37 protein-coding genes, 1 tRNA gene, 3 rRNA genes and 1 riboswitch (2 of these 42 cut by a window edge) are annotated in these 57,671 nt (G+C 70.4%); of the genes, 20 read left to right on the forward strand and 21 right to left on the reverse strand.

Annotation, left to right across the window (positions count from 1 at the left end):
* A protein-coding gene (gene pstS / locus H4687_RS22020) for a phosphate ABC transporter substrate-binding protein PstS (protein WP_179860084.1) crosses the window boundary here: on the reverse strand, positions 1-795 show its 5' portion. The gene continues 339 nt to the left of window position 1, outside the view; only the first 795 of its 1,134 coding nucleotides appear in the window; the start codon lies at positions 793-795; its stop codon lies off the left edge, out of view.
* Between the two features lie 597 nt (positions 796-1,392).
* On the opposite strand from pstS, the gene H4687_RS22025 reads away from it, so the two are divergent.
* Entirely contained in the window at positions 1,393-2,952 is a 1,560-nt protein-coding gene (locus tag H4687_RS22025) for an FAD-binding oxidoreductase (RefSeq protein ID WP_046918529.1), read from the forward strand.
* A 291-nt stretch (positions 2,953-3,243) separates the two neighbouring features.
* Here the strand turns inward: H4687_RS22025 and H4687_RS22030 are convergent, their stop codons facing one another.
* Positions 3,244-3,966, reverse strand: coding sequence for a phosphatase PAP2 family protein (locus H4687_RS22030; protein WP_192781700.1), 723 nt, complete (start codon positions 3,964-3,966; stop codon positions 3,244-3,246).
* A gap of 234 nt (positions 3,967-4,200) precedes the next feature.
* Entirely contained in the window at positions 4,201-5,208 is a 1,008-nt protein-coding gene (locus tag H4687_RS22035; RefSeq protein ID WP_046920241.1) for a C40 family peptidase, read from the reverse strand.
* A gap of 129 nt (positions 5,209-5,337) precedes the next feature.
* Between H4687_RS22035 and H4687_RS22040 the strand changes: the two genes are divergently transcribed.
* Both H4687_RS22040 and H4687_RS22045 read left to right on the forward strand, forming a co-directional pair.
* Positions 5,338-5,667 (forward strand): hypothetical protein, encoded by a 330-nt coding sequence (locus H4687_RS22040; protein WP_050399169.1) that lies wholly within the window; start codon positions 5,338-5,340, stop codon positions 5,665-5,667.
* Positions 5,668-5,706: 39 nt separating this feature from the next.
* Complete coding sequence (locus H4687_RS22045; protein ID WP_050399167.1) at positions 5,707-10,404, forward strand: hypothetical protein; 4,698 nt, start codon at positions 5,707-5,709, stop codon at positions 10,402-10,404.
* A 49-nt stretch (positions 10,405-10,453) separates the two neighbouring features.
* Here the strand turns inward: H4687_RS22045 and H4687_RS22050 are convergent, their stop codons facing one another.
* On the reverse strand, positions 10,454-11,317 hold the full coding sequence (locus tag H4687_RS22050; protein WP_046919025.1) for an immunity 49 family protein: 864 nt from the start codon (positions 11,315-11,317) through the stop codon (positions 10,454-10,456).
* Positions 11,314-13,887 (reverse strand): hypothetical protein, encoded by a 2,574-nt coding sequence (locus tag H4687_RS22055; RefSeq protein ID WP_050399165.1) that lies wholly within the window; start codon positions 13,885-13,887, stop codon positions 11,314-11,316. The genes H4687_RS22050 and H4687_RS22055 overlap by 4 nt, the downstream gene beginning before the upstream one ends.
* A 612-nt stretch (positions 13,888-14,499) precedes the next feature.
* On the opposite strand from H4687_RS22055, the gene H4687_RS22060 reads away from it, so the two are divergent.
* The 6 genes from H4687_RS22060 (at position 14,500) to H4687_RS22085 (ending at position 21,911) form a co-directional block, all read left to right on the forward strand.
* Positions 14,500-14,808, forward strand: a complete 309-nt coding sequence (locus H4687_RS22060; RefSeq protein ID WP_013002563.1) for a hypothetical protein — start codon at positions 14,500-14,502, stop codon at positions 14,806-14,808.
* 204 nt (positions 14,809-15,012) lie between these two features.
* Positions 15,013-15,873 carry a hypothetical protein gene (locus tag H4687_RS22065; protein WP_050399163.1) on the forward strand — a complete coding sequence of 287 codons (861 nt, stop codon included), beginning with the start codon at positions 15,013-15,015 and terminating at the stop codon, positions 15,871-15,873.
* Positions 15,863-17,182, forward strand: a complete 1,320-nt coding sequence (locus tag H4687_RS22070) for a hypothetical protein (RefSeq protein WP_192781701.1) — start codon at positions 15,863-15,865, stop codon at positions 17,180-17,182. The genes H4687_RS22065 and H4687_RS22070 overlap by 11 nt, the downstream gene beginning before the upstream one ends.
* 23 nt (positions 17,183-17,205) lie before the next feature.
* Positions 17,206-18,744, forward strand: a complete 1,539-nt coding sequence (locus H4687_RS22075; protein ID WP_050399162.1) for an SCO6880 family protein — start codon at positions 17,206-17,208, stop codon at positions 18,742-18,744.
* Positions 18,745-18,798: 54 nt separating this feature from the next.
* Complete coding sequence (locus tag H4687_RS22080; RefSeq protein WP_046919995.1) at positions 18,799-20,235, forward strand: ATP-binding protein; 1,437 nt, start codon at positions 18,799-18,801, stop codon at positions 20,233-20,235.
* A gap of 71 nt (positions 20,236-20,306) precedes the next feature.
* Positions 20,307-21,911: a type IV secretory system conjugative DNA transfer family protein gene (locus H4687_RS22085; protein ID WP_050399160.1), complete on the forward strand. Its 1,605-nt coding sequence runs from the start codon at positions 20,307-20,309 to the stop codon at positions 21,909-21,911.
* Between the two features lie 31 nt (positions 21,912-21,942).
* On the opposite strand, the gene H4687_RS22090 is transcribed toward H4687_RS22085, so the two are convergent.
* Entirely contained in the window at positions 21,943-22,329 is a 387-nt protein-coding gene (locus tag H4687_RS22090; protein WP_005476977.1) for a cupin domain-containing protein, read from the reverse strand.
* On the opposite strand from H4687_RS22090, the gene H4687_RS22095 reads away from it, so the two are divergent.
* Positions 22,328-22,510 carry a hypothetical protein gene (locus tag H4687_RS22095; RefSeq protein WP_179860082.1) on the forward strand — a complete coding sequence of 61 codons (183 nt, stop codon included), beginning with the start codon at positions 22,328-22,330 and terminating at the stop codon, positions 22,508-22,510. The two genes, H4687_RS22090 and H4687_RS22095, sit on opposite strands and share 2 nt — an antisense overlap.
* 57 nt (positions 22,511-22,567) lie before the next feature.
* Here H4687_RS22095 and rrf read toward each other — a convergent pair.
* The 4 genes from rrf to H4687_RS22115 all read right to left on the reverse strand — a co-directional run bounded on the left by rrf (position 22,568) and on the right by H4687_RS22115 (position 28,981).
* Positions 22,568-22,684, reverse strand: a 5S ribosomal RNA gene (gene rrf, locus H4687_RS22100).
* A gap of 89 nt (positions 22,685-22,773) precedes the next feature.
* Positions 22,774-25,897 (reverse strand): 23S ribosomal RNA (locus tag H4687_RS22105).
* A 320-nt stretch (positions 25,898-26,217) separates the two neighbouring features.
* Positions 26,218-27,745 (reverse strand): 16S ribosomal RNA (locus H4687_RS22110).
* Together the 16S, 23S and 5S rRNA genes form the textbook arrangement of a ribosomal RNA operon.
* 678 nt (positions 27,746-28,423) lie before the next feature.
* Positions 28,424-28,981 (reverse strand): MarR family winged helix-turn-helix transcriptional regulator, encoded by a 558-nt coding sequence (locus H4687_RS22115; protein WP_046919194.1) that lies wholly within the window; start codon positions 28,979-28,981, stop codon positions 28,424-28,426.
* A 171-nt stretch (positions 28,982-29,152) separates the two neighbouring features.
* On the opposite strand from H4687_RS22115, the gene H4687_RS22120 reads away from it, so the two are divergent.
* The gene (locus H4687_RS22120) at positions 29,153-30,400 is read left to right on the forward strand and encodes an MFS transporter (RefSeq protein ID WP_046919193.1); all 1,248 of its coding nucleotides are present in this window, start codon (positions 29,153-29,155) and stop codon (positions 30,398-30,400) included.
* A 250-nt stretch (positions 30,401-30,650) separates the two neighbouring features.
* Positions 30,651-33,284 (forward strand): RICIN domain-containing protein, encoded by a 2,634-nt coding sequence (locus H4687_RS22125; protein ID WP_046919192.1) that lies wholly within the window; start codon positions 30,651-30,653, stop codon positions 33,282-33,284.
* A gap of 64 nt (positions 33,285-33,348) precedes the next feature.
* Here the strand turns inward: H4687_RS22125 and H4687_RS22130 are convergent, their stop codons facing one another.
* On the reverse strand, positions 33,349-35,019 hold the full coding sequence (locus tag H4687_RS22130; RefSeq protein WP_046919191.1) for an ATP-binding SpoIIE family protein phosphatase: 1,671 nt from the start codon (positions 35,017-35,019) through the stop codon (positions 33,349-33,351).
* Between the two features lie 213 nt (positions 35,020-35,232).
* The gene (locus tag H4687_RS22135; RefSeq protein ID WP_046919190.1) at positions 35,233-36,597 is read right to left on the reverse strand and encodes an NAD(P)/FAD-dependent oxidoreductase; all 1,365 of its coding nucleotides are present in this window, start codon (positions 36,595-36,597) and stop codon (positions 35,233-35,235) included.
* Positions 36,598-37,078: 481 nt separating this feature from the next.
* Between H4687_RS22135 and H4687_RS22140 the strand changes: the two genes are divergently transcribed.
* Both H4687_RS22140 and H4687_RS22145 read left to right on the forward strand, forming a co-directional pair.
* Complete coding sequence (locus H4687_RS22140; RefSeq protein ID WP_046919189.1) at positions 37,079-37,879, forward strand: TetR/AcrR family transcriptional regulator; 801 nt, start codon at positions 37,079-37,081, stop codon at positions 37,877-37,879.
* A 279-nt stretch (positions 37,880-38,158) separates the two neighbouring features.
* Entirely contained in the window at positions 38,159-40,057 is a 1,899-nt protein-coding gene (locus H4687_RS22145) for a sigma-70 family RNA polymerase sigma factor (protein ID WP_192781702.1), read from the forward strand.
* A 135-nt stretch (positions 40,058-40,192) separates the two neighbouring features.
* Here the strand turns inward: H4687_RS22145 and H4687_RS22150 are convergent, their stop codons facing one another.
* The gene (locus H4687_RS22150; RefSeq protein WP_192781703.1) at positions 40,193-42,286 is read right to left on the reverse strand and encodes an asparagine synthase-related protein; all 2,094 of its coding nucleotides are present in this window, start codon (positions 42,284-42,286) and stop codon (positions 40,193-40,195) included.
* Between the two features lie 714 nt (positions 42,287-43,000).
* Between H4687_RS22150 and H4687_RS22155 the strand changes: the two genes are divergently transcribed.
* The 4 genes from H4687_RS22155 to H4687_RS22170 all read left to right on the forward strand — a co-directional run bounded on the left by H4687_RS22155 (position 43,001) and on the right by H4687_RS22170 (position 48,226).
* Entirely contained in the window at positions 43,001-44,425 is a 1,425-nt protein-coding gene (locus tag H4687_RS22155; RefSeq protein ID WP_046919012.1) for a hypothetical protein, read from the forward strand.
* 120 nt (positions 44,426-44,545) lie between these two features.
* Positions 44,546-45,757, forward strand: a complete 1,212-nt coding sequence (gene lhgO, locus H4687_RS22160; protein WP_046919011.1) for an L-2-hydroxyglutarate oxidase — start codon at positions 44,546-44,548, stop codon at positions 45,755-45,757.
* 164 nt (positions 45,758-45,921) lie between these two features.
* Complete coding sequence (trmB, locus tag H4687_RS22165; protein ID WP_078907210.1) at positions 45,922-46,791, forward strand: tRNA (guanosine(46)-N7)-methyltransferase TrmB; 870 nt, start codon at positions 45,922-45,924, stop codon at positions 46,789-46,791.
* Between the two features lie 103 nt (positions 46,792-46,894).
* A complete protein-coding gene (locus H4687_RS22170) occupies positions 46,895-48,226 on the forward strand; it encodes a PrsW family intramembrane metalloprotease (RefSeq protein WP_046919009.1) in 1,332 nt (443 codons plus the stop codon).
* Positions 48,227-48,306: 80 nt separating this feature from the next.
* Here H4687_RS22170 and H4687_RS22175 read toward each other — a convergent pair whose 3' ends face one another.
* The 5 genes from H4687_RS22175 to H4687_RS22195 form a co-directional block, all read right to left on the reverse strand.
* Complete coding sequence (locus H4687_RS22175) at positions 48,307-49,251, reverse strand: aldo/keto reductase (protein WP_046919008.1); 945 nt, start codon at positions 49,249-49,251, stop codon at positions 48,307-48,309.
* A 199-nt stretch (positions 49,252-49,450) separates the two neighbouring features.
* Positions 49,451-50,512, reverse strand: a complete 1,062-nt coding sequence (locus H4687_RS22180) for a M23 family metallopeptidase (RefSeq protein WP_046919007.1) — start codon at positions 50,510-50,512, stop codon at positions 49,451-49,453.
* Between the two features lie 10 nt (positions 50,513-50,522).
* Positions 50,523-50,684: riboswitch (cyclic di-AMP (ydaO/yuaA leader) on the reverse strand.
* Positions 50,685-50,957: 273 nt separating this feature from the next.
* The gene (locus tag H4687_RS22185; RefSeq protein WP_050398380.1) at positions 50,958-52,070 is read right to left on the reverse strand and encodes a PP2C family protein-serine/threonine phosphatase; all 1,113 of its coding nucleotides are present in this window, start codon (positions 52,068-52,070) and stop codon (positions 50,958-50,960) included.
* A gap of 151 nt (positions 52,071-52,221) precedes the next feature.
* Positions 52,222-52,881, reverse strand: coding sequence for a GTP cyclohydrolase II (locus H4687_RS22190; protein ID WP_046920286.1), 660 nt, complete (start codon positions 52,879-52,881; stop codon positions 52,222-52,224).
* Between the two features lie 145 nt (positions 52,882-53,026).
* Positions 53,027-53,566 carry a MarR family winged helix-turn-helix transcriptional regulator gene (locus H4687_RS22195; RefSeq protein ID WP_046920287.1) on the reverse strand — a complete coding sequence of 180 codons (540 nt, stop codon included), beginning with the start codon at positions 53,564-53,566 and terminating at the stop codon, positions 53,027-53,029.
* Between the two features lie 156 nt (positions 53,567-53,722).
* Here H4687_RS22195 and H4687_RS22200 point away from each other — a divergent pair, with 156 nt between their 5' ends.
* Together H4687_RS22200 and H4687_RS22205 are read left to right on the forward strand one after the other, a co-directional pair.
* Positions 53,723-54,880 (forward strand): dihydrofolate reductase family protein, encoded by a 1,158-nt coding sequence (locus H4687_RS22200; protein ID WP_050398381.1) that lies wholly within the window; start codon positions 53,723-53,725, stop codon positions 54,878-54,880.
* Between the two features lie 145 nt (positions 54,881-55,025).
* Positions 55,026-55,099 (forward strand) — tRNA-Met (locus tag H4687_RS22205).
* A 366-nt stretch (positions 55,100-55,465) separates the two neighbouring features.
* On the opposite strand, the gene H4687_RS22210 is transcribed toward H4687_RS22205, so the two are convergent.
* The 3 genes in view from H4687_RS22210 to H4687_RS22220 are tightly spaced (at most 40 nt apart) and all read right to left on the reverse strand, a layout consistent with a single transcriptional unit that may run on beyond the window.
* Positions 55,466-56,671 (reverse strand): FtsX-like permease family protein, encoded by a 1,206-nt coding sequence (locus H4687_RS22210; protein ID WP_046917419.1) that lies wholly within the window; start codon positions 56,669-56,671, stop codon positions 55,466-55,468.
* Positions 56,668-57,366: an ABC transporter ATP-binding protein gene (locus H4687_RS22215; protein WP_046917418.1), complete on the reverse strand. Its 699-nt coding sequence runs from the start codon at positions 57,364-57,366 to the stop codon at positions 56,668-56,670. Before H4687_RS22215 ends, H4687_RS22210 begins: the two co-directional genes overlap by 4 nt.
* 40 nt (positions 57,367-57,406) lie before the next feature.
* Positions 57,407-57,671: the final stretch of a hypothetical protein gene (locus H4687_RS22220; RefSeq protein WP_046917417.1), read on the reverse strand. The gene runs 1,346 nt beyond the window's last position; only the last 265 of its 1,611 coding nucleotides appear in the window; the start codon falls outside the window, past its right edge; its stop codon occupies positions 57,407-57,409.

Consider the following 57,671-nt stretch of genomic DNA (forward strand, 5'->3'; position numbering starts at 1 on the left):
GCTGATGCCGTCCTTGGCGTAGGAGAGCTCCATGTAGGAGATCGCGCCCTTGGTCTCCTTCACGCCCTGCGCGACACCGGAGGAACCCTGCGCGGACTGTCCGCCCTTGGCCTGCCAGGCCTTGCCGCCCTCGTACTTCCAGCTGTCGGGGGCCGCGGCGATCAGGTACTTGGTGAAGTTGTCCGTGGTGCCGGACTCGTCCGAGCGGTGGAAGGCCTGGATCTTGAGGTCGGGCAGCTCGGCGTCGGGGTTGAGCGCCTTGATGGCCTTGTCGTTCCAGTTGGTGATCTTGCTGTCGAAGATCAGGGCGAGGGTCTTGGCGTCCAGGATCAGGTTCTCGACACCCGGGACGTTGTAACCGACGGCGATCGGACCGCCGACCATCGGCAGGTCGATGCCCTGGCCGTCGGTGCAGACCTTCTTGGAGGCCGTGACCTCTTCCGGCTTCAGCGCCGAGTCGGAGCCCGCGAAGGCGACCTGGCCCTGGGTGAACGCGGTGATGCCCGCGCCCGAGCCGCTGCCCTTGTAGTTGATCACGACGTCCTTGCAGGTGCCCTGGTACTGCTTCACCCAGGCGTCGATCGCGTTCTTCTGCGCGGAGGAGCCGTCGGCCAGCAGCTGGCCCTTGGCGTCGCCGCAGTCGATGTTGCCGGCGGCGGGCGCCGAGCTGTCGCCACTGCCGCTCGCGCCGCCACTGGTGTCGTCGGACCCGCAAGCCGAGAGGGTCAGTACGCCGGTGAGGGCGACAGCACCGAGAGAAAGGGCGCGCAGCCGGTTCTTGCGCTGAAGCTTCACTTTCGGGAGTTCCTTCCAGGAGCCGCCGTCCACATGGCGGCGTGCGAAGTCGTCGTATCAGCCTCAGGACCTGTCCGGCTGATGCCGCCAGTCCCTCGAACTGCTGTCGTCACGGGTCGTGGGGCCGCATTTCGGTCCACATCCCGCACCGGGTAAGGCCGAAATTAGGCAGATCAGGTGAAGCCGCCGATGGCCGGAAGTGAACGGCGAGTGAACCCCTGCCGAAAGTGCGGTGAGGTCACGGAACGCTCACGGGAAGGGCACGTGGAGATTCCGATACGGCGATCCCCGACCGCGCATCTCACGGACCTCAAGCGTGGCACACGGCCTCACCGCCCTCACGTCACATCACACTCTGCGCACATTCAACTACAGAGAGGAACAATCCCCAGTCCGGCCCCCCTCTACGCCCCTCCAGGACCCCCGCCCGGCCACCAGGGCCGCGGGCCGCGCAGAATCGGGGGTCGCAGGGGCCACAGCCCCAGGTCGACTACGGACAGGGGAGAGGGAGGGGAGAGGGAGGAGAATCCGGGAACCCCGCTCCCACCAACCCCGTCTCGTTCCACGACCCACCACGCGGTGCACCGGGAGACGCACATGGAACGACGCATGTTCATCGGCGGCGGCGCGGCCGCGCTCACCACCCTGACCGCATCCGCCTGCACGGGCACCGACCCCGGCCCCGCCACCCGCGCCACGGACACCTCCCTGCGCACCACCACGACCACCGGCACGGGCATCGCGTCCCGGGCCTCCGCCGCCAACTGGGCCGCCCTCGCCCGCGACCTCGACGGCCCCCTCGTCCGCCCCGGCGACAAGGCCTGGTCGACGGCCCGGCAGCTCTACAACACCCGCTTCGACACCCTGAAGCCCACCGCCGTCGCCTACGTCGCCCACGCCGACGACATCCGTACGACCCTCGCCTACGCCAGGGCCCACGACATCAAGGTGTCGATACGCAACGGCGGCCACTCCTACGCGGGCTGGTCCTCCGGCAACGGCCGCCTGGTCGTGGACGTGTCGAAGCTGAACAAGGTCCGCGCCTCCGGCGGTGAGGCGGTGGTGGGGGCCGGCGCGAAGCTCATCGACGTCTACCGCGCCCTGGCCGCGAAGGGCGTGACCATCCCCGCCGGCTCCTGCCCGACCGTGGGCGTCTCCGGCCTGACCCTCGGCGGCGGCCACGGCGTGACCTCCCGCGCCTACGGCCTGACCTGCGACAGCCTCACCCAGGCCACGCTGATCACGGCCGACGGCAAGCAACTGACCGCGAACGCCACCACCAACAAGGACCTCTTCTGGGCCCTACGAGGCGCGGGCAACGGCAACTTCGGCGTCGTCACCGAACTGCGCTTCAAGACCCACCCGGCGCCCCAGGGCGTCACCGCCTACCTCACCTGGCCGTGGTCCAGGGCCGCCGCCGTGGTGAAGGCCTGGCAGGAGTGGGGCCCGACGCAGGCCGACGAGATCTGGTCCTCCTGCCACCTGGAGAACGGCGGCAGCCCGTCCGTCGCGGTCGCCGCCTTCTCCCTCGGCACCTACGGCGACCTGGAGAACGCCCTCGACCGCCTGGCCGACCGCGTCGGCACCCCGGCCCGCAGCGTCTCCCTCAGGCGCCGCTCGTACGAGGACGCCATGGAGGGCTACGCGGGCTGCGGCTCCTTCTCCACGGACGCCAAGTGCCACCTGCCCGGCTCGACCCCGGGCCGCTCCCCCCAGGGCGCGCTGGGCCGCGAGACGTACGCGGCACGCTCGGACTTCTACGACCGCTCGATCTCCTCGGCGGGCATCCAGACCCTGCTGACGCAGATCACGGGCGTGAAGGGCGGAGCCGGCAGCATCGCCCTGACCGCCCTCGGCGGCCAGGTCAACCGCGTCTCCCCCACGGCCACGGCCTTCGTCCACCGCCGCTCCCGGATGCTGGCCCAGTACCTCGCCTCGTGGAAGAGCGGCGCCTCGGGCACGACGGCCCAGTCCTGGCTCACCACGGCCCACAAGTCCATGACCCGCCACGCCTCGGGCGCCGCCTACCAGAACTACACCGACCCCACCCTCACCGACTGGCGGAAGGCCTACTACGGCGACGCGGCCCCCCGCCTGACCACCCTGAAGAAGAAATACGACCCGAACCGCTTCTTCACGTTCCCGCAGGCCCTGTAGACCCCCGTGAGGAGGGCCCCGTAAGGGGCGCGGGGGCTGGGCCCCGTAAGGGGCGCGGGGAACTGCGCGACAAGCCCCCACCGACCCGCGCCCGCCTCACAGGCGACCCCCCGAACTACTAGGCGCTCAAGGGGGGGTCGAAGATCCGAGAGGTGGAAGGGGCCGGGGGGTGGAAGGGGCACAGCCCCTGGGGATGGGACGGGTAGGGGCCGGCGGGGGCGACCCCCCCCCCCAGGCGCACCCGGGCCAGACAGCAAGCCCCCAGACAGCAAGCGCCGCCGCAGCCGCCCCTCAGGCAGCCAGATCCCGCTCCTCCGCGGAAGCGCCACCCACCCGAGCCCCCGGAATCACCGCACGCCCCCCGTCCCGCCCCCGAGCCCGCACGACCCACCCCACCCGAGGCGACCGCTCCACCGCCTTCATCAACGGCGTGAGCAGAGCCATGGCAAGCGGCGACAGCAACAGCACGACAGCGGTCCCCAGCGCGAACCCACCGATCACGTCGGTCGGATAGTGCACCCCCATGTACACCCGGATGAACCCGCCCAGCAGCCCGATCACCAGCCCGACCATCCCGAACCTCCGGTTGGCGACGAACAGCCCCACCGCCATGGCCATGATCAGCGTCGCGTGATCGCTCACGAACGAGTAGTCGGTCTTGCCGGAGACCAGCACCTCCAGCCCCTCATGATCGAGAAAGGGCCGAGGCCGCTCCACGAAGCCGCGTATCGGCACGTTCACCAGCACGGCGACCCCGGCGGCGAGCGGCGCCCACAGCAACGCGGCCACGGACGAGGCGGCATCCACCTCGCCCCGCTTCCGCACGCCCCACCAGCACCACACGATCAGCAGCACCATCGCGACGAGCAGCCCGTACTCACCCACGAACTCCATCACCCGGTCGAGCCAGGTCGGGGCGTCCTTCGCGAGGCCGTTGATCTCGTACAGCAGCTCGACGTCGGGATTCGATCCGGAATCAGCGGCAATTGCGGCATGCGCGGCGAGTCCAGCCATCGTGCTGCGGCCCTTTCGTCATCGTTCTCGCGACCGCACCCTTACGTGCGCCGCGCTTGCCACCCCCGTGGTCTACGTAGTGCTTCCGCGTGAGCGTCAACGGGCTACGTCAATCAGGAACGCACACTCCCCTTCAATGCGTTCCACCCTCCACCGAATGATCACGCAGACGTTATCGAAGAGAGACACATCTCTGCAGCTCAGGGCAGGGGTTCACAGGCAATTACGGCGCTGTCAGACCGTTGTGGGCAATGCTTTCGCGCCATCTTCGGTGACCCGGGTGGCGCCGAAGTAGTCGGGGGTGTCAATCGGGTCGAAACGGATGACGGCTCCCGTGCGCGGAGCGTCGATCATATATCCGCCCCCGACATAAATTCCGACGTGCCGAATGGCGCGGGAGTCGGTGAGGTCGTCGGAGAAGAACACCAGATCCCCGGGCAGCAGCTCGTCCCGCGAGGGATGCGGGCCGGCGTTGTACTGATCGTTGGCGACCCGCGGCAGCGTGATGCCCACGGTCTTGTACGCCGCCTGCGTCAGCCCCGAGCAGTCGAAGCGTCCGCCCTGCTCAGCGGTACCGGTGCCGCCCCACAGATACAGCGTCCCGAGCTTCTTCTGCGCGTACGCGATGGCCCCGGCCGCCTGCTCGCTCGGATCGACCCGCGACGTGGGCGCGGCGAAACTCTCCGACAGCGTGGTGATCGTCTTGACGTAGTTCTGCGTCTCCTTGTACGGCGGCACGCCCCCGTACTTGATGACGGCGTACGCCCCCGCGTTGTAGGAAGCGAGCATGTTCGCCGTCGGATCACCGGGTACGTCCTTCACGTACTTCGCGAGCGAGCAGTCGTACGAGGCGGCCGACGGAATCGCGTCATTCGGGTCCCAGACGTCACGATCCCCGTCCCCGTCCCCGTCGAGCCCGTGCGTGGCCCAGGTCCCCGGGATGAACTGCGCGATGCCCTGCGCGGCGGCGGGGCTCTGCGCCTTCGGATTGAACCCGCTCTCCTGGTACAGCTGTGCGGCCAGCAACGCCGGATTGATGGCGTCGCACAGATTGCCCCACTTCTGCACGAGCGTCTGATACGCGGCGGGCACAGCGCCCTTGGCCAGCCCGACGGACTTCCCGCCGATGCCGCCCGCGAGGTTCCCGGCGACCATGTAGACACCCACGACCAGCAGCAACACGAAGCTGAGCCCAACGCTGCCGGCGGCGATCACCACGATCCATGCCTTACGCACCGTCAACCGCCCCTCACCGCGCGCCAGTCCGCCGTCAGCAAGTGTAGAGGCGGCCACCCTCCTGAGGAATGATCACCAGAGGCCCCGCGGCCGACTCACGACATCCGTTCCCACCCCCGAGGAGGCACACCCCTCGTGTCCGACATCCCCCCGGACCTCGACTGGATCCGCGCCGCCCCCGAGGACGCGACCGGCCCCGGCCCCTGGATCGAACTCGCCTTCGAACAGGGAAACGGCGAGAACGACCCCGAGGCCCCCGTCCACATCCGCGAGACGAGCGCCCCCGAGAACGTCGTCACGACGAACCGCAGGAAGTGGGACGCGTTCGTACTGGGCGTACAGGCGGGGGAGTTCGACCACTTCGTGGCGGGGGTCGAGGGATTCGAACCGACGCGCAGGACGCCGACTGAGACGACGACAGAGCCGACGAGGGCGGCGACGAGGGCGAGGCGGACGGAGACGTAGGCCGGCGGCGCTGTCGGCGGGGCGTGCCAGGATCTCGGCATGAAGGTCACCGTCCCGCTCCCGACCCAACCGCACACGTCGACGGTGTACGCCGACTGGGCCCGGGCACACGACCCGGCCGGCGAGCCCGTGGCGCTCGACGCGCTGGAGGCGGTGCGCGCGCGGATCCACGAGGCGCACGGGAAGCCGGGCCGTTTCCTGACCGGCATGGAGCGCCGGGCCGCGGGGCTGCCGACCGCGCATCTGCCGTGGTTCTGGGACACGGTGGGCCACCGGCTGGCCGGCTGGAGCGCCCGGTACGCGGGGAAGGCGTTCGCGCTGGCCCGGAAGGCGGAGCGGCAGCACGGGCTGCCCGTGGACGTGGAGTGGTACCGGGCGAACCTCCTGCTCTTCGCGGGACTCGGGGCCCTGCCGGCGAAGGAGTTGACCGGCCATCAGCGATGGCTGGCCGACGCGCTCGCGGCGGACGAGGCACACACGGAGTACGTAAAAGTGCTCACGGCGTGGGCGGCGTCACCGGGCGAGCTGCCGGCGACGCTCGCGCCCCGGGTGCGGGCGTCCGCCGAAACGGCGGGCCTGGGCCGCGACGAGGACGCGCGCGTGCTCGCGGCGGTGGTGGGCGCGGCCCGGGAGAAGGCCGTACCGGACGCGCTGCTGGACGCGGTCGCGGGCCTGCTGGCGGAGTTCCCGCAGGACGACGAGGTGAACGCCGCGTTGGTGGAGGTGTTCCCGGACTCGCGGGGCGACGCGGCGGCCTGGCTGCGGGTACTGCTGCGCTCCGGCGCGGCGGAGGCCGTGGTGGCCGGGCGGGTGACCCCGGAGGGCGGGGTCGGCGGGTGGCTGGGGCGGTACGCGCGGATGTACAAGCATGCCCGGGTGGCGGGCGGGGGCGTCACCTCGCAGCCGATGCCGCCCGAACTGTTCGAGCTGGTGGCACTGTTCGCGCCCCGGCTGCGCACGGCGGAGACGCCCGTACGGCTGCACGAGGACCGCTACCGGCATCCGGAGCTGGACGCCGACCTGCTGGACGCCTGTCTCGCCGAGGGGATCGCGGTCGAGGACCCGGGCGAGGCGATCCGGCTGCGCTTCTGGGGCAGCCGGTCGCGGCGCGAGCTGGCCGCCCTCGCGGCCGACCCGGTGTTCGGACCCCGGCTGGAGGGCACGGTCCACGCCGGACGGCGCGGTGGCGGCACCGCCATCACCCGGCTGCCGGAGAACGCGGCCATCGCCGCCGAGGTGCGCGTACGGATCGAGAAGCTGATCGACGAGCTGCGGCACGGCGGGATCGCGGCGGCCGACGAGGCGGTGGACGAGCTGACCGGGCTCCTCGACCGCCCGACGGTGACCGCCCTGGCCGGCGTCGAGGAGGCCCTGGCCGCCCTGGACCTGACCGGCCCGCTGTCCCGGGCCCTGACCGCCGGACTACCGGAGGAGCTGGGCTGGCCGGCGCTGGAGGAGGTCCTGACCGAGTTCACCACGGGGCCGGACGGCACAGCCGGGGACGCCGTCAGGGGTGTGACCGCCACTTGGCCCGTCCTGACCGTCTACGGCGACGACCGGGCCGTGGCCGTGGACCACGCGGGCCGGCGCGGCGACTGCGCCTTCACCCTTCCCGAGGGCGCGACCAGCCACAGCGTGCACTTCACCGGCGGCCGGTTTCTGGTCGGCTGGACCACCGACCAGCGGTTCACCTTCGGCGGCCACGCCTGCTGGGCCGACCGGCCCGAGGAGGTGTTCACGCCGGAGGAGCGCCTCGGCCTGCGCCCGTACGACGGGCTCATCGACGGCGGCCTCGGCTTCCAGTTCGCGGGCCCCGACGGCGGCCGCCACGACGGCGACCGGGTGCTGCGGCCGGGCGACCGGTCCGGGATCGGTGGCCGTGAGCTGCAGATGAGCGACGGCGAGCGGTTCTGGAGCGCCGACGTCTTCCGCGGCAACTGGCAGCGCGTGGACCCCTCGACGGGCGCCCGCACCGGCGACGCCACCCTGCCGGCCTTCCACAGTGAGGCCGAAGTGCCGCCCGGCCGGGCGGTGTTCGCGGACGCGCTCACCCTGGCGGCCCTGCCCGAGGACGCCCCGCCGTCGCCGCTGGGCCAGGACGGACGCCTGACCGGCTGCCACGTCCAGTACCGCACCCCGTACGCGGGTCCCTCCCCGACCGACTTCCTGCTGCGGACCGTCGACGGCCGCGAGGGCCGGTTCGTGAGCACCCGCCCGGGCCTGCACCCGTGGGGCATCCTCCGGCCGCCCGCCGGCGGCGAGGACGCCGTCCTGGTGGAGCCGCGTCACGTACGGGTGCACGCCGTCGCCGACGGTTCCCTGCTGTGGGAGTCCCACGGCTTCCCCGCCACCGAACGCCACCGGGGCCGCAAGCCCTCGGGCCACAGCGTCGGCCCCCTGCCCCCGCCCGCGTACTGGCACTTCCTCACACCGCGCGACGACTCCTCCTCCAAGTCGCTGCGCACGGTGCGCGACGACGACGTACGCTTCCTGCTCGACGCGGCGGCCGAGAAGCCGTCACCGGCGGCCGTACGGGCCGAGGTGACCCGGCTGCTGCCCGGCGTGACCGAGCCGAGGGTCGTGGACGGCGTGGTGCGGGTGACGCTGCTCGCCGCCGATGTGCGCCGACGGCGCGAGGCGCTGTCCCGGCGCGTGCGCATCATGCGGTCGGGACCGGTGGTGACCCTGCCGGCCGAGATTCCGGACACCGCCCTGTCGCCGGCCCTCCACGGCCTCCTGCCCGAACTCCGCGCCCACGACGCCCCTGTGCCCGGCCCCCGGCCGGCGACGCTGACCGCCGTCGCCGCGGACGGCCGGTATCTGCGGGGCGAGATCGACGACGAGACCCGGCGGCTGGCCCTGCCCGCCGAGCCACTGGACTGGCCCGCCCTGCTCGGCCAGGTCGACGCCGTGGCGTGGCGGGCCGCGGTGGAGACCACTTCCGCCGAGGAACGGGAGGCCCTGGCGGCGCTGTTGCGCACCTGGAACGGCCAGCCGTTCGCCGAGCGCGGAGGGCGCTGGCGCACCGGCCGCGCACCGCTGCCGGCGCTGCACGCGTCCCGTTCCGCCGGAAACCTGATCACCTCGGCCGGCGAACGCGGCGGCACCGCCCGCTTCGTCCAGCGGGCGGCCGATCCGGCGCCGCCTCCCGGACCCGCCGAGCCGGGCGCCGGCCACACGACAGTGACCGCCGAGCGGGACGACGGTTACGCGACGGTGGCCGTCGAGGGGGACGACACCGCCCGTCTGCCCGAGCTGCTGGACCTGGTGGAGCGCCGGGGCCCGCTGCCCCTGCCCGCGCGGGCGGTCGAGGCCTTCTCCCGGCGCACGGGGGTGCGCGGCCCGATCGCGCTGCTGGTCCTGGCCGGTCTGCCCCGGCGGAGGCGGCACGACGACGACGCGAAGATGCTGCGCTCGCAGCCGTACAGGGCGAGCAAGCAGCTCGCCGACGAGTACCACGCCTACTGGCACCGCCTCGGCCCGGCCGGCCGCCGCGCGGTCCTCGCGGCGGGCGTGCCGCAGGCCCCGGCCGAGCTGTGGGAGGACGGGGGAACGGTCGCGGCCGCGGAGCGCATGGCCGAGGCGTGGAGCGGACTGCTCGGCGCCACCCCGTACGTCGACGACGACCTGGCCGACGCGCTCGACGCGGACCTGGGCCTTTCCGGCACCTGGGCGCACGCCCTCACCACCGGCCTCGTGCCCGCCGACCGGACGTGCTCCGGCGCCCCCGGCTTCGTGCTGGCCGGCGGTGTCGGTGGCGGCCTCCACCTGCACCAGGCGGCACCCGACGGCACGCCGGGCGCGCGCGTGGGCGGCTACGCGCTCCCCGACCGGCAGCTCCTGACCGTCGTGGCCTGGGCCCTCACCGAGCGCCCGGTCGGCGACCCCGCGGCAGGGGGCGCGGTACGGCTGTTCGACAGACTGCGGGCCCTGCTGGACGCCCCCGGCACCCTCGTCCCCCTGGGCCGCCACCCGTCCCTCGCCACCGCCGCGCCCGCCACCCCGGACTTCGCGCCCCACACGGGCCCGGTACTTCCCTGCCCACAGCCCCTGCGGGCGAACGCCACCGCGACCACCGCCGTGTACGACGACGGCCTCTTCGTGGTGAGCGTCCCCCACGGCGACGTCTTCCTGCACTCCTCCACGCTCACCGGACCGGCCGGACCGTCAAGGCTGGAGCGGGCGGAGCACCTCTGCGCCGAACTGGCCCTGCCCCGGCTCCTGAACGAGGTCCACGCGCTCCAGGAGCTGCGCACCGGCGGGCTCCTCCGGATGACCGAGCGCGCCTCCACGACGCCGGTACGGCCGGGCGGCTACGAGCTGAACCCCGCCCTGAGCATCCCCGATCTGGTCACCGAGGCCGCCGGCACACTGGGCGTCGCCGTCGACGCCGCGACGCTGTTCCTCCAGCTCCTGACCCTTGCCCGCCCCACCGACCGGAACATCCGCCGCTGGAACGGCTGGACCCCCGCCCGGCACAAGGCCGCGCAGTCACAGCTGCTGTCCACGCAAGCGGTGACACAGGACAAACGCCCCAGGGCAGGCCGCACGGCATTCGTACCGGGTTCCTGGACCGACCTCAAGTCCCCCCACCTCCCCCTGGAAACCACCAAACTGACGATGCACCGGGCCACCTCCACCACCCCGACCCACCTGCACAGCCCCTTCACCCACCTCCTGTGCCCAGCGCCCCCGCACGAACTGTTCACCACGGCTTGGGCGAACACACACGGCTGAGCCGGGGCGGCGGCCACTGGACCCCCTGCCGCGCTCGCGGGGGACCGACTCAGGTCGGGAACTCGCCCAGCCAACCGTGCCGAAGCAGATGCCGAGGGAGGTACTCGGACTCGACGTCGATGGGGAAATCGCCGTCGAAGGCGAGGCAGGCGATGGCCAGGGGGCCCAGGGCGACCGTGCCGTCGAGCTTGCCTTCCCGCTCCTCGTCGCGCGTCCAGTACGCCCGGTGCAGTTTCAGCGCATCGACCAGCGCGGGACCGAAGCCCTCTTCGTCCCTACGGACGAAGGTGTAGAAGAGGTTGATCGGCGGGTAGAGCACACCGTCCAGCAGGTCGCGCGGAGCGATCCGGGCGACGGCGGGATCCGAGGCCTGGATGGTGGCGGTCAGCTTCTCCACCAGGCCCGGCCTGCGCGACCAGTAGGTCTGCAGGGTGTCGACCCAGTGGTAGATGTACTCGTCGTACTGCCCGTCCGGTGAGCGCAACCGGTCCAGGGGGATCTCGCACAGTTCCGTCATACGCCGCTGGTCACGGCAGATGACGGCCAGCCAGAAGGCGGTGAGCCACGCCCCCGCGTCGGCGGTCGGCAGCGGTCCGACCGCGGGCAGGGTGCGCGTCTTGTGGTTGATCCGGCACTCGACGGTCCCCTCGCTCACCCCGGTCACCGCGAACAGGGCGGACCCCACCTGCATCGCGTTCACAGCGGCTTCCCACGTCTCCACCGTCGCGGCCCGAGGGTCGACGACACAACGCGCGCGCAGCGCCATCACAGCGGTGCCGAACATCGAATCGATCACTGCCGTCGACCCTTCAAGACGGTCGATCCCTTTGATCAGGTGCTCGCTCACCCGCTCCGCGAACTGCTCGGCCTCAGGTCCTGCCGACCGCCCGTGCCTGGCGATGTGTACGGTCACGGAAGCGTCCCCTTGCTGATGTCGAACCGACGGTACTGGTAGCCAGTGTATGTCCCCGCGTTTTTCTCCCCCTTGACAACGGTGTATTCGAATTTGTTGTCCTCGATGGCCCTTTCTATGGCCTCCACCACATCGAATTCACCCCGACTCTTCATGGCCTCCAGAATGTCGTAGAAATATTCCCTGCTGCCTTGGGAAACCTGCTTGCCGTTCGGGAGTGTGCGCCTGCCGAAATCCGTTCCCGGACTGCTCTTTGCCTCGATGACGACCACCCGGCCGTCCTCGTGGGTCCACACCTGGTCGAACTGGTCGTTGCCGCTCTTCGGCCCGAGAAGGGGCTCGTCCGTGAAGTCCGGATAGCGCTCGGCGATGTAGTGGTGCCTCGCGGCGTTCTCCCCCAGCGCCTCGGCCGCGCCCCCCATCGCCGTGTGGGACTCCTTGTACGACCCCTTGGCCTCGCCCCAGAGCCCGGCCGATTCGTGGGTCTGCCGGATCTCGTGGGCCCGGCCCGTCTCCGCCTTCCACTCCGACATGAGGTTGTCCCATTGGATGGCGAGATGCCGGGTCCGCGCACTCTCCTCCAGCAGTCGAAGCCTGGCCCGGCTGGACACCGTGTCCGCGCCGACACCGATGTACTTGTCGTCGAGAAAATGCGGCTTCGGCGGCGCGGGAACATCCTTGGCGCGAACCCACGGAGAATTCTCCGACACCCGAGTCAGCTGAGGCGGTGTCTGCCCGCTCTCGTCGTAGAGCTCCAGACTCTTGCGCGTGCCGTCTTTCCGGTAATAGTGCTCGCGATATCCGGGCTCGTTGTTCGCCCGATAGACCTGGATCTCCTCGATCTGCTCCCTCGTGAGAGATCCACGGGGACCGTAGGGGTCGCCGCCCTCCCTCATGAAGTCGGGCCGCGCACCGCCCGCCGCTCCCGTACCTGCACCGCCGCCCGCCCCCGTGCCGTGGTCCGGCCCGTTGCCGACGGCATCGTCACCGCCATGCCCCAGATCGTCCATGCCTCCGCCGGCGCGACCACCCGACCCGCCGCGGCCCACCGGCGGCTCTTCGCCCGCGCGACCGCCCGTACCGACGACATCGTCCCCACCGCGACCCCCCACACCCGCGCTGTCGCCGACATGGGCCCTCGCTCCGGCACCCACGACCTCGCGCTCCCCACGGCCGGCCCCCGCCCCCTCCTGCCGGACGCCGTCCCCCGCCCGCTGCTCGGCGGTGGCCTCGTGCCTGATCCCGTCCAGCGACTCCCGTACCGTCCCGTCGGCGTTGTGCATCACCAGCGTCTTGGTGTCGAGATAGACGACCTGGCCCTCGGGGGTCGTCATCCGGACGGAGTTCTCGGGGGTGAGTCCGGCGGGAAGGTCGTCGGTGATGTTCGGCACGTCGGCGATCCGGTACGTGCCCTCGCCGAGCCTGATGTGCGTGCCGTTCGTGATCCCCCGCAGGCCGGCCATCACGTCGCTGATCCTGACGGCGGCCCCGCCGACCCCCTTCGCGAGGTACGTCATCGGGTCGACGATCCGCCCCGCCCGCCCCGCGAAGGAGATGGCCTTCGCGATCGCACCCGCCTTGCCGGTCCCGGCGACCGCCCCGCCCGCACCCCCCGTGAAGACCGTGGTCAGGACGTTGAAGGTGACGGCCCCCGCCGCCCGCGACGGGTTCTTGCCCCACTCGTCGTACGCGATCAGCGCCTTGCCGGTCTCCACCACCGCCGTACGGGAGTCGCGCAGCCAGGAGGGGAGCTTGTCGTCGGGTGCCAGCCAGTACGCGGCGCCGACGACCGGTACGGCCGTGATCACGATGCCCGTCAGAAGCTTGCCCAGCCCCGTCCACGCCTGGCCGGCCGCGTCCCAGCCGTCCACGCCCACCAGCGTGCCGAGCCCCCGGATCGTCCCCCACACGCCGTCGACGAAGAAGCCGACGGTGAAGTCCCAGGCGTGCTCGTGGAAGTAGTACCAGGGGTTGGACTCCTCGACGACGTCACCCCAGGGCAGACCGCCGGCGTGGTCGAGATCCTCGGCCCGGTAGCCGTACATGTTCTTTTTGTTCGAGCCGTCGCCGACGACGAGCGGCTCGCCCCCGACCAGCGCGACGATCTTGTTGTGGCAGGCCAGTTCGGCGGCCTGGAAGGCCGCCCACGCGGCGTTCACCGCGCTGCGGCGGCTCGTGTTCTCCTCGATGAGGTCGCCGTCCGCGACCCAGTCGTCGTCGTCCGCGACGCGCCGTTCGAACGCCGCCGCCTCCTCGCGGAGCGAGTCGAGCCGGTCGACCAGGGGCCGGACCTCGGCCGCGTAGTCGAGCAGCGCCTTGGAGACCGTGCTCAGTTCGGTCTGCAGGTCGTGGCCGGCCGCCGCGACCGGCGCGGTCGTCGCGAAGAGCTGGTCGGCCTCGGGCGCCTTGTAGAAAGGTTCCAGCAGATTGAAGTTGGCGTCGATCAGCAGCCCCGCCGCCCCGACCGCCATCCCGTCGAACGCGATGTCCCCGGCGTCCGTCTCCAGCTGCTCCAGATTTCCCGTGAACTCCGGTATCTCGGCCGAGACAACGGGCCTGTCCTCGCTCACGTCTACCCCCGTGGACGCCCTCGCAGATTCGTCACATCAACTCGGCTCCCCACCCACGCGCCTGACGCTTGGACAAAAAGGGGCAGTCAGTCGATCATTTGTACCAAAGTTGCGATCGCGATCCCGTGCAGTTCTGGCCAAAGCTCGGCCCCACCGGGACACCGGGCCCCCACACACGACCCTTACGTCCACATCAGGCACACTCGAACCCCGGAGAACACCGGATCGACAGAACAGGCCCGACGCCCCGTCAGAAGCGGGGCCGGGCAAGCCCCCAGAGGTGACGAAAGGGGAATAACGACGGAACCACACCACAGGTTCCGTTTCATCCTCGTTGCCCGGCGTGACCTGCCGTGATACACAGAGTGACGATACGACCCTTCGCTTACCGTTCCGCACCCCCCGCCAGGGGCCCACGCGGACCGGCGGCAAGGGATCCGTACGAAAACCGCCAATCAATGACGCCAAGTCGACATACGTCAGCGTCATTGTCGGCGAGAATGGGCCCGACCTCTGCGCACCCGCGCGGAGGCGTGCGGAGCGGACGCCGAGGCGCACGCCCCACACAGCCACCGAAGACAACAGAACTACCCATTAGGGGCGGTGACTTACATGTTCGTTGCGGCCGACAAGGGCGACATCACCACCATCATCGGCGGAATCGCCCCGGACTGGGGGCCTTTCGGCAGCCTGGGCAACGAGGCGCGCGTGATGATCGAGGTCGTGATGGCGGTCGCCATCCTCCTCTGCCTCGGCATCGCGATCTGGGGCGCGGCCAAACAGCGCATCGGCGCGACCGCCCTGCGCGACACCTTCAGCGCCGAACAGGGCAAGGGCCTCATCATCGCCGGCCTCACCGGCGTCTTCATCATCGGCTCCCTGGGCACCCTCTTCACCATCGTGTACGGCATGGCCGTGTAGCGCGGCGGCCCGCCCTCGTCCCGGCCGGGCCGCCGACTGCGCCCAGTTCCCCCTCCCACCCCACCCGTCCGTCGTGCCCACCGGCTGAGGTTGCGTTTCCCTGATGTCGAGTCTCCACACCGCGCCCGCGCGGGAACCAGCGCGGCTACCGTCGTACTGCTACGCCTTTCGGTACGACGTCGAAGTTGAAGGGGCGACTGCGGCATGAGTCTCGGCGACGAGCAGGGGTACGGCGAGTCCTCACGCTCCGGTGACGACGCGTACGGGGGATACGCCGGCACCGGCCAGACCCGAACCCGCCTCCCCGAAGGCGGCGGCGACCCCTACGGCGGCGCCCCCCGCCGCCCCCGCTCCTCCTCCAGAAGCCTCGTCACCATCGTCGGCGTCGTCGTCCTCCTCATCGCCGCGATCGCCTTCGCGAACCGAGGCGGCGACAGCGACAGCGCGGGGGACTCCGGCAACGACAAGACGGAGACGGCCCCTACGGCGGCTTCGGGGGAACGGCCGGTCACCACGAAGACCGGCGGCATCCCCTCCGGCTTCGCCCACGACCAACAGGGTGCCGAATCGGCGGCGGCCAACTACTCCGTGGTGCTGGTCTCGGCCGACATCCTCAAGCCCGCCCGGCGGAGCGAGATCGTGCAGCAGGTCTTCGTGGCGGAGAAGGTCAGCGATCTGGAGGACAGCCTCAACAGGGCCTACGACGCGGACTTCCTGGCGGATGTCGGCTTGGACGAGAACGGCAATGCCCCGTCCGGCAGCACCTACGTCTCACGCACCATGCCGGTCGGCACAAAGGCCACGAGCTACTCGAACAGCACCGCGACCGTCGAGGTCTGGTGCACCGGCGTCTTCGGCATGGCGTCGGAAGACACCACCAGCCCGGTTACCAGCGACTGGTTCACCATGACCTTGAAGCTGCGCTGGGCCGACGCTGACTGGAAGGTAGACAGCTTCGCGCAGAAGGAAGGTCCGGCGCCGGTCAACGGTGACAACAAGGTCTCGACGGCTGACGAGATCTCAAAGGCCGTCGAGGAGTACGGAGGGTTCAGTTATGCCCGGTAAGTCACGCAACGTACTCAGGGCCGCCGCAGTTCTCACAGCCGTTCAGACTTCGGTCGTTCTGCTGGCCACTCGGGCAGCAGCCGCACCCACGCCGTCGCCCTCTCCCTCGGCCTCGGACGACCGCTGCGACCTCATCGTCGGCCCCGCCAAGGACTACTGCGAACGCGGAGCCGGCGAAAAAGGCGACACCAGCACCCTCCCCAACGACGTAACCACCACCCTCGACCCCCTCTCCTCCCTAGCCCAAGGCTGCGCCGACGCCGCCTCCTGGACCATCGACAAACTCTCCGCCGCGGTCAACGACACCGCGAACGTCGACTTCACGAACCCCAAGTTCCTGCAGCAGTACGCCGTCGTGTTCGCGGCGTCGACCATCCTCACCCTGGTCCTGTGGCTGCTCGCGGTCGCGAAGCGGGCCGTGCGGGGCGTCCCCCTCACCACGGCCCTCTCGGAGGCCGTCGGCTTCCTCTGGCTGACCGTCCTCGCCTCCGCCTTCACCCCCCTGATCCTCTACACCGTCGTATCGGCGACCGACGGCGTCACCGACGTCCTCGCCAAAGCCACCGGCGACCAGACGGACACCTTCTTCGGCACCTTCTCCGGCGCCCTGAAGAAGGGCGAGGACATCGGCGGCGGCCCGATCATGCTGATCGTCGTCTCCCTCGTCTCCATCCTCGCCGCCGGCGTCCTCTGGCTGGAGCTGGTCATCCGCGCCGCCCTGCTCTACGTCGGCGCGCTCCTCGGCACGGTCGTCTACGCCGGCCTCGTCGACAAGAACCTCTGGGGACACGTCCGCCGCTGGGCGGGCATCATGATCGCGGTCATCCTCATCAAACCCGTGATCGTGATCGTCCTCGGCCTCGCCGGCGCACTGTCCGCGGACGACGGCCCCAACGCCTTCTCCGCCGTCGTCTCCGGCCTGGCCATCATCCTCCTCGCCATCTTCGCCTCGGGGATGATCTACCGCTTCGTCCCCGGCTTCGGCGACGAGATCGCGGGCTCCCGCAACAACCGCATCATGCGCGGCGCCGAGAACAAGGCCGCCGCCGTGATCAGCTCCCCGGCCAGCCTCGTCGCCCAGGGCATCAAGACCCACAGCACCCGGGCCGACAACAACGGCGGCGGCGGGAACAACACCCCCCGCCCCGCCAACCCCGCATCCGGCGGCGTGGCCGCCCACAGCTCGCGCCCCGCGAACGGAGGCGGCGGAAATATCCCCGCCGCACCCCCGCCCCGCACGAGCCCGATCAACACCCCCCACGCCGGCAACACCCGCAACAGCAACCGCACGGGAGGTGAAGGGCGTTGACGACTGATTCCCACGCGGCCCATATGTCCCATCCGGTCACGCCCCGCCGTACCTATCTGATCGGCCGCGCCCGGCCGAACGCGATCATCGGCCGGAACCGCGAGTCCGGCGAGATCGCGCTCATCATCACGGGCGCGTTCCTCGGCATGATGTGCGGCCTCCTCGTCCCCGTTCTCGTCCCCCGCATCGCCCTGCTCACCGGCTTCCCGATGCTCGCGCTGGCCGCGGTCTACGTGCCGTACAAGCGCCGGACGTTCTACAAGTGGTTCGAGATCAACCGCAGTTACAAGCGCAGCCTGCGCCGCGGCACGGCGTACCGCTCCACCAACATGGAGGCCGGCACCCGGCTCGACGGCCGTGAGGTCGAGGTCGGCCCCCCGCCGGGCATCGGCCGCATCACCTGGCTGGCCGCGCCCTTCGGCCCCGACGAGATCGCCGTCCTCCTGCACGCCGACCGCCGGACCGTCACCGCCGCCATCGAGATCGAGGGCCCCGGCGTCGGCCTGCGCGACTCCGAGGACCAGGAAGCCCTCGTCGACCGCTTCGGCACCCTCCTCAAGCACGTGGCCAACGGCGACGGCTTCGTCACCCGGCTGCAGATGCTCGCGCGCACCCTGCCCGCCGACCCGGACGCCCACGCCAAGGACGTCGCCCAGCGTGGCGACGACCGCGCCCCGGGCTGGCTCCAGCAGTCGTACGACCAACTCCAGTCCATGGTCTCCACCAGCAGCGAGCAGCACCGCGCGTACCTCGTCGCCTGCATGCACTACTCCCGCGAACTCGCCGCCGAGGGCCACGCCATGGCCCGCGCCGCCCGCCCGCAGGGCCGCAAGCTCGACAGGGACGCCGGCCTCGCCGTCGTCATGGCCCGCGAACTGACGGACATCTGCTCGCGCCTCCAGGAGGCCGACATCCGCGTACGGCAGCCGCTCGGCCAGGGCCGCCTCGCCTCCCTCATCCACTCCATGTACGACCCGGACCACCCCATCGACCACATCCAGGCCATGACCAAGCGCAACGCCTGGCCGGCCGAACTCGACGCGATGGAACCGGACTACCTCCAGGCCAAGACCCGCGAGTCCTCCACCCGCGCCCCCTGGTGCCACGCCACGGCCTGGGTGAAGGAATGGCCGATGACCCCGGTCGGCGTCAACTTCCTCGCGCCCCTCCTGGTCCACACCCCGGACGTCATCCGCACGGTCGCCGTCACCATGGACCTGGAGCCGACCGAGGTCGCCATCGAACGCATGCTCACGGAGAAGACCAACGACGAGGCGGAGGCGTCCCGCGCCGCCAAGATGAACCGCACCGTCGACCCCCGTGACGTGGCCTCCCACTCCCGCCTCGACCAGCGCGGCGAAGACCTCGCCAGCGGCGCGGCCGGCGTCAACCTCGTCGGCTGGATCACCGTCTCCTCCCGCTCCCCGGAGGCCCTGGCACGCGACAAGCGGACGATAAGGGCCTCGGCCGGCAAGTCGTACCTCAAGCTGGAGTGGTGCGACCGCGAACACCACCGGGCCTTCGTCAACACGCTCCCGTTCGCCACCGGAATCCGAAGGTAGGGCTGCCGCGATGCGGGATCACCCGACCCAACCGCACCTGGAGGTGAAGCGCTGATGCGAGACCCCATGTCCGCCCTCACGGACGCCTTCACGTCCTTCCTCTTCGGCAAGGTCGAGACGACCCGCCTCCCCGTGCGCACCTCCACGGGCCAGGCCCAGGCCGTGTACCTCCCGACCGCCGCCCCCGGCCTCGGCGACTCCGGCGTGATCATCGGCCGCGAGGTCTACTCCGGGAAGGGCTACATCTACGACCCCTTCCAGCTCTACGGCCAGCAGCTCCCCGCCCCGCACTGGCTCGTCCTCGGCGAGTCCGGCAACGGCAAATCAGCCCTGGAGAAGACGTACGTCCTGCGCCAGCTGCGCTTCCGCGACCGCCAGGTCGTCGTCCTCGACGCCCAGGGCGAGGACGGTGTCGGCGAATGGAACCTCATCGCGGAGGAGCTGGGCATAACTCCCATCCGCCTGGACCCGACCGCCGCCCTCGACATGGGCATCCGCCTCAACCCCCTCGACCCCTCGATCACCACGACGGGCCAGCTCGCGCTGCTCCGCACGATCATCGAGGTCGCGATGGGCCACGGCCTGGACGAACGCTCCGGCTTCGCCCTCAAGGTCGCGCACGCCTACGTCAACGAGACCATCGTCGAACGCCAGCCGGTCCTCACCGACATCGTCGAGCAGCTCCGCCACCCCGAGCCGGAGTCCGCGGAGGCGATGAACGTCGCCATAGACGACGTACGGGCCTGGGGCCTGGACGTGGCGCTGGTCCTGGACCGCCTGGTCGACGGTGACCTGCGCGGCATGTTCGACGGTCCCACCACCGTGGGCATCGACCTCGAGGCGCCCCTCATCGTCTTCGACCTGTCCCACATCGACCGCAACTCCATCGCCATGCCCATCCTCATGGCGATCGTCGGTGTCTGGCTGGAGCACACCTGGATCCGCCCCGACCGGAAGAAGCGCATCTTCCTGGTCGAGGAGGCCTGGCACATCATCAACAGCCCCTTCGTCGCCCAGCTCTTCCAGCGCCTGCTCAAGTTCGGCCGCCGACTCGGCCTGTCCTTCGTCGCGGTCGTCCACCACCTGTCGGACGTCGTCGACGGCGCGGCGGCGAAGGAGGCGTCCGCGATCCTCAAGATGGCCTCGACACGGACGATCTACGCCCAGAAGGCGGACGAGGCGAGAGCCACGGGCCGCGTACTCGGCCTGCCCCGCTGGGCGGTGGAGATCATCCCCACCCTCACCCCGGGCATCGCCGTCTGGGACGTCAACGGCAACGTCCAGGTGGTCAAACACCTGATCACCGAGACCGAACGCCCCCTGGTCTTCACCGACCGCGCGATGACCGAATCGTCCGCCGACCACCTGCGGGACGAGGACGACGCCCTGCGCGCCGCCGAACTGGAGGCGGAGGAACGGGCGGCCGCGTTCGTCGAACACCGGCTGAGCGAGTTCGACGGCTACGGCTCCTCCGAGTCGACGGTGGCCTGAGCGGCACCGGTACCAGCGGAAACGGACACAGTCGGGCCAGGGCAGGGTGACAGCGTGAACGGCGGCATGCGATGAGACCGGACGACGGGCGCCCCCAGCAGGGCGGCGGCATCCCCGACGGGCTGCTGATCGCCCTCCTCGGCTTCCTGGTGGGCCTGACCCTGCTGGTCTGGTCGGCCACCGGCCTGGCCGGCCTCTTCGCCCACGGCGCCTGGCCCGACGCCGTCACCTTCGGCCGCACCCCGCTCGCCGTACGCAGCCTGGTCTCCGCCCCCCAGGACCTCGCCGCCGCCTGGCCCGACACCCCCGCCGACCAGCTCTCCGGCTACGGCCTCTTCTGGGGCCTCGTCATCAGCCAGCTCATGGTCCTCCTCGTCCTGACCGTCTTCACGATGGGCACCCTGGCACGCTGGAGGGCCGTACGGGCCCGGGAGAAGGCAACCCGGCACCCCCGGCCGGCGGACGCCCCGACAGCGCCACCGACCGCCTCCCCCGGTCACGTCACACCACCCGTGCACACCCCCGTGGAGCAGACGACCCCGGCCCAGCCCCACGGCGCCGGCCAGGACCACCACACGGCTCCGCCGGCCCACACCGCCTTCCCCACCACTCCGTCGGCGCCCGCTGCACCCGTCTCGCCCACTCCACCCGCCTCACCGGTCGAAGCCGACGTGCCGACCAGCCCGCTTCCCCCCGCCCCCGTGCCCTCGACAACGGGCGCCCCGCACACCGGCGGTTGGACGCACACGATCCCTCCGGTCGTCCTGGGCACGGCCGACTCCCGCCGGCCCGCCGCCGTCCAAGCCGTACGGGACGCCGAGGGCCCCGCCCTGGTGGTCACCTCCGACCCCACGCTCTGGTCGGAGACGAAGGACGCCCGCGCGAAGCTGGGCCCGGTCCTCCTCTACGACCCCGCCCACCGCTGCGACACCCCGGCCCGCCTCCACTGGTCCCCCGTCAGCGGCTGCGAGGACAAACCGACGGCGGCGGCCAGGGCGACCGCCCTGCTCGCCGCCATCCGCCCCACGGCCAAGATCGACCAGGCGATGGCGGACACGGCGGAAACCCTCCTGCGCAGCTACCTCCACGCCGCAGCGATAGACAACCGCACCATCCGCCACCTGCACCGCTGGGCCCAGGGCAGCAACGTCCAGGAAGCGGTACGCACCCTGCGCACGAACCAGAAGGCCGCCCCCGGCGCGGCGGGTGAACTGGAGTCGGCCCTCACCTCGCACCCCGAACGCCGCGACATCGCCCAGCAGTTGACGGCCCGCGCCCTCTCCGCCCTCTCCACGGTCAACGTCCGGGAATCCTGCACGCCGAACCGAGCCGACGCCCTCGCCCTGGATTCCTTCGTGCACGAAGGGGGAACGCTCTATGTGGTCGGCGACCCCATCGAGGACCCCAAGGCGAACCCTTCCGCCATGCCTCTTCTGACGGCCCTCGCCTCAAGCGTGGTCGAGCGCGGCCGGCGCATGGCCGAACGGTCATCCTCCGGCCGCCTCGACCCACCACTCACCCTGGTCCTGGACGACGTGGCAGCCGTGGCCCCACTGCCCCAGCTCCCCGCCCTGCTGACCTCCGGCCCCGACCAGGGCCTCCCCACGCTGGTCCTCCTCCGTTCCCGCGAGCAGGCCAGATCCCGCTGGCCGAACCACGAACTCCCGTTGCCGTAGCGGCCGTTCGCAGCCGAACCCAGAGGCTCTGTCACTCCACGGGCTGCCCGTCCCCCGAGGGCACCGCGTACCCGGCGACGGACGGCCACCGCACGGTCAGCACGACCGACTCCTCCTCCGCGACCCAGGAGTGATCCACCCCGCGCCCCCACACCACGTAGTCGCCCTGACGCTCCAGCACGACGCTACGACCGGGGAAGTCGACCCGGAACCGGCCGCTGATCAGTACCTGGAGGGCGGTACGTTCCTCACCCCGGACCCACTGCGCACGCGTGTCGCCCCGCGGGTGGACCCCCCACTTGATCTCCACCGCCTCACTCCGGCGAGGATCCCCCTCCGCCTTGAAGTGCCCGAGCAGCCAGCCGCGGTCCAGCGCCGCGTCCTTGCCCGCATTGCCCACATACACGCTGTCGTCCATGCCGCCGAACGCTAACACCAGCCGGCCCGACGCCTCCTACGCGGACGCCAGCACGTACTCCAGCCCCTCATCCCCTTCGACAGTCACCCCGGCTGCCCACGAAGCCGACCCGTCGATAGAACGCTTCGGCCCGCCCGTTCCCCTCGTTCACGACAACCACACCCCGCTCGACGAACGGTGAACGGTCCGGAAATGCAGAAAGGCCCACACCATAAGGTGTGGGCCTTTCCCAATATTTGTTCGGCGGCGTCCTACTCTCCCACAGGGTCCCCCCTGCAGTACCATCGGCGCTGTAAGGCTTAGCTTCCGGGTTCGGAATGTAACCGGGCGTTTCCCTCACGCTATGACCACCGAAACACTATGAAACACTCAACCGCACCACACCGTGACCATGGCATGGGGTTGTTCGTGGTTTCAGAACCAACACAGTGGACGCGAGCAACTGAGGACAAGCCCTCGGCCTATTAGTACCAGTCAACTCCACCCGTTACCAGGCTTCCATATCTGGCCTATCAACCCAGTCGTCTACTGGGAGCCTTACCCCATCAAGTGGGTGGGAATACTCATCTCGAAGCAGGCTTCCCGCTTAGATGCTTTCAGCGGTTATCCCTCCCGAACGTAGCCAACCAGCCATGCCCTTGGCAGAACAACTGGCACACCAGAGGTTCGTCCGTCCCGGTCCTCTCGTACTAGGGACAGCCCTTCTCAATATTCCTGCGCGCGCAGCGGATAGGGACCGAACTGTCTCACGACGTTCTAAACCCAGCTCGCGTACCGCTTTAATGGGCGAACAGCCCAACCCTTGGGACCGACTCCAGCCCCAGGATGCGACGAGCCGACATCGAGGTGCCAAACCATCCCGTCGATATGGACTCTTGGGGAAGATCAGCCTGTTATCCCCGGGGTACCTTTTATCCGTTGAGCGACGGCGCTTCCACAAGCCACCGCCGGATCACTAGTCCCGACTTTCGTCCCTGCTCGACCCGTCGGTCTCACAGTCAAGCTCCCTTGTGCACTTACACTCACCACCTGATTGCCAACCAGGCTGAGGGAACCTTTGGGCGCCTCCGTTACTCTTTAGGAGGCAACCGCCCCAGTTAAACTACCCATCAGACACTGTCCCTGATCCGGATCACGGACCCAGGTTAGACATCCAGCACGACCAGACTGGTATTTCAACGACGACTCCACCCGAACTGGCGTCCGAGCTTCACAGTCTCCCAGCTATCCTACACAAGCCGAACCGAACACCAATATCAAACTGTAGTAAAGGTCCCGGGGTCTTTCCGTCCTGCTGCGCGAAACGAGCATCTTTACTCGTAGTGCAATTTCACCGGGCCTATGGTTGAGACAGTCGAGAAGTCGTTACGCCATTCGTGCAGGTCGGAACTTACCCGACAAGGAATTTCGCTACCTTAGGATGGTTATAGTTACCACCGCCGTTTACTGGCGCTTAAGTTCTCAGCTTCGCCACACCGAAATGTGACTAACCGGTCCCCTTAACGTTCCAGCACCGGGCAGGCGTCAGTCCGTATACATCGCCTTACGGCTTCGCACGGACCTGTGTTTTTAGTAAACAGTCGCTTCTCGCTGGTCTCTGCGGCCACCCCCAGCTCAAGCAGCAAGTGCTATCACCGGTGATGGCCCCCCTTCTCCCGAAGTTACGGGGGCATTTTGCCGAGTTCCTTAACCATAGTTCACCCGAACGCCTCGGTATTCTCTACCTGACCACCTGAGTCGGTTTAGGGTACGGGCCGCCATGAAACTCGCTAGAGGCTTTTCTCGACAGCATAGGATCATCCACTTCACCACAATCGGCTCGGCATCAGGTCTCAGACTATGTGCCAGGCGGATTTACCTACCTGACGTCCTACACCCTTACCCCGGGACAACCACCGCCCGGGATGGACTACCTTCCTGCGTCACCCCATCACTCACCTACTACAAGTCTGGTCCGTCGGCTCCACCACTTTCCTTTCCCCGAAGGGTCCGGAACGGCTTCACGGACTTAGCATCGCCTGGTTCAGTGTTTGACGCTTCACAGCGGGTACCGGAATATCAACCGGTTATCCATCGACTACGCCTGTCGGCCTCGCCTTAGGTCCCGACTTACCCTGGGCAGATCAGCTTGACCCAGGAACCCTTGGTCAATCGGCGCAAACGTTTCTCACGTTTGTATCGCTACTCATGCCTGCATTCTCACTCGTGAACCGTCCACAACTCGCTTCCGCGGCTGCTTCACCCGGCACACGACGCTCCCCTACCCATCCCAGCAGGCGTTGGCCCTCAATGCTGGAATGACACGACTTCGGCGGTACGCTTGAGCCCCGCTACATTGTCGGCGCGGAATCACTAGACCAGTGAGCTATTACGCACTCTTTCAAGGGTGGCTGCTTCTAAGCCAACCTCCTGGTTGTCTCTGCGACTCCACATCCTTTCCCACTTAGCGTACGCTTAGGGGCCTTAGTCGATGCTCTGGGCTGTTTCCCTCTCGACCATGGAGCTTATCCCCCACAGTCTCACTGCCGTGCTCTCACTTACCGGCATTCGGAGTTTGGCTAAGGTCAGTAACCCGGTAGGGCCCATCGCCTATCCAGTGCTCTACCTCCGGCAAGAAACACACGACGCTGCACCTAAATGCATTTCGGGGAGAACCAGCTATCACGGAGTTTGATTGGCCTTTCACCCCTAACCACAGGTCATCCCCCAGGTTTTCAACCCTGGTGGGTTCGGTCCTCCACGAAGTCTTACCTCCGCTTCAACCTGCCCATGGCTAGATCACTCCGCTTCGGGTCTTGAGCGTGCTACTGAAACGCCCTGTTCGGACTCGCTTTCGCTACGGCTACCCCACTCGGGTTAACCTCGCAACACACCGCAAACTCGCAGGCTCATTCTTCAAAAGGCACGCAGTCACGACGCACCAAGTAAACTTGATGCGCGACGCTCCCACGGCTTGTAGGCACACGGTTTCAGGTACTATTTCACTCCGCTCCCGCGGTACTTTTCACCATTCCCTCACGGTACTATCCGCTATCGGTCACCAGGGAATATTTAGGCTTAGCGGGTGGTCCCGCCAGATTCACACGGGATTTCTCGGGCCCCGTGCTACTTGGGTGTCTCTCAAACGAGCCGTCAATGTTTCAGCTACGGGGGTCTTACCCTCTACGCCGGACCTTTCGCATGTCCTTCGCCTACATCAACGGTTTCTGACTCGCCTCACAGCCGGCAGACTGTGAAAGAGAGATCCCACAACCCCGTATACGCAACCCCTGCCGGGTCTCACACGCATACGGTTTGGCCTCATCCGGTTTCGCTCGCCACTACTCCCGGAATCACGGTTGTTTTCTCTTCCTGCGGGTACTGAGATGTTTCACTTCCCCGCGTTCCCTCCACTTGCCCTATGTGTTCAGGCAAGGGTGACAGCCCATGACGACTGCCGGGTTTCCCCATTCGGAAACCCCCGGATCAAAGCCTGGTTGACGACTCCCCGGGGACTATCGTGGCCTCCCACGTCCTTCATCGGTTCCTGGTGCCAAGGCATCCACCGTGCGCCCTTAAAAACTTGGCCACAGATGCTCGCGTCCACTGTGCAGTTCTCAAACAACGACCAACCACCCATCACCCCCGGTAACCACCGGAGTTCACTGGGGCCGGCACTGAAGGCAACCGTGAGACACGGCCATACCCTCAGACACCCAACAGCGTGCCCGGCATCCCTCACCACTCCGATCAGCTTTCCACGCCCCCGAAAGGACAGTACTCACAGCCTGAGATGACTCAAGACGCCGAATAATCAACGTTCCACCCATGAGCTAACCAGCATCAGACGTTCGCTGATGATCTGGCCTCTGACCTCACCCCGAAGGGATCGGTAGAAGTGCTCCTTAGAAAGGAGGTGATCCAGCCGCACCTTCCGGTACGGCTACCTTGTTACGACTTCGTCCCAATCGCCAGTCCCACCTTCGACAGCTCCCTCCCCGTAAGGGGTTGGGCCACCGGCTTCGGGTGTTACCGACTTTCGTGACGTGACGGGCGGTGTGTACAAGGCCCGGGAACGTATTCACCGCAGCAATGCTGATCTGCGATTACTAGCAACTCCGACTTCATGGGGTCGAGTTGCAGACCCCAATCCGAACTGAGACAGGCTTTTTGAGATTCGCTCCGCCTCACGGCTTCGCAGCTCATTGTACCTGCCATTGTAGCACGTGTGCAGCCCAAGACATAAGGGGCATGATGACTTGACGTCGTCCCCACCTTCCTCCGAGTTGACCCCGGCAGTCTCCTGTGAGTCCCCATCACCCCGAAGGGCATGCTGGCAACACAGAACAAGGGTTGCGCTCGTTGCGGGACTTAACCCAACATCTCACGACACGAGCTGACGACAGCCATGCACCACCTGTCACCCGACCACAAGGGGGGCACCATCTCTGATGCTTTCCGGGCGATGTCAAGCCTTGGTAAGGTTCTTCGCGTTGCGTCGAATTAAGCCACATGCTCCGCTGCTTGTGCGGGCCCCCGTCAATTCCTTTGAGTTTTAGCCTTGCGGCCGTACTCCCCAGGCGGGGAACTTAATGCGTTAGCTGCGGCACCGACGACGTGGAATGTCGCCAACACCTAGTTCCCACCGTTTACGGCGTGGACTACCAGGGTATCTAATCCTGTTCGCTCCCCACGCTTTCGCTCCTCAGCGTCAGTAATGGCCCAGAGATCCGCCTTCGCCACCGGTGTTCCTCCTGATATCTGCGCATTTCACCGCTACACCAGGAATTCCGATCTCCCCTACCACACTCTAGTCTGCCCGTATCGAATGCAGACCCGGGGTTAAGCCCCGGGCTTTCACATCCGACGCGACAGACCGCCTACGAGCTCTTTACGCCCAATAATTCCGGACAACGCTCGCGCCCTACGTATTACCGCGGCTGCTGGCACGTAGTTAGCCGGCGCTTCTTCTGCAGGTACCGTCACTTTCGCTTCTTCCCTGCTGAAAGAGGTTTACAACCCGAAGGCCGTCATCCCTCACGCGGCGTCGCTGCATCAGGCTTTCGCCCATTGTGCAATATTCCCCACTGCTGCCTCCCGTAGGAGTCTGGGCCGTGTCTCAGTCCCAGTGTGGCCGGTCGCCCTCTCAGGCCGGCTACCCGTCGTCGCCTTGGTGAGCCGTTACCTCACCAACAAGCTGATAGGCCGCGGGCTCATCCTTCACCGCCGGAGCTTTCCACCACCCACAGATGCCTGTAGTGGTTGTATCCGGTATTAGACCCCGTTTCCAGGGCTTGTCCCAGAGTGAAGGGCAGATTGCCCACGTGTTACTCACCCGTTCGCCACTAATCCCCACCGAAGTGGTTCATCGTTCGACTTGCATGTGTTAAGCACGCCGCCAGCGTTCGTCCTGAGCCAGGATCAAACTCTCCGTGAATGTGTACCCGTAATCGGGTGCAAACCACGAGAGCGGAACAGCCAGGCGGAATAAGCCCGGCCGTTCACAGCGTCCTCGCTGTGTTTGTTTCAAAGGAACCTCGACCACCGGAACACTGCCCGGCGGACGGGGTATCAACATATCTGGCGTTGATTTTTGGCACGCTGTTGAGTTCTCAAGGAACGGACGCTTCCTTTGTACTCACCCAAGCTACTCTCGGGCTTTCCTCCGGGCAGTTTCCCTTCGGTCTTGCGTTTCCGACTCTATCAGACCGTTTCCGGTTCCGATTTCCTCGGTGCTTTCCAGGTTTCCGCTTTCGCGTTTCCCTTTCCGGCAGTTCCGACTCTACCAGATCCTTTCGGGCCTGATTCCCAGTCAGTGGGTTTTGTCCTCGCGGCTGTTGGGCCGTTCCGACGTTCCAAACCTTAGCGGATCTGCTCGGCAGTTCCCAATCGGGTCTGTCGAACCCAAATCGAATTGCATTCGGGCAAGCCGAATTAACCCCGACTGGGAGATCGCACTGGTTGGTTTGTGTGCCGCTCGAAGCGGCGGAGGTGCTGTCGCAGAACCGTTAAGGCTCCGTGGCAACCCGAAGAACTTTACGGATCGCGGGGTGGACTGTCAAGCCTCCCCCCGGTGAGCCGCGGGCAAACCTCGGCCACCGCTCGACCGTACTCCTCAGTCGAGGTCGGTGAGGCGGCCGCCGGCGTCCGGCTGGGCGTGCTCGACGCGGCGGAGGAGCCGGGTCAGGACCTCGCCCAGGACGCTGCGCTCCAGAGGGGAGAGGTCCTGAAGGAGATCCTCCTCGAAGACCGAGGCGAGACGCATGACCTCCAGCCACTTCTCGCGGCCCTCGGGGGTGAGCTCGACGATGACGCGCACCCGGTTGTTCTCGTCGCGTTCCCTGGTCACCAGACCCTCCGCGACCATGCGGTCGATGCGGTGGGTCATCGCGGCCGGGGTGAGACCCAGCCGCTTGGCGAGTTCGCTCGGGCCCATGCGGTACGGGGCGCCGGAGAGGACGAGGGCCTTGAGGACCTCCCAGTCGGCGTTGCTGATGTTGAGCGCCGAGGTCTGGCGGCCGTAGGCGACGTTCATACGGCGGTTGAGGCGGGAGAGCGCCGAGACGATCTTCTCGACCTGGGGGTCCAGGTCCTGGAACTCGCGCTGGTACGCGGCGATCTGCTCTTCGAGTGTCGGCTCGGCGCTGCCGGAGGTGCCGGGGGTGTCGCCCATGGGCGAAGTATGGCACGTCACTGCTTGGCATCGAAGTCCTTCGAGGTGTACTGTTTAGCTTCTAAGTTTTAGCTTCGAAGTCTTCACCTCTCATGTCTGAGTCGAGGGCTTCCCTTACCTAGGCAGGTGAACGTGACCAGGGGGACGGGCGCAGCGATGCGCCGGATTCACATGGGCAGCGCACTCGGCGCATTCGGACTCGGCTTCACCGTCCCGTATCTGTACGTCTACGTGGCGCAGGTGCGGGATCTCGGTGCGACGACGGCGGGGCTGGTGCTGGCGGTCTTCGCCGTGGCCGCGCTGGTGGTGCTGCCCTTCGCGGGGCGGGCCATAGTCCGGCGCGGTCCGCTTCCCGTGCTGCTCACCGCCCTGGTCACCGCTGCCGTCGGATCGCTGAGTCTGGGGCTCGCCGCCAGTGCGACGACCGTGCTGCTGTCCGCGGCGGCGCTCGGCGCGGGCCAGGCCGTGACGCAGCCGGCGCTCGCGACGATGATCGTCGACTTCTCGCGGGCGGAGAACCGGTCCCGGGCCTTCGCCACGCAGTTCTTCCTGCAGAACCTCGGGCTCGGGGTCGGCGGGCTGATAGGCGGGCATCTCGTCGATGCCACGCGCGCGGGGTCGTTCGTCCTGCTGTTCTCCATACAGGCGGCGATGTTCCTGCTGCTCGTGGGTGTGATGGCGACCGTGCGGGCACCCCGGACCCCCCAGGTCGAAGGTGTGCCCGCCGCGGCGGTCAAGGGAAGCTGGAAGCAGCTGCTCGGCAATCGGGCCATGGTGCAGCTGTGCGTGCTGGGCTTCGTGCTGTTCTTCGCCTGCTACGGGCAGTTCGAGTCGGGACTGAGTGCGTACGGGGTCGAGGCGGCCGGGATATCGACGTCCGCGCTCGGCACGGCGCTCGCCGCCAACACGGCGGTGATCGTGATCGCGCAGTTCGCCGTGCTGCGGTTCGTGGAGCGGCGTCGGCGGTCTCGGGTGATCGCCACCGTGGGGCTGATCTGGGCCGTCGCGTGGGGCGTGGCCGGGTTCGCCGGGCTGGGGCAGACGAGCGAGACCATGGCGACCGCCGCGTTCGTCTCGACCTACGCGCTGTTCGGTCTCGGGGAGGCCATGCTGTCGCCGACGGTCGCGCCGCTGGTGGCCGATCTGGCGCCGACAGGGATGGCCGGGCAGTACAACTCCGCGTTCGCGCTGGTGAAACAGCTCGCACTGGCGGTCGGGCCGGCGGTGGGCGGGCCCATGGGGGCCTCGCTGCATGCCCCGTACATCGTGACGTTCCTGCTGTTCTCGCTGGGCATCAGCGTGCTGGCGCTGCGGCTCGGGCGGCGTCTGACCGGTGTGCAGGATCAGCCCTCGCTCGGGGGCAGCCGGGTGGTCGCCGGGAGTGGCGCCGTCGCGGAGCCGGTGGCGGCTCGGGCTTGAGGGCCCCGTCCTGAGGGTGTGCCCGCCGTGCTGAGGGCGGCGGGCACGGCGGAGCGCCGCCGACGGGCCCGGTGCGGGTGACGCCCACGGAGATCAGCCAGGTGGGAGGGAGCCGGAGATGTCGACGCGGAGAAGTTTCGAATCTTTGGCAACCCTGTGCGGAGCTGTGACCACAAGGAAGCGGATTCGGTCACAGCGGTGACCGGATTCGCTCTACCTCTGGTCAATGGCTGCAAGGAGCACCCTTCCCATGAACAACCCCACGAACGGCGGACGGCGCGGTCGGCACCGTCGGCGGTGGACCGCGACCGGTCTGGTGCTCGGTGTGCCGGCCGTCCTGGTGCCGTATCTGCTGTTCGCGCAGGAGGACTCGCAGGCGGCGACGGTCGAGCACGACGCCTTCTACCGGCTGGTGTCGGTGCGCAGCGGCAAGGTGCTGGACGTCGACGGGTACTCCACGGCCGACGGCACCCGTATCCAGCAGTGGACCGATCAGAACACCTCCAACCAGCAGTGGAAGCTGAAGCCCGCCGGGGGCGGCTACTACGAGCTGGTGAACCGCAACAGCGGCAAAGTGCTGGGCATCAGGGGCAATTCGACCGCGAAGTCGGCCGCCGCCGAGCAGCAGACCGATAGTTCGGCCAAGTCGCAGGAATGGCGGGTCGGCGAGGTGGGCGGTTCCGGTGCCATCACCCTCACCTCCCGTGGGAGCGGCCAGGTCCTCGGCGTCTCGGGTGGTTCGGCGGCCGAGGGCGCGGCCGTCGTGCAGGCTCCTGGCACGGGTGGCGCCGGTCAGCGGTGGAAGCTGGTCAAGGTCTCCGGGAACGGCGGGGCGCGGACGGCGGGCACGTCGTACGTGTGGCAGAACGCCCAGGTGGTGGGCGGTGGTTACGTCACCGGTCTGGTGTTCAACCAGAAGGAGAAGGGCCTGCTGTACGCGCGCACCGACATGGGTGGCGCCTACCGCTGGGACACCGGGGCCGAGCAGTGGATCCCGTTGACCGACTGGGTCGGCGAGAAGGACTGGAACCTGCTGGGCATCGACTCGGTGGCCACCGACCCCGTCGACCCCAAGCGGCTCTACCTCGGCGCGGGCACCTACACCAACGACTGGGCCGGCAACGGCGCGATCCTGCGCTCCACCGACCGGGGCCGCACCTTCAAGCGCACCGAACTCCCCTTCAAGCTGGGCGGCAACGAGGACGGCCGAGGGGCGGGCGAGCGGCTCGTGATCGATCCGTCGGACCACGGCACCCTGCTCCTGGGCACCCGCAAGAACGGCCTGTGGCGCAGCACCGACTACGGCGCGAACTGGAAGCAGGTCTCCTCGTTCCCGGTCAAGGACGGGGCGGGCAGCGGCGCCGGCATCTCCTTCGTGACGTACGGCCCGGCCGGCAGCAGGACCATCTACGTCGGTGTCGGCGACAAGTCCACCTCCCTGTACCGCTCCACCGACGGCGGCGGCACCTGGCAGGCGGTTCCCGGCCGGCCCGCCGGCCAGCTGCCGCAGCACGGTGTGGTCTCCGGCGACGGCTCGCTGTACGTGACGTACACCGACGCCCTCGGCCCCAACGGGGTGACGGGGGGCTCGGTATGGAAGTACGCGCCGGCTCGCGGGACGTGGAAGAACATCTCCCCGTCCCAGGGCGGTTACGGCTTCTCCGGTCTGGCCGTCGACCCGCGCAAGCCGTCCACGGTGATGGTCACCACCCTCGACCGCTGGTGGCCGGAGGACGAGCTGTACCGGTCCACCGACGGCGGTGCGTCCTGGAAGGCACTGGCCGACAAGTCGGTGCGCAGCGCCTCCGCCGCTCCTTACGTCGGCACCCACACCGGGCACTGGATGACCGCCCTGGCCATCGATCCCTTCAACTCCGGTCACGTGCTGTACGGCACCGGCAACGGCATCTGGCGCAGCAAGGACGCAGGCGCCTCGGACAGCGGCGGCACCAGCCACTGGAGCATGGGCGCCCGAGGACTGGAAGAGACCGCGCTGATCGACGCGATCGCCCCTCCCGGCGGTGCCACCGTCATCACCTCCATGGGTGACCAGGGCGGCTTCCGGCACGACGACCTGACCAAGGTGCCCTCCGGGCGGCTGAAGAACCCGATGATGACCAACAGCACCGACATCGACTTCGCCCAGTCCAAGCCCTCGATGATGGTCCGCGTCGGCCGGGGCGGCGCGCAGGACGGCGCCTACTCCACCGACGGCGGCAGCAACTGGACCGGCTTCAAGGCAGAGCCGGTGGCCGGTGCCCAGGACGGCCATGTCGCCCTCGCGGCGGACGGCTCCGCCATCGTCTGGACCCAGGCCGGTGAGGCCCCGTACCGCTCGACCGACAAGGGGGCGAGCTGGTCGAGGGCCGGCGGCCTGGGCACCGGCGCGGTGGTCGTCGCCGACCGCTCCTCGGCCGGCACCTTCTACGCCCTGTCCGGCGGCACGCTCTACGCCAGCACCGACGGCGGCGCGACCTTCACCGCCCGCGCCGGCAACCTGCCCTCCGGCCGGCTCACGGCCGTCCCCGGCGTCGCCGGGGACCTGTGGATCGCGGGCGGCGGCAAGGGGCTGCTGCACTCCACCGACGGCGGCCGCACCTTCACCACGCTCAGGTCGGTGCAGTCCGCCTCCGCCCTCGGCTTCGGCAAGGCCAAGCCGGGCACCGGCTACCAGGCCCTCTACCTGATCGGGACCGTCAAGAACGTCACCGGAGTCTTCCGCTCCACCGACAAGGGCGCCACCTGGCTCCGCGTCAACGACGACGCCCACCAGTGGGGCAGCATCGGCGGCACCGGCGTCATCACCGGTGACCCCGACACCTTCGGCCGCGTCTACGTCGGCACCAACGGCCGCGGACTCCAGTACGGCACCCCGCTGTCCTGACGTACCGCCCCCGGGGCCCGGGTCCGGGCCCCGGGACAGGACGGCCGAGGACCCCTGCCGCCGCTCAGGTCGCGCGCGGCAGGGCGAACTCGCACCACACCGCCTTGCCTCCGCCGGGCGTGCGGCGGCTGCCCCAGTCGGAGGCGATGGATCCGATGATGGCGAGGCCCCGGCCGGACTCGTCGGCGGGGTCGGCTCTGCGGCGGCGGGGGAGGTGGTCGTTGCCGTCGGTGACTTCGACGATCAGACGGCGGTCGGTGCGGCGCAGGCGCAGGCGCATCGGCGGGGTGCCGTGCTGGAGGGAGTTGGCGACGAGTTCGCTGGCGGCCAGGACGCCCAGGTCGTGGAGTTCCGGGGGGAAGCGCCAGCTGGTCAGGACGCCGGAGGCGAACGCGCGGGCGCGGGGGGCCGCTTCGACACCGCCGAGGAGTTCCAGGGCGGCGTTGCGGAAGAGTTCGCCGTCGGGGCCGACGCGGGCGGGGTGCTGGAGGACGAGGACGGCCACGTCGTCGTCGTGGTCGGCGGTGACTCCGGTCGAGCGGACGAGGCGGTCGCAGACGACCTGCGGGGTGCCCGTGGCACCGGACAGGGTGCGCTCCAGGGCGGCGATGCCCTCGTCCAGGTCCTCGTTGCGCCGCTCCACGAGTCCGTCGGTGTAGAAGACGGCGGTGGCGCCGGGGCCGAGGGGGATCGAACCGGACGCGTGGGTCCAGCCGCCGGTACCGAGCGGAGGGCCGGTCGGTTCGTCGGCGCGCAGGACCGTGCCGCTCTCGTCGCGGACGAGGATGGGGAGGTGGCCCGCGGAGGCGTAGACCAGGCGGCCCTCGTTGGGGTCGTGGACGGCGTAGGCGCAGGTGGCGATCTGGTTGGGGTCGATCTCGGTCGCGAGACCGTCCAGCAGCTGGAGCACCTCGTGCGGGGGCAGGTCGAGGCGGGCGTAGGCGCGGACGGCCGTGCGGAGCTGGCCCATGACGGCCGCCGCGCGCACGCCCCGGCCCATGACGTCGCCGATGACGAGGGCCGTGCGGCCGCCGCCGAGGGTGATGACGTCGTACCAGTCGCCGCCGACCGCGGTCTCGGTGCCGCCGGGGTGGTAGACGGCGGCGATGCGCAGGTCGTCGGGCTCCTCCAGCTCCTGGGGGAGGAGGGAGCGCTGGAGGGTGACGGCGGTCTCGCGCTGGCGGCGTTCGCTGGCGCGGAGGCGTTCGGCGGCCTCGGCGTGGTCGGTGACGTCGGCGGCGAAGATCAGGACGCCGCCGTCGCTCTGCCCGGCTCCGCCCGGGACGGCGACGGGGGTGCAGGTGATCGTGTAGCTGCGGCCGCCGGGGGCCTTGCGGGACTTGACCGTGCGGGGCTTGGAGCTGCGCAGGACCTGGTCCAGGAGCGGGAGGAGGCCGAGGGCGTCCAGCTCGGGCAGGGCCTCGCGGGCCGGTTCGCCGAGCGGGCGGGAGCCGAAGGCCGCGGCATAGGCGTCGTTGACGTAGGCCGTGCGGTGGTCCGGGCCGTGGACGAGGGCGACGAGGGCCGGGATGCGGTCGAGGATCTCACGGGTCGGGAGGTCGTCGACGGCGGGTACGGCGGGCGGGTCGTCCGGGGGGTCGTCGGTCTGCCGCTCGACGCGGGCCGCGGGCACGGAGCCGTCCCCCCGCCGGTCCGGGGTGACCGTGTGTTCGGTCCGCGCTGCGGCGCGGCGCTGCGTACCGGGGAGCCGGGCGCTCCAGCGCGTGAAGTTCACCGAATCCTTGCCTCGTGCCTCGTGTCGTCGTCTGTGGCCGGCTCCGGATCCGGCCGTGGCCCGGGGGTTGCCCCGGGTGCGGCGGTGGGGGACGCCTGGTCGTGGGTACGTGTGGGCGGGGGACGCCCCGTCCGGGATCATGGATCACGTCGCGGACCAGTCTGGCCGACATCCGTCAGACGTCGGCCCGGGCGGTGGAGTTCCTGGATCCGGTCAGGACGACCCCTTCGGGTCCTCCGGGGGCTTACCACCGGCCGCGAGTTCGAACTCCGCACGAGGATGTTCGAGTGATCCGAGCGAGACGATCTCCCGTTTGAAGAGGCCGGAGAGGGTCCATTCGGCGAGGACGCGGGCCTTGCGGTTGAAGGTCGGCACCCGGCTCAGGTGGTACACGCGGTGCATGAACCAGGCCGGGTAGCCCTTGAGCTTCCGCCCGTAGACGTGTGCGACGCCCTTGTGCAGGCCCAGGGAGGCGACCGAGCCCACGTACTTGTGGGCGTACTTCTCCAGGGGCTGGCCGCGCAGCGAGCGGGTGATGTTGTCGCCGAGGGTGCGGGCCTGGCGTACGGCGTGCTGGGCGTTGGGGGCGGTCTCCTTGCCGGGTTCGGCGGTGACGTCGGGGACGGCGGCCGCGTCGCCCGCGGCCCAGGCGTGCGCGACGCCCTCCACGGTCAGCTCGGCGGTGCACTTCAGCCGGCCCCGCTCGTTCAGCGGGAGGTCGGTGGCGGCGAGGACCGGGTGCGGCTTCACGCCGGCCGTCCAGACGACCGTACGGGTCGGGAAGCGGGCGCCGTCGCTGAGGACGGCGACCCGGTCGGCGCACGACTCCAGGCGGGTGTGCAGGCGTACGTCGATGTTGCGGCGGCGCAGTTCGGTGACCGTGTAGCGGCCCATCTCCTCGCCGACCTCCGGGAGGATGCGGTCGGAGGCCTCCACGAGGATCCACTTCATGTCCTCGGGCTTCACGTTGTGGTAGTACCGCGCGGTGTAGCGGGCCATGTCCTCCAGCTCGCCGAGCGCCTCCACGCCGGCGTAGCCGCCGCCCACGAAGACGAAGGTCAGGGCGGCGTCGCGGATCGCGGGGTCGCGGGTGGAGGAGGCGATGTCCATCTGTTCGATGACGTGGTTGCGCAGGCCGATGGCCTCTTCGACGGTCTTGAAGCCGATGGCGTAGTCCGCGAGCCCGGGGACGGGCAGGGTGCGCGAGACGGAGCCGGGGGCGAGGACGAGTTCGTCGTACGTCAGCTGCTCGGCCTCCGTGCCCTCCTCCTCGGTGGCGAGGGTGTCGAGGGTCGCGATGCGTTTGGCGTGGTTGATCGCGGTGGCCTCGCCGATGACGACCTTGCACCGGTCCAGGACGCGGCGCAGCGGCACGACGACATGGCGGGGCGAGATGGAGCCCGCCGCCGCCTCCGGAAGGAAGGGTTGATACGTCATATAAGGGTCGGGGGACACGACGACGATCTCGACCTCGCCGCGTCCGAGTTCCGGTTTCAGCTGTCGCTGCAGACGCAGCGCTGTGTACAGCCCGACGTATCCGCCGCCGACGATGAGAATGCGCATCGGTTCCTTCACCATCCCATGACGCACCTTGCTCGCTGGTTTGTCCACAGGCCCGGCAATTTGTGTGACCGGTCTCCACAACCGCGCAGGGATGGCCGATTCGCCGACGTGTACGACAGATGTGCAGGTCAGGTGGTGTGAGCCGGGTGACAGGAGGGGGCGCAAAACGGACGTAAACGGCCCGTACGCTGATCGGGGGGCTCTCCGTGCGGAACGTGCCCCTTCTGAATTGACTCCCTCTCAACTATGTTCGTGTGTCGACGGGGTGTAGGGGGGATGCGTTCAAGAGGTTCGGTCCGGTCCGGGGTCGAGGTCGTGGATCTCGGGTTCGGGTCCGCTTTCCGGGCGGTCCGCGACGGGCGGGCCTGCGCGGGGACCGGGTTGCCGACGGAGGAAATCGGTGACCACCGAGGACCTTGGACGCTCGTTCCGCCGCTCCGGCTTCCGATGACGGGGAGAGTCTCCGGGGGGAGACGTCATTACCGGGGGAACATGTATGCATATTCAGGAGTCCCATTGGTCGTCCGCCTCCACCATCGCACCCGGTGGTGCGATCGGCTCGGCGGGCGGCAACGGACGCGGTGACGGAGTGAGGTCCACTCCGCTCCGCGTGGACGCACAGCGCAACCTCGAGCACGTGCTGCGCGCGGCGCGCGAGGTGTTCGGCGAGCTGGGGTACGGCGCGCCGATGGAGGACGTGGCCCGCCGCGCGCGGGTCGGTGTCGGCACGGTGTACCGGCGCTTCCCGAGCAAGGACGTCCTGGTCCGCCGGATAGCCGAGGAGGAGACGTCTCGGCTCACCGAACAGGCCAGGGTGGCGCTCGGGCAGGAGGAGGACCCGTGGCAGGCGCTGTCGCGGTTCCTTCGGACGTCCGTGGCCTCCGGCGCCGGGCGGCTGCTGCCGCCGCAGGTGCTGCGGGTCGGGGTCGCCGAGGACGGGTCCGACGACATCGGCGGGATCCTCGCGGACGAGGCGCGGGTGCCGCAGCAGCGGGTGCAGCCGACGACCGAGCTTCGGCTGGTCCCGGCGGATCCGGGTGCGGGTGGTGCCGTGGGCGCCGCCGGTCCCGGTGGGCTCGCGGACGATGCCGGGGCTTCGGCACTGCTCGAGGTCGTGGGGCAGTTGGTGGAGCGGGCCCGGGGCGCCGGTGAGCTGCGCGAGGACGTGACCGTGGCGGATGTGCTGTTGGTGATCGCCACGGGTGCGCCGGCACTGCCGGACGCGGCGCAGCAGGCTGCCGCGTCGGCTCGGCTGCTCGACATTCTGCTGGAGGGGCTGCGGTCCCGGCCGTCGTGATCGTGGCCGGGTGACGTTGCGCCTCAGGGGCGGTGCGGGGTGGTTCATTCACCCCGCACCGCCCCTGCTTTTCGCTGCCCCGGGGGCACTGCACCTTCGGCCCCGCCAGGCAGAGGTTTCGGGGCGTGGGTTACTCATATGGGTGAATGGTCGTACCGAGGTCTGGGAAGCCCCCTCGGACGAGTGGTATGCCCGTAGTGCCAGGGACTGAACAAAAGCCAATATGGCACTCTGCCCTGGTGTTGGGGACTGGGTCGGCCGGCGGCGGGGGCTTCCGCGATGGGCGTTGACGGGCGGGGCGAGCCGAAGCCGGAGACGGCGGCCGGGGCGGAGACGGAGCCTCAGGTGCCCGCGCAAGGGGGCCGCGGGGTTCCGGCTCAGTGGGACCGGCTGGATTCCGGGGTCCTGCCACCGCGGGCGCCCGCCGACGCCGATCTGATCGACTGGATGCGGTCGGGGGACGACTCGGCGTACGAGGAGCTGTACCGGCGCCACGCGGAGGCCGTACGCAGGTACGCGCGTACCTGTTGCCGGGACACCCATACCGCCGACGACCTGACGGCCGAGGTCTTCGCCCGGATGCTGCAGGCGGTCAGGGGCGGCTCCGGACCGGAGCACGCCGTACGGGCCTATCTGCTGACGTCCGTGCGACGGGTCGCCGCGACGTGGACGAGTTCCGCCAGGCGGGAGCGGCTGGTCGACGACTTCGCGGTGTTCGCGGCACAGGCCTCGCGCGGGGCCGGCGCGTCGGACACGGACACGCTCGACCTCGGCGCGGACGTGCGGGCGATGCACGAGGCCGAGCGGTCGATGGCGATGCGGGCGTTCCGTTCGCTGCCGGAGCGGTGGCAGGCCGTGCTGTGGCACACCGAGGTCGAGGACGAGTCGCCGAGCGAGGTCGCCACCCTCTTCGGCCTCGACGCCAACGGGACCCGGGTGCTGGCCAGCCGGGCCCGCGAGGGGCTCAAGCAGGCGTATCTGCAGGCCCATGTGAGCGCCACGCTCGCCGGCGACCCCGGCGAGTGCGGGCGCTACGCCGACCGGCTCGGGGCCTACGCCCGGGGCGGCCTGCGGACGCGGGCCGAGCGGGGCCTGCGCGCGCATCTGGCGGAGTGCGCGGCGTGCCGGCTGGCCGCCGGGCAGATCAAGGACGTCGCGAGCGGGATCCCGGCAGTCGTACCGGTCGCGGTCATCGGCTGGTTCGGCGCCGCCGGGTACGCGAAGGTCGCCGTGCTCGTCGCCGGGGGCGCGGGGGCCGGGGCGGCCGGTGTCGCCGGCGCGGCAGCGGCGGGCGGGGGTGCCGGCGCGGCGGGTGCGGGTGGCGGGGCCGCCGCGGAGGGGCTCGGCGCGCCCGCGAAGGCCGGGATCGCGGTGAGTGTGGTCGGGATGGTCGCCGCGGCGGTGGCGCTCGCGCTGACGGGCGGCGACGTGCGGCCCGAGGAGCCGCTGGCCAGGCCGTCCGCCTCCCGGCCGGTCGGGGTCGCGCCGGAGCCGGAGCCGTCGACGCCGCGGGACGGGCCCGTGCCGGGCGCGCCCGCGGTGGTGGTGCCGATGTCCAGGCCGTGGCCGGCGCCGAAGCCGTCGCCCTCGACCTCGCCTTCGCCGTCGCGGGCCGTGGCCCCGGCACCGGCCACGCGGCAGACGCCCCCGCCCACGCCGGACCCGACCCCGACTCCCGCGCCCCCTAAGGCGTCCCCCACACCGACCCCGACGCCCCCTCCCCCGGCTCCGCCCGCTCCCCCCGCCGTCTACCCGTGGAACGAGCTGCGGTACGGCATCCTCGGCGACGGCACCGAGCCGGAGATGCGGCTCGGGGAGAGCAGCTGGGTCTGGCAGCGGTACGGGATGTCGATCGCCGGGAAGCGGTACGGCGACGGGGTGACCGTGCACGGCCGCTCCTCCGTGACCATCGATCTCAACCGCCGCTGCGCCGCGTACGACGCGTTCGCCGGCGTCGACGACCTGACGCACGGCCTCGGCGAGGTCCGCTTCTCGGTCTACGGCGACGGGGTTCGGCTGTGGCGGTCCGGGCCGCTGCGGGGCGGGGGGCCGGCGGTCCCGGTGCATGTGGAACTCGGCGGGCGGGAGACGGTACGGCTGGTGGTGGAACCGCACGGTCGCCCGTACGAGCTGCCGGTGTTGGCGGACTGGGCGGAGTCGCGGTTCAGCTGCGGGTGAGGGGGCGGGGGTCCGTCGTGGGACCTCCAGGGGCTGCCGCCCCCGGGCCCCCGCGGGGTGGGAGGGGTGCTGACGAGCGTTCGTAGGTGCGGGAGCGTCGTGGCTTGTCGCGCAGTTCCCCGCGCCCCTAAGCGGTCATGCCTGTCTCGCTGTCGCCCCCGTGCCCAGGGCGCCTCTTTGGGGGGTGATGCCGGCCGGTACCGCGCGTTGTCTGGCGGGGGTGCCTGTCCAGCAGGTGCCTCTGCGGGAGAGGAGGCGGCGCAGCCAGAGTTCGAGGGCGACCAGGTCGGCCAGGCCGTCGAGGGGGAGGGGTTCGCCCTCGGCGGCGGCGCGGAGGGCCTTGCGGACGACTCGGGCTTCGACGAGGCCCGCCTGGGCGAGCAGGGGCGTGTCGAAGAGGGTGATCAGGGTGTCGGCGGCCACGCGCAGGCCGGTACGGGCGGCGGCATGGGAGGTGGCGTGGGAGGGGGCGCCCCAGCCGGGTGGGAGGTCGGTGACGCCGGCGCCCTCCAGGACCGTTCGGAGGATCGCGGCGCGGGCGCCCGGCTGGACGCGCAGGGCCTCGGGGAGGGTGCGGCAGGCGCGGACGACCTGGTTGTCGAGGAAGGGGGTGTGCAGGCGCTGCGAGCGGATCTCCGCCGCCTGTTCGAGGATGCGGACGTCCGCCGCGTGCCGGGCCAGAGCCGCGCGGGCGCGGACGTCGCCGGGGCGCTGGCCGGGGCCGACGGTGGAGCGGCCCGTCGTCGCACCCAGGCGAATCGATACTTCTGCCAGAGCCTCGCCCGTGAGCCAGCGGGCGGCGGGGCCGGGTCTGGCCCAGGTGAGCGCGGCCAGGGACGCGCCCACCGCGCCCCCGGGCTCCTCGAAGCGGCGCTGCATGAGGCGGTCGGCGAGGACCTCGACGCCGACGCGGTACGGGGTGCGGGCCAGCTTCCGCGCTGCGCCGTAGACGCGCGCGGGGACCATCACCGAGCCGTCGGCCTTGGCGAGGGCGGCGACCGGCCGGACCAGATGGCGGCGTTTGCGGTCCATCAGGAGGTCGGCGAGGCGGGCGGGGTGGGCGTCCAGGACCTGGCGGGCGCCGTAGCCGGTGAAGTGGTCCGCACTGCCGGAGGCGAGACGGGCGCGGTGGCGGGCGGCCGTCACGAGGGAGGGGCCGGGCTCGTCGGTCAGGGGGACCTCGAGGTCGGCGTAGGGAAGCATCTCCTCGCCGCCGGTGACGATGACGTGGTGGAGGCGGGGGTTGGCGGCGAGGGTGCCCGCGCGTTCCAGCTCGGTCTCGCGGCCTGCGGTGACCAGGTCGTTGAAGGTGACGGCGAGGAGGCGTTCGCCGGCGCCCGTGCCGTGGCCGAGGACCGTGCCGGGGGCGCCGGGCAGACCGGCGGCGAGCAGGGCGAGGGTGCCGGAGGCGGGGCCGCCGGAGACGTCGGCGCCGATGCCGGGGACGGGCATGCCGCGGGCGGCGCGGCGCTCGGCGGGTCCCATGCCGGGGACCGGTCCGGGATCGACGTCGGGTACGTGCCGGGGGGCGGCGAGGCGGACCCGTACGGACTCCACCAGGGCGTCGCGGACGGCGTCCACCGCGCGGTCCGGGTCGGCGGCGGGCGCGGCGACGGCGAGGGAGGCGACCGGCTCGTAGCCGGCGATCTCTCGCGCCCCGGCGCGCAGGATCAGTGCGTGCCCCGGAGGAATGCGGCGCACGCCGTCGTACGGAGTGGAGTCCTGGAGGGCGTCCGGTACGTCGGGGGCGGCCAGCAGGGCCGCCAGGTGCCCGAAGTCGAGGTTGGCCTCGACGAGGTCGGCGAGGGGGAGGGCGGCGGTCGCGTACGCCGTGCCGCCCGCCCACGGGGTGTGGAAGACCGGACGGGCGCCCGCGAGGTCACCGCAGACGGTCACCCGGCGGCCGACCTGGACGACGGCGGTGTAGCTGCCGGGCCAGGCGGTGAGGTGGCGCAGGGCGCCGCCCCGGGCCGCGAACAGGCCCACGCGCAACTGCTCGTCGGAGGCGCCGCAGATGCCGAGCACGGCGATACGTGTCTGGGCGTCGGCCTGGACGACCCGCACCTCGTCGGGGCGCCAGTCGCCGACGGCCCACAGCGGGTCGGGGTCGCCCCACAGGAGGTGGGAGCCGACCGGGTGGACGCTCTCGCCGTCGAGTCCGGTCGCGCCGGCGGTACCGAAGGCGGGCGCGCCAGCGGCGGTACTGCTCCATCCCACCAACCACCGCATCGACGCCTCCACAGGCTGTGGACAACCGGTGCACCGTACGAACGGCACCCATGCTGCCACGAAGGAGGCGTACCGGAGGGCGTGTGGTCCTGCTTGTGCACCGGTGAGTGCGCCCCCGGGGAGCCCTGAACGCTCCCCCGCCACCCCCTCAAGTCGCCCTGGACGAGGGGTGGTCGACAGATGTGGACCCCGGGTCTACGACGTGAATGCGCCCCCGGTACGCTCCCCCAAAACACCTAACGCGCCCTCAACAGACGTGGTCGGAGCGGTATTCACCCTCGACGACCACCGTCGATTTTCGGCCAAATCGTCCCCGAAGGGCGAAGTCGGCGCACCCGCCGCACCGCCCCGGATGACGACACAGCGTCAACGCACAGTCCGGGAGGCGGAGTTCGCCCCCCGGACCGGTCCGCCGCCCGCGGGGATGTAGGCGGCGGTGTCCCCCAGCCCACTGGATCCAGTACAGCGGGCCGACCCACGCACCACCATGGAACCGCTCCCCCGATGGCCGGAGTAGAGCGCACGGGCAGGCGCACGGCCACACAGCGGGAGCACATCACCACCCTCCGTGCTGCGCCCGCACTTTCGTACGGACCACAATCCCGCCATCCGGATTTACGCCCCTTAACGCTTGGGATGCGGCGAACTACGCTGGGTTTACGAATGCCGCGTGCCTATGCCGCCGCGGCAGCCGTCTGTTCGAGGGGTGGCTCAATGTCCAGGGAGCAACGCGGGCCGAACGAGAAACTCGGCGCCGTTCTCGCCCTCGCGGGAATCAGCAACGCAGGACTCGCGCGTCGCGTCAACGACCTTGGCGCTCAACGCGGGCTGACACTTCGCTACGACAAGACCTCGGTGGCGCGGTGGGTCTCCAAGGGCATGGTCCCCCAGGGCGCCGCGCCGCATCTCATCGCGGCCGCGATCGGGCAGAAGCTCGGCCGTCCGGTGCCGCTCCACGAGATCGGACTGGCGGACGCGGATCCCGCTCCCGAGGTGGGCCTCGCCTTCCCCCGTGACGTCGGACAGGCGGTGCGCGCGGCCACCGAGCTGTACCGCCTCGACCTCGCCGGCCGCCGCGCGGGCACCGGTGGCATCTGGCAGTCCCTCGCCGGATCGTTCGCGGTCAGCGCGTACGCCACACCCGCCTCACGCTGGCTGATAACCCCGGCCGACAGTTCGGTGGCGCGCGAGGCGGGCTCCGCGGAGGGCTCCGGGTCGCCGCTGAAAGTCGGCCACAGCGATGTGCAGAAGCTGCGCGAGGCCGCCGAGGACGCCAGGCGCTGGGACTCCAAGTACGGAGGCGGCGACTGGCGTTCGTCCATGGTGCCGGAGTGCCTGCGGGTCGAGGCCGCGCCGCTGCTGCTCGGCTCCTACTCCGACGAGGTGGGCCGCGCGCTGTTCGGAGCGTCCGCGGAACTCACCCGCCTCGCCGGCTGGATGGCTTTTGACACGGGTCAGCAGGAGGCCGCGCAGCGGTACTACATCCAGGCGCTGCGGCTCGCGCGGGCCGCCGCCGACGTGCCGCTCGGCGGATACGTGCTCGCCACGATGTCCCTGCAGGCGACCTACCGCGGCTTCGGCGACGAGGGCGTCGACCTCGCGCAGGCCGCGCTCGAACGCAACCGCGGGCTGGCCACCGCGCGCACGATGAGCTTCTTCCGGCTCGTCGAGGCGAGGGCGCACGCGCGCGCGGGCGACGCGGTGGCCGCCGGGGCGGCCCTCAAGGCCGCCGAGGGCTGGCTGGAGCGGGCCCGCGACGGCGACAACGACCCGACCTGGCTGGGCTTCTACGGCTACGACCGGTTCGCCGCGGACGCGGCCGAGTGCTACCGGGACCTCAAGGCGCCGCGTCAGGTGCGCCGGTTCACGGAGCAGGCGCTGTCGCGGCCGACGGAGGAGTTCGTACGCTCGCACGGGCTGCGGCTCGTCGTGTCGGCGGTCGCCGAGCTGGAGTCCGGCAACCTGGACGCGGCATGCGAGCAGGGAGTACGGGCGGTGGAGGTCGCGGGGCGCATCTCCTCGGCGCGCACCACCGAGTACGTGAAGGATCTGCTCCACCGGCTGGAGCCGTACGGGGACGAGCCGCGGGTGATCGAGCTGCGGGAGAGGGCGCGGCCCCTGTTGATGACACCGGCGTGAGCGCTCCGCCCACCTTGGGGCGCCTGGGTCGAGAACGTGACCAGCGCCATGAAGACGGCTTCCGGGTTTGAGGGCATTGTCAGTGGTGCAGTGCACTATCGGAGTCGGGAGGTGGGGCGCGTGCGGAGGCAGGGCGCGTACGACTGCGATGTGCTCGTGGTCGGCGGCGGGATCGTCGGGCTGTCGACGGCGTACGCGATCACGCGGGCCGCGCCGGGCACGCGGGTCACCGTGCTGGAGAAGGAGCCGGGCCCGGCCCGGCATCAGACCGGGCGGAACAGCGGCGTCATCCACAGCGGGATCTACTACCGGCCCGACTCGCTGAAGGCGCGGTACGCCGTCAGGGGCGCCGCCGAGATGGTCAAGTTCTGCGCCGAGTACGGCATCGACCACGCCGTCACCGGAAAGCTGATCGTCGCCACCGAGAAGTCGGAGCTGCCCCGGCTGCACGCCCTCGTACAGCGCGGCCGGGAGAACGGCATCCCGGTGCGGGAGCTGGGCGCCGCCCAGATCGCCGAGTACGAGCCGGAGGTGCGCGGCCTCGCGGCCATACACGTCGGCACCACCGGGATCTGCGACTACGTCGGGGTCGCCCGCCAGTTCGCGCGGGCGTCCGGCGCCGAGATCCGGTACGGCGCCGAGGTCGAGCGGATCGACCGGCGGGCCTCGCTGGGGGTCGCCGTCCGGATCCGGGGCGGCGACGTCGTCCGGGGCCGGGTGCTGGTGAACTGCGCCGGGCTGTACTGCGACGAGGTGGCCCGGATGACCGGGGACGACCCCGGGATGCGGATCGTGCCGTTCCGGGGCGAGTACTTCGAGCTGGCGCGGCCCGAGCTGGTCCGTGGACTCGTGTATCCGGTGCCCGATCCGGCCTTCCCGTTCCTCGGGGTGCATCTGACCCGGGGGATCGACGGTGGCGTCCACGTCGGACCCAACGCGGTGCCGGCGCTGGCCCGCGAGGGGTACGCGTGGGGGACCGTACGGATGCGTGAGCTGGGGGCGACGCTGGCGTGGCCCGGCTCCTGGCGGATCGCCCGGCGGCACTGGCGGTACGGGGCGGGGGAGCTTCGGCGCTCGGTGTCGAAGAGGGCCTTCACCGGGGCGGTGCGGCGGTTGTTGCCGGCGGTCTCGGAGCGGGACCTCGTGCCCACGGCCGCGGGGGTACGGGCCCAGGCCGTGCTCCGGGACGGGACGCTCGTGGACGACTTCATGATCCGGGAGGGAGCGCGGGCGGTACACGTGCTGAACGCGCCCTCGCCCGCGGCGACCGCGTCCCTGCCGATCGGCCGGGAGGTCGGGAGGAGAGCCCTGGCGGCACTGGCCGAGGTCTGAGGGGTTCCCCCGGGACCGGGCCCTGTGGTGCTGTCCGCCGGGACCGGGCCCTGTGGTGCTGTCCGTCGGGACCGGCCCGGCGGTGGCGTTCCGCCGCCCTAGGGGCCCGCCCCAGGGGGTGGGGGAAGCCGGGGCGCTTCGGGGCGCCGTAAAATCGTCTCACTGTGTCTGACTCCGCCGATGCCCCCGAGCCCCGCACCTCCGATGCCTCCCTCCGGCACACCCGGGTCAAGGGTGAGCCGCGCTTTCCCGACGGGCCCAAGCCGGATCCCGCCGGGTCGCACTTCGAGCGGCGGATCAGGAGTTTCCAGCCGCGGCGCAGTCGGGTGACGGCCGGGCAGGCGGACGCCCTGCAGCGGCTGTGGCCCAAGTGGGGGCTCGACATCGACGGTCGGGCGCTGGATCTCGTCGAGCTGTTCGGCGACGAGAAGCCCGTCGTGCTGGAGATCGGGTTCGGGATGGGCGAGGCGACCGCGCTGATGGCCGCCGCCGATCCGGAGACCAACGTGCTCGCGGTCGACGTGCACACACCGGGCCAGGGGAACCTGCTGAACCTCGCGGACCAGTACGGCCTCTCCCATGTCCGGGTCGCGAACGGCGACGCGATCATCCTGCTGCGGGAGATGCTCACGCCCGGCTCGCTGGCCGGACTGCGGGTGTACTTCCCCGACCCCTGGCCGAAGAAGCGGCACCACAAGCGCCGGCTGATCCAGCCGGAGTTCCTCACACTGGTCGCCTCCCGGCTCGCGCCCGGGGCGCTCGTGCACTGCGCGACGGACTGGGAGCCGTACGCCGAGCAGATGCTGGGCGTCCTGACCGCGCACCCCGACTTCGAGAACACCCGGGCCGACGGCGGCTTCGCGCCACGTCCCGACTTCCGGCCGCTGACTCGTTTCGAGGGGCAGGGACTGGACAAGGGTCATGTGGTGAACGATCTGCTCTTCCGTCGCGTACAGCAGCGTGAACAGCAGCAGGAGCCACAGCGGACGCGGAAGTCCGAACACCCCGAACAACCCCCCACCACAGGCGTCTGAAGGCCGGCGCCCAGCACTTGGCGGCCGGTTCGGCGGGCGCGGTCCGGCGGGCCGCACCACGCGCCGTCGCGGGCGGCGCCCCTCCCTCGTTAGGGTCAATGCAATGGCCACCAGTCCCCCCTACCCGACGCGTCCCCCCGGCTTCGCCGACGGCCACGCGTTCAGGCCCACGCGCTGGTGGCAGCGGAAGAGCGTCAGATACACCGCGCTGACGGCGCTGCTCGCGGTCTCCGGACTCGTCATCCTCGCGCTCGTGCGCGAACAGACCGGCACGGAGGGCTTCCTCGTCGGGCTGGGGCTGGCCGTGCTGCCGGTGCCGTTGCTCATGACCGCGTTCCGGTGGCTGGACCGGGTGGAGCCGGGCCCCTGGCGGAACCTGGTGTTCGCGTTCGCCTGGGGGGCGTGTGCGGCGGCGCTGATAGCCATCGTGGCGAACAGCTTCGCGACGCGCTGGATAGCGACGGCCACCGCTGATCCCTCGCACGCGGACACCCTGGGTGCCACGGTCATAGCGCCCGTGGTCGAGGAGATCGCCAAGGCCGCGGCCGTCCTGCTCGTCTTCCTGTTCAGGAGGCGGGATTTCACCGGGATCGTGGACGGGGTGGTGATCGCGGGGTTCACCGCGACCGGCTTCGCGTTCACCGAGAACATCCTGTACCTGGGCACCGCCTTCGGGACGGACCAGCTCAGCGGCGGGAGCGGGCTGGCATCGGTCACCGCGGCCACCTTCTTCGTACGGGTGATCATGTCGCCGTTCGCGCACCCGCTGTTCACCGTGCTGACGGGGATCGGATTCGGGATCGCGGCGGTCTCCGCCGAGTGGCAGCGGGGGCGGCGCGTCCTCGTACCGCTGAGCGGGCTGCTGCTCGCCATGGGGATGCACTCGGTGTGGAACGGGTCGGCGACCTTCGGGGAGTACGGGTTCTTCGCGGTGTACGCGGGGTTCATGGTGCCGGCGTTCGGATTGCTGACGTGGTGGGTGATCTGGGCCCGGCAGCGGGAGTTGCGGACCGTGCGGGAGGCGTTGCCGGCGTACGCGGCCGCGGGGTGGCTGACCCCGGCCGAGCCGTACGTGCTGGGGTCGATGCGGGCGCGGCGGGTGGCGCGGGAGTACGCGGCGCATCACTTCGGGAAGGGCGGGGCCCGGACGATCGCGGAGTACGAGTCGTACGCCACGCGGTTGGCGTTCCTGCGGCACCGGGGGCTGCGGGGGTGGGCCGGCGGTGACTTCGCGCTACGGGAGCGGGAACTGCTGTTCGAGCTGTGGCGGCGGCGTGAGGTGGCCCGCCCGGCCATGGGGTACGCGGGCCGGGACGCCGGGCCCGGGCACGGGTACGGGTACGCCTACGGGTACGGCGGGTACGGGCCCGCCCACGCGCAGCCGGTGGCCCACGGGGTGGCCGCGTACCCGTCGTACAACCCGTATCGGTCCTAGAGCCTGTCGGCGGTCCACGGGCGGGCGGTGCGCCCGTGGTGGCCGCTCACGCGGTCGCCTCGCTCCTCGGGGCGCGTGGGCTACTCCGATGCCTCGGTCAGGCGCCCCAGTTCCTCGGCGGTGAGGGTGAGGTCGGCGACGGCCAGGAGGTCGGGGAGCTGGTCCACGGTGCGCGCGGAGGCGATCGGCGCGGCGACGGTCGGCTGGGCGGCGAGCCAGGCGAGGGCGACGGTGGCGTGGGCGGCGCCGCGGGACTCCGCGATCTCGTCGAGGGCCGCGAGGACCCGCGTGCCGGCCGGGGTTTCGAGATACGCGCCGGCGCCGGCCGCGCGGGGGCTGTCGACCGTCGTGCCGGGGCGGTACTTGCCCGTGAGGAAGCCCTTGGCGAGCGCGAAGTACGGGACGGCCGAGAGGCCCGCGTCGGCGGCGACGGACTGGAGCGGGCCCTCGTAGGTGTCCCGGGAGACCAGGTTGTAGTGGGGCTGGAGTGCCACGTAGCGGGCCAGACCCTCGGCGTCCGAGAAGTCCAGGGAGGCCTTCAGACGTTCGGGGGTGATGTTGGACGCGGCTATGGCGCGGACCTTGCCGGCCTTCACCAGGTCGTCGAGGGCGGTGACGATCTCCTCGACGGGCACCTCGGGCTGGTCGAAGTGGGTGTAGTAGAGGTCGATGTGGTCCGTGCCGAGGCGGGCGAGGGAGGCGTCGGCCGCGGCCTTGATGTTGGCCGCCGTCAGGCCCTGGTACTCGGGGTGCTGGCTCACCTTGGTCGCGATGACCACGTCGTCGCGGTTGCCCCGCGACCTGACCCACCTGCCGATGATCCTCTCGGACTCACCGCCCGTGTTGCCCTCCACCCAGGCCGAGTAGGAGTCGGCGGTGTCGACGAAGTTGCCCCCGGCGGCCGCGTAGGCGTCGAGGACGGCGAAGGACTGGGCCTCGTCCGCCGTCCACCCGAAGACGTTGCCGCCGAGGGAGAGCGGGAAGACCTCGATGTCGGACGTGCCCAGCTTGCGAAGAGAAGTCATGTCCAGCGTCAACCATCGCGGCGGACGCCCGCATTCCGCGTCGGCGTGAACGCCATGTGAAGCCGTGGGGCGGCAACGGGGCGGGGTTCGCGGCGAAAAGCAGTCCCGGACCGCGACGGCCGGCGGCACGCGCGTATGACGAACGCCGCGCGCTCCTCACGGACTCACGCGGCGTCGCTGCTTCCTTCTCCGCCCGGCTCTACGGGGTCAGACCCTTGCTGCGCAGCCACGCCGCCGGGTCGATGCCGCTGGCCGAGCCGCCCGGGTGGACCTCCATGTGGAGGTGGGCGCCGGTGACGTTGCCGGTGGCGCCCACGCGGCCGATGACGTCGCCGGTGGCGACCTTCTGGCCGACGCTGACGCCGATGGAGGACTGGTGGGCGAACCAGATCTCGGTGCCGTCATCGAGGGTGAGGACGGTCTTGTAGCCGTAGGAGCCCTCGTAGCCGGCCTGCGTGATGGTGCCGCTGTGGACGGCCTTGATCAGGGTGCCGGTGGGAGCGGCGAAGTCGAGGCCGGTGTGGTACCCGGAGGACCAGTAGGGGCCGGCCTGACCGAAGGTGGAGGTGAGGGTGTACGAGGAGGTCGGCAGCGTGAACTGCTTGGCGAGGGAGGCGAGACGCTCGGCTTCCTTCTTCGCCGCGGCCTCCTCGGCCGCCTTCTTCTCGGCGGCGGCCTCCTTGGCCTCGGCTTCCTTCTTCTCCTTGGCGGCCAGCTCGGCGGCCTTGTCCGCGGCGGCGGTCTGGGCGGCCTCGGCGGCGGCCTTGTCGAAGGCGTCCTGCTGGGACTCGGCCTGCGCCATGATGCGGGCGCGCAGTGCCTCACCGGCGTCCGCGGTGCCCTGCTCGGTCTCGGCGGCGGTCAGGCCGGCGCTGCTGAGCGGGGTCCTGGAGGCCTCGGGCTCCGGCTCGTCGGCCTCGTCCTCGAAGACCGAGCCGACATTCGGCATGTCGGGCATCGAGATGGACACGGGGGCCTTGCCGGACTGCGCGCTGGCCATGCCGGCGCCGCTGACGGCGGCTATGACACCGACGCCGAGAACGGTGGAGCTGCGGGCGAGACCGCCACGAGCGAGTACGCCGGTCTTCTTGGCGACGCGGTGCCGACCGCGAGCGGGGCGAAGGGAGTCCTCACTGGGATTCCACTCCTGCCAGGGGCCCTCGTTGTCGCTGTTGTAGCTGCCGTAGCCGAACGTCTGGCTCTCGCCGTCACGTTGGTCGGGCACGAACGGGGCTTCGGTCGCGGACCGGTTCGACGCCACGTGGGCGTACTCCTTCCTTCCTCCTCGCCTACCGGGTTAGCTGACGGGTTCGGAGCAGGAAGGTCTCCTACGCGCGTAAACCGGCCGTGCGCACTGCCACGACGGTTTCCGTGCGATTCACCCCAGGGTGGTGGTTCCCCGGTTCCCTTGCGGGATTCGGCGCGTGAGCACGGAGCCGTCTCTTGTGACGGCTGGGACGACCGCGCTGTGTTATCGAACGTTAATAGACGCGAGTACTGCATTCCAAGCTGTTCCGAATGATCGTTCCGTCGCTCGCGGTGGACTTTACGGGTCATGAGGGGTTTAAAACGGGCGAGTTGACTTGCCTCACGAGTAACAAAAGTTCTGACGCCATATCAGCAGGTCTACGGAAGACGGTCGAACAAACACGTTCGGTGACAGGGGAGCCGGGGGAGCCTCCGTCAGCTCCCGCACCTGCCGGATGTCACGGGCGGCGGACCGCCAGGAGGGCCATGTCGTCCGTCGTGCGGTCGCCCGTGTGCCGGCGCACCTCGTCCGCCAGGGTCGTCAAGAGGGCGCGCGGGGCGGAGAAGACCCTGCCGGACAGGCGCTCGGCCGGGTCGTAGAAGGCACCGCACGCGTCCCGCGCCTCGGAGAGGCCGTCCGTGTAGAACAGCAGCGTGGCGCCGGGCGGGAATCCGGCGTCCTCCGCGCGGTCGGGCCAGGCGCCCAGGTCCTCCATCCCCAGCGGGAGGGCCGGCCGCCGGGCGTCCAGGGTGCACAGGGTGCCGTCGGCGAGCAGCAACAGGGGCGACGGATGCCCCCGGTTGACGATCCGGGCGCGCCCGGCCCCGTGCGGGAACTCCGCCAGAACCGCCGTCACGAACCCCTCGTGCTCCACCGCCGCGTCCCGCAGCGCGGCCTCCCGCCTGGTCGTCTCCCGGGCCAGCGCCCGCTCCAGCCGCTGGGCGACCGCTTCGAGCGTCGACTCCTGCTCGGCCGCCTCCCGGAACGCGCCGATCAGCACCGCCACCGCCGACACCGCCCCCAGCCCCTTGCCGCGCACATCGCCCACGATCAGCCGTACGCCGTGGGGCGAGTCCTGCACCGCGTACAGATCACCCCCGATCGACGCCTCCGCCTGCGCGGCCTCGTACCGCGCGGCGATCTCCAGCCCGCCGATCCGCTCCTGCGGCACCGGCAGGACGGCCCGCTGCGCCGCCTCGGCGATCTCGCGGGCGGTGGCGAGCCGGGCGTCGCTGCGGCGGACGAGACGGTTGATCAGTACGGCCAGTACGGCGACGGTGGCCACCGTGGCGATCTCGGTGATCGCGTCCACCTGACCCGTGTCGCCGTAGTAGCCGCGCACCGCGCTGACCCCGGCGACCGAGGCGATCCCGACGATCACCGTGCCGAGCAGCGAGAAGAGCGGGGCCGCCACCAGGGGCGAGGCGGTGAAGAAGGGGACGGCCGTGAACTCGCGCGGGGTGAAGTGGTCGTAGAAGAGGCCGATGGTGATGAGGAGGGCCGGGATGACGCGAAGGAGCGTACGGACGTACGAGAGCCGCCACCCACTCGGCTCCCTCACCCCCGCCACCCCTTCTCGCTGCCCACGGATACAGGGTTTCCGGCGGTGGAGCCCTGGGCTAGTCGGCGGGGCCGAGTGGGCTAGCGGGAGGGCGCCGACAGAAGGGGCCGGCGGGAGGGGCGAGGGGCCGGCGGGAGGGAGTGGGGAGGTGGGCCCGGATTCAGCCCGCGGTGAGTCCCGTCAGCCCCGTGAGCCCCGTCAGCTCCGGGAGGGGGAGCGTGTGCTGGGTCTGGAGGACCTTCGCGCGGAGGTAGCGGACGTTGTGGGCGGTGGTGAAGACGCCGGTGGGGACGCGGTGGCGGACGCCCACGCCCAGGTCGCGGAGCTGCTGCGCCTTGTCCGGGTTGTTCGAGAGGAGGTCCAGCTGGTCGATGCCGAGGGCACCCAGCATCTGGGCCGCCGCCGTGTAGTCACGGGCGTCCTCGGGCAGGCCGAGCGCCGCGTTCGCCTCGTAGGTGTCGAGCCCCTGGTCCTGGAGGGCGTACGCGTCGAGCTTGTTGTAGAGGCCGATGCCCCGGCCCTCCTGGCGGAGGTAGAGGAGGACGCCGCCGCGTTCGGCGATCCGCTCCACGGCCTCGCGCAGCTGCGGACCGCAGTCGCAGCGGGCGGACCCGAAGACGTCGCCGGTCAGGCACTCGGAGTGCAGTCGGACCAGCGGATCCGTGCCGGGGGCGGGGTCGCCGAGGACGAGCGCCAGGTGCTCCTGGCCGTCGACGAGGCCGTGGAAGGTGACCAGTTCGGCGTCTACGCCGTAGCCGTCCTGGAAACGCAGCGGCACCCGGACGCGGGCACGCGGGGTGGCAGCGGGAATGTCGGGCATGCGGGATCTCCGGTCCTGGTGCGGGCGTCGTCATGCTTCAGATTTGAAGCATGACGCTCGGCAGGACTCTAACCCCTGCTTCAAATTTCAAGCAACCTCTTTGGGGATGCCTCACATTCCCGCGACCCGGGAATAAACGCGGGACCTACTCCCCGGACTGACCGGCCTGGCTCGACGGACACGCGCGGCGCCGCCACGGCAGATCGTCGGAGCCGGGGGCCGCCTGCGGGTCCCCGCCCTGGATCGCCGTCGCGATGGACGCGCAGATCTCCTCGAACTGACCGATCTGCTCGGGGCTGAGATGGTCGAAGACGGCCTTGCGGACCGTTTCGACATGGCCCGGCGCCACCCGCTCCAACAGACCCATGCCCTCGTCGGTGAGCACGGCGACGCTGCCCCGCTTGTCCCACTGGCAGTCCTCACGCCGCACCACGCCGTCCTTCTCCAGTCGGGTGACGACATACGTCAGCCGACTGCGCGTGATCTTCTGGTGCTGGGCGAGATCGGTCATCCGCATCCGGCGGTCCGGCGCCTCGGAGAGGGCGGCCAGCACGGAGTAGTAGAGGTGCGGCAGACCGGCCTCCTGCTGGAGCTGCCGGTCGAGCGCGTCCTCCAGGAGCGAGCTGGCGGCCACGTAGGCACGCCAGGCACGCTGCTCGTCGGGGGTGAGCCAGCGGGTCGTCATACGTACAGTGTAGTTATTGTTTAAAACTTGAACCAAGCCCGCCGGAACGCCACGCCGGCCGGACCCACCGCCGAAGTCCCAGCCTCACCGCCGTAGATCCCGTCCTCACCGCCGTAGATCCCATTCTCGCCGCCGTCACCGCCAGGGAGCGCGTCCATGCCCCAGCCCTACGTCCTGTTGTCCGCCGCCGTCTCCCTCGACGGCTTCCTGGACGACACCGGGCCCGAGCGGCTGCTGCTCTCCGGCCCGGCCGACTTCGACCGGGTCGACGAGGTGCGCGCGGCCAGCGACGCCATCCTGATCGGCGCCGGCACCCTGCGCACCGACAACCCCCGCCTGCTGGTCAACTCCCCCGAGCGCCGCGCGGCCCGTGTCGCCGCCGGACTCTCCGAGTACCCGCTGAAGGTCACGGTCAGCGCGTCCGGCGATCTCGACCCGGCGGCCCAGTTCTGGCACACGGGCGGCGCGAAGGTCGTGTACACGACGGACACGGGTGCGGGGCGGCTGCGCGACCTGGGCCTGCCGACCGGCCCGAACGGTGTCGATGTCGTGCCCGTCGGCCCCGAACTGGAGTGGCCCGCCCTCCTCGACCACCTCGCGGTCGTACGCGGTGTCCGGCGCCTCATGGTGGAGGGCGGCGGCCTCGTCCACACCCAACTGCTCCAGCAGGGCCTCGCGGACGAGGTGCAGCTGGCCGTGGCACCGGTGTTCGTGGGCGAGACGGACGCGCCGCGGCTGTTCGGGACGGGCGCGTATCCCGGGGGACCGCGGAGCCGGCTCCGACTGCTGGAGACCCGGCCGGTCGGCGACATCGTCCTCATCCGGTACGCCCCCTCCGTCCCCGGCGTCGGGCCGGCCGTCTCCCCCGCCGACCGCCACTGGCTGGCTCTGGCCTGCGAACTGGCCGCCGCGTGCCCGCCCTCGCGGACCGCGTTCAGCGTGGGGGCCGTCGTGGTCGCCGAGGACGGCACGGAACTGGCCCGCGGTCACTCCCGTGAGGGCGGCGACCCCGTGGTCCACGCCGAGGAGGCGGCCCTCGCCAAGATCGACCCCACCGACCCGCGCCTCGCCTCCGCCACGGTCTACAGCAGCCTGGAACCGTGCGCCCGCCGCGCCTCCCGCCCCGCGCCCTGCGCCCGGCTCGTCCTGGACGCGGGCATCCGCCGAGTCGTCACGGCCTGGCGGGAGCCGGACACGTTCGTCGAGGACGCGGCGGTCGGGAACGCGGTGCTGGCGGCGGAGGGGGCCGTGGTCGTGGTGCTGGGGGAGTACGGGGGGCGGGCGCAGGCGCCCAACGAGCATTTGGTCGGCTGAGCGAGGGGCGGGGCCGGCAAGGCCTGGCGGGGGCCCGACGCCGGCGCGCCGGGGCCCGACGCGGACCTGCCAAACGCCTCGCTCCCGGCCCCCGAACAACCCGTGTGCTTGAGGTCCCGCAGATGGCGTACACTGGTTTCAACGACGCGGGGTGGAGCAGCTCGGTAGCTCGCTGGGCTCATAACCCAGAGGTCGCAGGTTCAAATCCTGTCCCCGCTACTGAAGGCCGAAGGCCGGAATCCGATCAGGATTCCGGCCTTCGGTGCGTCCGGAACCGCTCACCCGCTCACCGCACGGGGGCGGCTCGCAGGGATCCCTGCCCAGGAGGGCCATGGTCAGCGGCTGACCGCGGCCCCGGAGGGTCGTGTTCAGCCGCTGACCGCGAAGACCGTGCCGTCGTCCTAGGCGACGTGGGCCGTGTCGTCGGTCGCCGTGGGCGAGGAGCGGATGTCCGCGCCGATGCGGTATGTCCACAGGGGATGTGCCGGTGTCCGCGCCGAGGGCGTGCACCGAGGTTTCCGCAGCGGTCCGTGGCGGGCGATGGTGTCGCCGAGCGCATCCCGCCCGCGCCGAGGCGACCTTCTCTCAGCTGTGCGCCCGTGCCGTGAGATAGGGGTCGCGACGGAGAACTTCGCGACTGCCGAGAAGGGTGCCGGCGGCCAGGCCGACGGCGGGCAACAGCAGTGCGGCGGCGGCCCAGGCCGGTCCGGGCAGGGCGTCCGTGGGGGAGATGGGCAGACCGAGGAGGTCACTGAGCGGGCCCGCCAGCGCCACGGAAGCGCACGTACCGACGAGCACGCCCACCACGCCGGCCGTCCCACCCGAGATGACCGCCTCCCCGAGCAGGATCCGCCGCAGCTCCGAGCGCCCGGAGCCGAGAATCCGCAGGACGGCGAACTGCCCGACCCGGGCCCGCGTACTGTCCGCCGCACGTACCGACCCGAGCGCGACGGCGCCGACCGCCAGGACCAGCACCCCGACCCGCATCGCGAGATCCGCCACCCCGAACAGACCGGGCAGGTCACGCACCCGATCGGACACGGGTGACGCCGAGAACCCGTCTTTCTGCAGCGCCCTGGTGACGGCGGCCACCTGCCTCTGATGCCCCACCAGCACGACGGCGGACCGCGCGCCCTCCTTCGCACGGAACGTCTCCGACGTCTGCCCGGCTCGCGCCGCGGCCAGCAGCGCGGCAGTGTCCTCAGCGAGATAGGCGACATCGGGACCGTCGGCCTGCCAGGCGGGGTCGTAGAGGGCGGTGACCTGCAGTTCGACGACCTGAGTGGTGCCGGACGCCGCGCCCGTCGCCTTCGTGTACCCGAAGGCGACGGTACGGCCGAGGAGCGGCGCGAAGTCGGTCCCCTGCGCGGCGGCCGGCAGAACGACCTCGTTCCGCCCGAGTCCGGCGGAACCCGCCGGGATCCTCCCCTTCACAACGGGCAGGTCGTCCCCTGGTGTCAGGGTGTGACCGGCCAGGTCGTACGTCCCCTCCTCCTCGGCGTACAGCACGGACGGATAGTCGGCGACGACCCGCCGTACGCCCGGTACGCGGGCGGCCTCCCCCAGCGCCGAAGTCGTCAGTGGCCGGACCGAGGTGTCGCCCTCGAACGAGGACAGTTCGATCTGGGTGAGCCCACCCGACCCCAGCACGTCCCGCTCCACGGCACCCGCGGCGCCGGCGGCCACCCCCGCGGACGTGGTCAGCAACGCGGCCAGAACGGTGAGCATCGGCAGGGCCCTGCGCAGCGAACGAGGGTCACGGGTCCAGGTGTACAGACTCCAACGGCTCATCCGAGGCTCCCCTCACGGGCGCCGCGCAGGCCGGCGGCCGACAGCACTCCCCCGTCGAGCACATGACGCCGGTCGCAGGTCCCGGCGACCGCCGTGTCGTGCGTGACGAGCAGGACGGCCGCACCTCGCTCCGCGCACGAACGCAGCGCCTCCATCACCGAGTTCGCGTTCCTGGGATCGAGACCCGAGGTCGGCTCGTCGGCCAGGATGAGCACCGGCCGCTTCACCGCCGCCCGCGCTACGGCGATACGTTGCCGCTGCCCACCGGAGAGTTCGGTGACCCGGGAGTCGACAAGGTCACCCATCCCCAGATCACCGAGGAGCGCCCGGGCCTCCGTACGGTGCCGGGCGAGCCGAGGGCCGAAGGCGGCGGCCACGTTCTCCCAGGCGTTGAGGAACGGCAGCAGCCCCAGATCCTGCAGGACGATGCCGATCGAGCGCCGCCGCAGCAGATCCCGCTCGGCCACGGTCAGCGCCCCGGTGTCCGTGCCGGTGATGTGCAACGAGCCCGCGGCCGGAGACAGGATCAGCCCGAGAAGGGCGAGCAGCGTGCTCTTGCCCGAACCGGACGGTCCCTCGACAGCGGCCGTCGTTCCCGCGTCGAGGGTGAGGTCCGCTCGGGTCACACCCGCGCCGGACGCGTAGCTGAACGCCAGACCTTCGGTGACGACGGCGGGTGGGGCGGCGGTGTTCATGGGGCGGTGTCCTTCTTCTGGGGTGGGGGAGTCGGACAGGTCAGGCCAGGAGGTAGTACGCGGCTCTGGTGGCGTCCGCCGAAGCGGTGCCGCCCGGCGAGGCGGCGTACAGGTCGGGGAATCGCGTGTCGCTGTAGCGCCGAAGAAGCTCGGGCAGGTCGTCCCAGAGCTGTTGCGGAATGCTCTGCTCGGAGGCGAGCGCTGCCTGGACCGCGTCCGATGCGGTCACCAGATCCCCCGCACGCAACGCCCGCCTGGCCTGCGCAATGAGGTCGGTGCGCTCCGTGAGCCGTGCCGCGTGAGCC

The sequence above is a fragment of the Streptomyces stelliscabiei genome, from assembly GCF_014873495.1.
GTDB lineage: Bacteria > Actinomycetota > Actinomycetes > Streptomycetales > Streptomycetaceae > Streptomyces > Streptomyces bottropensis.

Bases quoted from the DNA above. Each gene is read 5' to 3' on its own strand.
- H4687_RS22170 (WP_046919009.1), top strand. From the start codon at position 46,895: ATGGCCACCAGTCCCCCCTACCCGACGCGTCCCCCCGGCTTCGCCGAC.
- H4687_RS22090 (WP_005476977.1), bottom strand. From the start codon at position 22,329: ATGGACGACAGCGTGTATGTGGGCAATGCGGGCAAGGACGCGGCGCTG.
- H4687_RS22085 (WP_050399160.1), top strand. From the start codon at position 20,307: ATGAGACCGGACGACGGGCGCCCCCAGCAGGGCGGCGGCATCCCCGAC.
- H4687_RS22045 (WP_050399167.1), top strand. From the start codon at position 5,707: ATGAAGGTCACCGTCCCGCTCCCGACCCAACCGCACACGTCGACGGTG.
- H4687_RS22190 (WP_046920286.1), bottom strand. From the start codon at position 52,881: ATGCCCGACATTCCCGCTGCCACCCCGCGTGCCCGCGTCCGGGTGCCG.
- H4687_RS22120 (WP_046919193.1), top strand. From the start codon at position 29,153: ATGGGCAGCGCACTCGGCGCATTCGGACTCGGCTTCACCGTCCCGTAT.
- H4687_RS22150 (WP_192781703.1), bottom strand. From the start codon at position 42,286: ATGCGGTGGTTGGTGGGATGGAGCAGTACCGCCGCTGGCGCGCCCGCC.
- H4687_RS22030 (WP_192781700.1), bottom strand. From the start codon at position 3,966: ATGGCTGGACTCGCCGCGCATGCCGCAATTGCCGCTGATTCCGGATCG.
- H4687_RS22075 (WP_050399162.1), top strand. From the start codon at position 17,206: ATGTCCCATCCGGTCACGCCCCGCCGTACCTATCTGATCGGCCGCGCC.
- H4687_RS22125 (WP_046919192.1), top strand. From the start codon at position 30,651: ATGAACAACCCCACGAACGGCGGACGGCGCGGTCGGCACCGTCGGCGG.
- H4687_RS22065 (WP_050399163.1), top strand. From the start codon at position 15,013: ATGAGTCTCGGCGACGAGCAGGGGTACGGCGAGTCCTCACGCTCCGGT.
- H4687_RS22145 (WP_192781702.1), top strand. From the start codon at position 38,159: ATGGGCGTTGACGGGCGGGGCGAGCCGAAGCCGGAGACGGCGGCCGGG.
- H4687_RS22060 (WP_013002563.1), top strand. From the start codon at position 14,500: ATGTTCGTTGCGGCCGACAAGGGCGACATCACCACCATCATCGGCGGA.
- H4687_RS22195 (WP_046920287.1), bottom strand. From the start codon at position 53,566: ATGACGACCCGCTGGCTCACCCCCGACGAGCAGCGTGCCTGGCGTGCC.
- H4687_RS22095 (WP_179860082.1), top strand. From the start codon at position 22,328: ATGCCGCCGAACGCTAACACCAGCCGGCCCGACGCCTCCTACGCGGAC.
- H4687_RS22115 (WP_046919194.1), bottom strand. From the start codon at position 28,981: ATGGGCGACACCCCCGGCACCTCCGGCAGCGCCGAGCCGACACTCGAA.
- H4687_RS22140 (WP_046919189.1), top strand. From the start codon at position 37,079: ATGCATATTCAGGAGTCCCATTGGTCGTCCGCCTCCACCATCGCACCC.
- H4687_RS22215 (WP_046917418.1), bottom strand. From the start codon at position 57,366: ATGAACACCGCCGCCCCACCCGCCGTCGTCACCGAAGGTCTGGCGTTC.
- H4687_RS22025 (WP_046918529.1), top strand. From the start codon at position 1,393: ATGGAACGACGCATGTTCATCGGCGGCGGCGCGGCCGCGCTCACCACC.
- H4687_RS22200 (WP_050398381.1), top strand. From the start codon at position 53,723: ATGCCCCAGCCCTACGTCCTGTTGTCCGCCGCCGTCTCCCTCGACGGC.
- H4687_RS22135 (WP_046919190.1), bottom strand. From the start codon at position 36,597: ATGGTGAAGGAACCGATGCGCATTCTCATCGTCGGCGGCGGATACGTC.
- H4687_RS22080 (WP_046919995.1), top strand. From the start codon at position 18,799: ATGCGAGACCCCATGTCCGCCCTCACGGACGCCTTCACGTCCTTCCTC.
- H4687_RS22210 (WP_046917419.1), bottom strand. From the start codon at position 56,671: ATGAGCCGTTGGAGTCTGTACACCTGGACCCGTGACCCTCGTTCGCTG.
- H4687_RS22175 (WP_046919008.1), bottom strand. From the start codon at position 49,251: ATGACTTCTCTTCGCAAGCTGGGCACGTCCGACATCGAGGTCTTCCCG.
- H4687_RS22070 (WP_192781701.1), top strand. From the start codon at position 15,863: ATGCCCGGTAAGTCACGCAACGTACTCAGGGCCGCCGCAGTTCTCACA.
- H4687_RS22155 (WP_046919012.1), top strand. From the start codon at position 43,001: ATGTCCAGGGAGCAACGCGGGCCGAACGAGAAACTCGGCGCCGTTCTC.